52 protein-coding genes, 1 tRNA gene and 1 riboswitch (2 of these 54 cut by a window edge) are annotated in these 57,671 nt (G+C 43.4%); of the genes, 39 read left to right on the top strand and 14 right to left on the bottom strand.

Annotated features, from left to right (window positions below; translation table 11 throughout):
- The 4 genes from uxaC to IGK85_RS06615 all read right to left on the bottom strand — a co-directional run.
- On the bottom strand, positions 1-938 hold the 5' portion of the coding sequence (uxaC, locus tag IGK85_RS06600; RefSeq protein ID WP_008381536.1) for a glucuronate isomerase. Its footprint begins 487 nt before the window's first position; the window shows 938 of its 1,425 coding nt (coding positions 1-938); it begins with the start codon at positions 936-938; its stop codon lies off the left edge, out of view.
- Between the two features lie 20 nt (positions 939-958).
- Positions 959-2,470: a UxaA family hydrolase gene (locus tag IGK85_RS06605; protein ID WP_008381535.1), complete on the bottom strand. Its 1,512-nt coding sequence runs from the start codon at positions 2,468-2,470 to the stop codon at positions 959-961.
- 12 nt (positions 2,471-2,482) lie between these two features.
- Positions 2,483-3,886: a tagaturonate reductase gene (locus IGK85_RS06610; RefSeq protein ID WP_008381533.1), complete on the bottom strand. Its 1,404-nt coding sequence runs from the start codon at positions 3,884-3,886 to the stop codon at positions 2,483-2,485.
- A gap of 70 nt (positions 3,887-3,956) precedes the next feature.
- Entirely contained in the window at positions 3,957-4,937 is a 981-nt protein-coding gene (locus IGK85_RS06615) for a LacI family DNA-binding transcriptional regulator (RefSeq protein WP_008381531.1), read from the bottom strand.
- Positions 4,938-5,099: 162 nt separating this feature from the next.
- On the opposite strand from IGK85_RS06615, the gene IGK85_RS06620 reads away from it, so the two are divergent.
- The gene (locus IGK85_RS06620; protein WP_008381529.1) at positions 5,100-7,313 is read left to right on the top strand and encodes an AraC family transcriptional regulator; all 2,214 of its coding nucleotides are present in this window, start codon (positions 5,100-5,102) and stop codon (positions 7,311-7,313) included.
- 62 nt (positions 7,314-7,375) lie between these two features.
- On the opposite strand, the gene IGK85_RS06625 is transcribed toward IGK85_RS06620, so the two are convergent.
- The gene (locus IGK85_RS06625; protein ID WP_008381527.1) at positions 7,376-8,263 is read right to left on the bottom strand and encodes a carbohydrate ABC transporter permease; all 888 of its coding nucleotides are present in this window, start codon (positions 8,261-8,263) and stop codon (positions 7,376-7,378) included.
- Between the two features lie 259 nt (positions 8,264-8,522).
- On the opposite strand from IGK85_RS06625, the gene IGK85_RS06630 reads away from it, so the two are divergent.
- From IGK85_RS06630 to IGK85_RS06685, 12 genes are all read left to right on the top strand, one after another.
- Positions 8,523-9,491 (top strand): ABC transporter permease, encoded by a 969-nt coding sequence (locus tag IGK85_RS06630; RefSeq protein ID WP_008381525.1) that lies wholly within the window; start codon positions 8,523-8,525, stop codon positions 9,489-9,491.
- Positions 9,492-9,506: 15 nt separating this feature from the next.
- Complete coding sequence (locus IGK85_RS06635) at positions 9,507-10,184, top strand: YesL family protein (RefSeq protein WP_008381523.1); 678 nt, start codon at positions 9,507-9,509, stop codon at positions 10,182-10,184.
- A gap of 166 nt (positions 10,185-10,350) precedes the next feature.
- Positions 10,351-11,472: a glycoside hydrolase family 88/105 protein gene (locus IGK85_RS06640; RefSeq protein ID WP_008381520.1), complete on the top strand. Its 1,122-nt coding sequence runs from the start codon at positions 10,351-10,353 to the stop codon at positions 11,470-11,472.
- Positions 11,469-12,785 (top strand): glycoside hydrolase family 28 protein, encoded by a 1,317-nt coding sequence (locus IGK85_RS06645; protein WP_008381518.1) that lies wholly within the window; start codon positions 11,469-11,471, stop codon positions 12,783-12,785. Before IGK85_RS06640 ends, IGK85_RS06645 begins: the two co-directional genes overlap by 4 nt.
- Entirely contained in the window at positions 12,782-13,672 is an 891-nt protein-coding gene (locus tag IGK85_RS06650) for a dienelactone hydrolase family protein (protein WP_008381516.1), read from the top strand. The genes IGK85_RS06645 and IGK85_RS06650 overlap by 4 nt, the downstream gene beginning before the upstream one ends.
- A complete protein-coding gene (locus IGK85_RS06655; RefSeq protein ID WP_429972204.1) occupies positions 13,633-14,550 on the top strand; it encodes a pectinesterase family protein in 918 nt (305 codons plus the stop codon). Before IGK85_RS06650 ends, IGK85_RS06655 begins: the two co-directional genes overlap by 40 nt.
- Positions 14,547-14,993, top strand: a complete 447-nt coding sequence (locus IGK85_RS06660; RefSeq protein WP_008381512.1) for a DUF4064 domain-containing protein — start codon at positions 14,547-14,549, stop codon at positions 14,991-14,993. The genes IGK85_RS06655 and IGK85_RS06660 overlap by 4 nt, the downstream gene beginning before the upstream one ends.
- Positions 14,990-16,582: a glycoside hydrolase family 43 protein gene (locus tag IGK85_RS06665; protein WP_008381509.1), complete on the top strand. Its 1,593-nt coding sequence runs from the start codon at positions 14,990-14,992 to the stop codon at positions 16,580-16,582. The genes IGK85_RS06660 and IGK85_RS06665 overlap by 4 nt, the downstream gene beginning before the upstream one ends.
- Positions 16,583-16,585: 3 nt before the next feature.
- Entirely contained in the window at positions 16,586-18,079 is a 1,494-nt protein-coding gene (locus tag IGK85_RS06670; protein WP_008381507.1) for an extracellular solute-binding protein, read from the top strand.
- Positions 18,080-18,228: 149 nt separating this feature from the next.
- Positions 18,229-19,062, top strand: a complete 834-nt coding sequence (locus IGK85_RS06675) for a sugar phosphate isomerase/epimerase family protein (protein ID WP_008381505.1) — start codon at positions 18,229-18,231, stop codon at positions 19,060-19,062.
- 165 nt (positions 19,063-19,227) lie between these two features.
- Positions 19,228-20,100, top strand: a complete 873-nt coding sequence (locus IGK85_RS06680) for a VOC family protein (protein ID WP_008381503.1) — start codon at positions 19,228-19,230, stop codon at positions 20,098-20,100.
- Between the two features lie 64 nt (positions 20,101-20,164).
- Positions 20,165-20,392, top strand: a complete 228-nt coding sequence (locus IGK85_RS06685; protein ID WP_005229963.1) for a hypothetical protein — start codon at positions 20,165-20,167, stop codon at positions 20,390-20,392.
- Positions 20,393-20,484: 92 nt separating this feature from the next.
- On the opposite strand, the gene IGK85_RS06690 is transcribed toward IGK85_RS06685, so the two are convergent.
- The 3 genes from IGK85_RS06690 to IGK85_RS06700 all read right to left on the bottom strand — a co-directional run bounded on the left by IGK85_RS06690 (position 20,485) and on the right by IGK85_RS06700 (position 23,678).
- On the bottom strand, positions 20,485-21,756 hold the full coding sequence (locus IGK85_RS06690) for a hypothetical protein (RefSeq protein WP_008381501.1): 1,272 nt from the start codon (positions 21,754-21,756) through the stop codon (positions 20,485-20,487).
- A gap of 199 nt (positions 21,757-21,955) precedes the next feature.
- Entirely contained in the window at positions 21,956-23,191 is a 1,236-nt protein-coding gene (locus IGK85_RS06695) for an Ltp family lipoprotein (RefSeq protein WP_008381499.1), read from the bottom strand.
- Positions 23,192-23,595: 404 nt separating this feature from the next.
- Positions 23,596-23,678 (bottom strand) — tRNA-Leu (locus tag IGK85_RS06700).
- A gap of 196 nt (positions 23,679-23,874) precedes the next feature.
- Here IGK85_RS06700 and IGK85_RS06705 point away from each other — a divergent pair.
- The 4 genes from IGK85_RS06705 (at position 23,875) to IGK85_RS06720 (ending at position 28,470) form a co-directional block, all read left to right on the top strand.
- Complete coding sequence (locus tag IGK85_RS06705) at positions 23,875-24,987, top strand: hypothetical protein (protein ID WP_008381497.1); 1,113 nt, start codon at positions 23,875-23,877, stop codon at positions 24,985-24,987.
- Positions 24,984-26,198, top strand: coding sequence for an ABC transporter permease subunit (locus IGK85_RS06710; RefSeq protein WP_005236453.1), 1,215 nt, complete (start codon positions 24,984-24,986; stop codon positions 26,196-26,198). Before IGK85_RS06705 ends, IGK85_RS06710 begins: the two co-directional genes overlap by 4 nt.
- Positions 26,199-26,208: 10 nt before the next feature.
- The gene (locus tag IGK85_RS06715; protein WP_008381494.1) at positions 26,209-27,084 is read left to right on the top strand and encodes an ABC transporter ATP-binding protein; all 876 of its coding nucleotides are present in this window, start codon (positions 26,209-26,211) and stop codon (positions 27,082-27,084) included.
- A 168-nt stretch (positions 27,085-27,252) separates the two neighbouring features.
- Positions 27,253-28,470, top strand: coding sequence for a pyridoxal phosphate-dependent aminotransferase (locus IGK85_RS06720; RefSeq protein WP_005236450.1), 1,218 nt, complete (start codon positions 27,253-27,255; stop codon positions 28,468-28,470).
- A 55-nt stretch (positions 28,471-28,525) separates the two neighbouring features.
- On the opposite strand, the gene IGK85_RS06725 is transcribed toward IGK85_RS06720, so the two are convergent.
- Positions 28,526-28,705 (bottom strand): hypothetical protein, encoded by a 180-nt coding sequence (locus IGK85_RS06725; RefSeq protein ID WP_005236448.1) that lies wholly within the window; start codon positions 28,703-28,705, stop codon positions 28,526-28,528.
- Between the two features lie 160 nt (positions 28,706-28,865).
- On the opposite strand from IGK85_RS06725, the gene IGK85_RS06730 reads away from it, so the two are divergent.
- The 5 genes from IGK85_RS06730 to IGK85_RS06750 all read left to right on the top strand — a co-directional run bounded on the left by IGK85_RS06730 (position 28,866) and on the right by IGK85_RS06750 (position 36,172).
- The gene (locus tag IGK85_RS06730) at positions 28,866-29,711 is read left to right on the top strand and encodes a helix-turn-helix domain-containing protein (protein ID WP_008381491.1); all 846 of its coding nucleotides are present in this window, start codon (positions 28,866-28,868) and stop codon (positions 29,709-29,711) included.
- 68 nt (positions 29,712-29,779) lie between these two features.
- Complete coding sequence (gene nagA / locus IGK85_RS06735) at positions 29,780-30,925, top strand: N-acetylglucosamine-6-phosphate deacetylase (RefSeq protein WP_008381490.1); 1,146 nt, start codon at positions 29,780-29,782, stop codon at positions 30,923-30,925.
- Between the two features lie 122 nt (positions 30,926-31,047).
- Complete coding sequence (locus tag IGK85_RS06740; protein WP_008381487.1) at positions 31,048-31,887, top strand: SDR family oxidoreductase; 840 nt, start codon at positions 31,048-31,050, stop codon at positions 31,885-31,887.
- A gap of 160 nt (positions 31,888-32,047) precedes the next feature.
- Positions 32,048-32,749: an ABC transporter ATP-binding protein gene (locus tag IGK85_RS06745; RefSeq protein WP_008381485.1), complete on the top strand. Its 702-nt coding sequence runs from the start codon at positions 32,048-32,050 to the stop codon at positions 32,747-32,749.
- A complete protein-coding gene (locus IGK85_RS06750) occupies positions 32,750-36,172 on the top strand; it encodes an ABC transporter permease (protein ID WP_008381483.1) in 3,423 nt (1,140 codons plus the stop codon).
- Between the two features lie 44 nt (positions 36,173-36,216).
- On the opposite strand, the gene IGK85_RS06755 is transcribed toward IGK85_RS06750, so the two are convergent.
- Positions 36,217-36,816, bottom strand: coding sequence for an FUSC family protein (locus IGK85_RS06755; RefSeq protein WP_005231932.1), 600 nt, complete (start codon positions 36,814-36,816; stop codon positions 36,217-36,219).
- Between the two features lie 98 nt (positions 36,817-36,914).
- On the opposite strand from IGK85_RS06755, the gene IGK85_RS06760 reads away from it, so the two are divergent.
- On the top strand, positions 36,915-37,877 hold the full coding sequence (locus tag IGK85_RS06760; protein ID WP_008381481.1) for an aromatic acid exporter family protein: 963 nt from the start codon (positions 36,915-36,917) through the stop codon (positions 37,875-37,877).
- Between the two features lie 33 nt (positions 37,878-37,910).
- Here the strand turns inward: IGK85_RS06760 and IGK85_RS06765 are convergent, their stop codons facing one another.
- A complete protein-coding gene (locus IGK85_RS06765; RefSeq protein ID WP_081487944.1) occupies positions 37,911-38,867 on the bottom strand; it encodes a Gfo/Idh/MocA family protein in 957 nt (318 codons plus the stop codon).
- 123 nt (positions 38,868-38,990) lie between these two features.
- Between IGK85_RS06765 and IGK85_RS06770 the strand changes: the two genes are divergently transcribed.
- The 9 genes from IGK85_RS06770 to purB all read left to right on the top strand — a co-directional run bounded on the left by IGK85_RS06770 (position 38,991) and on the right by purB (position 47,222).
- Positions 38,991-39,494, top strand: coding sequence for a hypothetical protein (locus tag IGK85_RS06770; RefSeq protein WP_005236436.1), 504 nt, complete (start codon positions 38,991-38,993; stop codon positions 39,492-39,494).
- 32 nt (positions 39,495-39,526) lie between these two features.
- Entirely contained in the window at positions 39,527-40,537 is a 1,011-nt protein-coding gene (locus IGK85_RS06775; protein WP_035007164.1) for a M15 family metallopeptidase, read from the top strand.
- Positions 40,534-41,139 carry a glycoside hydrolase family 73 protein gene (locus tag IGK85_RS06780; protein ID WP_005236425.1) on the top strand — a complete coding sequence of 202 codons (606 nt, stop codon included), beginning with the start codon at positions 40,534-40,536 and terminating at the stop codon, positions 41,137-41,139. The genes IGK85_RS06775 and IGK85_RS06780 overlap by 4 nt, the downstream gene beginning before the upstream one ends.
- 20 nt (positions 41,140-41,159) lie before the next feature.
- Positions 41,160-41,837: a hydrolase gene (locus tag IGK85_RS06785; protein ID WP_008381475.1), complete on the top strand. Its 678-nt coding sequence runs from the start codon at positions 41,160-41,162 to the stop codon at positions 41,835-41,837.
- An 82-nt stretch (positions 41,838-41,919) separates the two neighbouring features.
- Positions 41,920-42,017, top strand: a riboswitch (purine riboswitch).
- 76 nt (positions 42,018-42,093) lie between these two features.
- Positions 42,094-42,675, top strand: a complete 582-nt coding sequence (locus tag IGK85_RS06790) for a xanthine phosphoribosyltransferase (protein ID WP_008381474.1) — start codon at positions 42,094-42,096, stop codon at positions 42,673-42,675.
- Entirely contained in the window at positions 42,675-43,979 is a 1,305-nt protein-coding gene (locus tag IGK85_RS06795) for a nucleobase:cation symporter-2 family protein (RefSeq protein WP_008381472.1), read from the top strand. The genes IGK85_RS06790 and IGK85_RS06795 overlap by 1 nt, the downstream gene beginning before the upstream one ends.
- Before the next feature lie 331 nt (positions 43,980-44,310).
- Positions 44,311-44,799, top strand: a complete 489-nt coding sequence (purE, locus tag IGK85_RS06800; protein ID WP_005236418.1) for a 5-(carboxyamino)imidazole ribonucleotide mutase — start codon at positions 44,311-44,313, stop codon at positions 44,797-44,799.
- On the top strand, positions 44,792-45,910 hold the full coding sequence (gene purK / locus IGK85_RS06805) for a 5-(carboxyamino)imidazole ribonucleotide synthase (RefSeq protein ID WP_172634721.1): 1,119 nt from the start codon (positions 44,792-44,794) through the stop codon (positions 45,908-45,910). Before purE ends, purK begins: the two co-directional genes overlap by 8 nt.
- 13 nt (positions 45,911-45,923) lie before the next feature.
- Positions 45,924-47,222 carry an adenylosuccinate lyase gene (gene purB / locus IGK85_RS06810; RefSeq protein ID WP_008381467.1) on the top strand — a complete coding sequence of 433 codons (1,299 nt, stop codon included), beginning with the start codon at positions 45,924-45,926 and terminating at the stop codon, positions 47,220-47,222.
- Between the two features lie 46 nt (positions 47,223-47,268).
- Here purB and IGK85_RS06815 read toward each other — a convergent pair whose 3' ends face one another.
- From IGK85_RS06815 to IGK85_RS06825, 3 genes are all read right to left on the bottom strand, one after another.
- Positions 47,269-49,317 carry a penicillin-binding transpeptidase domain-containing protein gene (locus tag IGK85_RS06815; RefSeq protein WP_008381466.1) on the bottom strand — a complete coding sequence of 683 codons (2,049 nt, stop codon included), beginning with the start codon at positions 49,315-49,317 and terminating at the stop codon, positions 47,269-47,271.
- A gap of 1 nt (position 49,318) precedes the next feature.
- Positions 49,319-49,924 (bottom strand): DUF1054 domain-containing protein, encoded by a 606-nt coding sequence (locus IGK85_RS06820; RefSeq protein WP_008381464.1) that lies wholly within the window; start codon positions 49,922-49,924, stop codon positions 49,319-49,321.
- Positions 49,925-50,025: 101 nt separating this feature from the next.
- Positions 50,026-50,460, bottom strand: a complete 435-nt coding sequence (locus IGK85_RS06825) for a hypothetical protein (RefSeq protein ID WP_005236409.1) — start codon at positions 50,458-50,460, stop codon at positions 50,026-50,028.
- Between the two features lie 214 nt (positions 50,461-50,674).
- Here IGK85_RS06825 and purC point away from each other — a divergent pair, with 214 nt between their 5' ends.
- The 7 genes from purC to purN form a co-directional block, all read left to right on the top strand.
- Positions 50,675-51,400, top strand: a complete 726-nt coding sequence (gene purC / locus IGK85_RS06830) for a phosphoribosylaminoimidazolesuccinocarboxamide synthase (RefSeq protein ID WP_005236408.1) — start codon at positions 50,675-50,677, stop codon at positions 51,398-51,400.
- Positions 51,391-51,663: a phosphoribosylformylglycinamidine synthase subunit PurS gene (gene purS / locus IGK85_RS06835; RefSeq protein WP_005230018.1), complete on the top strand. Its 273-nt coding sequence runs from the start codon at positions 51,391-51,393 to the stop codon at positions 51,661-51,663. The genes purC and purS overlap by 10 nt, the downstream gene beginning before the upstream one ends.
- A complete protein-coding gene (gene purQ, locus IGK85_RS06840; RefSeq protein ID WP_005236399.1) occupies positions 51,660-52,337 on the top strand; it encodes a phosphoribosylformylglycinamidine synthase subunit PurQ in 678 nt (225 codons plus the stop codon). The genes purS and purQ overlap by 4 nt, the downstream gene beginning before the upstream one ends.
- A complete protein-coding gene (gene purL / locus IGK85_RS06845; RefSeq protein WP_005236395.1) occupies positions 52,330-54,558 on the top strand; it encodes a phosphoribosylformylglycinamidine synthase subunit PurL in 2,229 nt (742 codons plus the stop codon). The genes purQ and purL overlap by 8 nt, the downstream gene beginning before the upstream one ends.
- Positions 54,543-55,967, top strand: a complete 1,425-nt coding sequence (gene purF, locus IGK85_RS06850; RefSeq protein WP_005236394.1) for an amidophosphoribosyltransferase — start codon at positions 54,543-54,545, stop codon at positions 55,965-55,967. The genes purL and purF overlap by 16 nt, the downstream gene beginning before the upstream one ends.
- A gap of 115 nt (positions 55,968-56,082) precedes the next feature.
- Positions 56,083-57,129 carry a phosphoribosylformylglycinamidine cyclo-ligase gene (gene purM, locus IGK85_RS06855; RefSeq protein WP_005236392.1) on the top strand — a complete coding sequence of 349 codons (1,047 nt, stop codon included), beginning with the start codon at positions 56,083-56,085 and terminating at the stop codon, positions 57,127-57,129.
- A protein-coding gene (gene purN / locus IGK85_RS06860; protein WP_008381461.1) for a phosphoribosylglycinamide formyltransferase crosses the window boundary here: on the top strand, positions 57,126-57,671 show its 5' portion. The gene runs 39 nt beyond the window's last position; only the first 546 of its 585 coding nucleotides appear in the window; it begins with the start codon at positions 57,126-57,128; its stop codon lies beyond the right edge, outside the window. Before purM ends, purN begins: the two co-directional genes overlap by 4 nt.

A 57,671-nucleotide genomic window follows, 5' to 3' on the forward strand; every position in this document is an offset into this window, starting at 1 on the left:
CCAGTATCTGGTCCCAAGCGCTCAAACATTCGTTGGTTGCAGTTACGGTACGCATGGACATGCAGTTGCATCGTCCAACCATGTTCGTGATACAGCTGCATCAGTTCAACTAGAACATTGGTTTTGAAGAACGAGACTTCTTTTTCCTCCAAAGATTCTCCAGCTAATGCTTTGGCAAAAATTGCTTCAAGGGATAACTGTTCGTCTGTAGCATACACTAAAGTATCCAGCGCATGGTCAGACAAGCGGCAGTGATGCTGGTGAAAATAGCTTACACGGTCCCGCAAGGCTGTCAAGAAAGCATCGTAGGTAGTGATCGCGTTTTCGACACTCTTTTCGAGTTTGGTAACATAGGTAAGAAAATTCGGATGGTCGATTTGTAACGCTTTGTCAGGTCGAAAGGTCGGCAAGACCCGAAAACGTTGCTCTGTTTGGCTTAATTGGTGATGATAGTGAAGATCATCGACTGGATCATCTGTGGTGCAAACGATCTCGACTTTACTGCGAGCAATCAAAGCTCTTCGGGTAAAGTCTTTTTGCTGCAATTTTTCGTTGCATAGCCTCCACAAAGTTTCGGCATTTTCTTCAGTAACGGGAAGATCGATCGCAAAAAATCGCTTTAACTCTAAATGGGTCCAACTGTAAAGGGGATTTCCCACCAATTTTGGCACTGTTTGACACCATGCCAAAAATTTTTCATAATCACTGGCATTGCCCGTAATCGCTTCTTCGGGTACGCCACAAGCGCGCATCAATCGCCACTTGTAATGATCGCCACTTAGCCATGCCTCGGTGATAGTTTTAAAGGGCCGATCCTCATAGATTTCTTTCGGGTCTAAGTGGCAGTGGTAATCAATGATCGGCAGATCTTTGGCATATTCATGGTAAAGGGTTTGAGCAATTTCATTTGGCAGTAAATAGTTTTCATTTAAAAACATGTCGAACCTCTTTTCTTTGGTTATAGTGTCACACCATTTTTAAAGATGGCGATCTCACGAACGTTGTTGGCTTCATTACGAGTCGGTTTTCCACTGGCAGTATCGATGATCGCTTGAATAAAGTCTTCCAGCACGACCTCCATCGGCTCTTCCAACAAGCGACCAGCGTTGAAATCCATCCAGTGGGGTTTCTTATGATAAATCTCTTGATTCGTGGCAACTTTCATGGTCGGCACATAGGCACCAAATGGCGTGCCCCGACCAGTGGTAAATAAGACGAGTTGGCAATCGGCAGAAGCCAGTGCAGAAGCGGCAACAAGGTCGTTTCCAGGACCTTCCAGCAGGCTCAAGCCTGGCTTTCGGAGTTTCTCCCCATATTTTAAGACATCGACCACAGCGGAAGTCCCAGATTTTTGGGTACAGCCTAATGACTTATCTTCTAGCGTAGTGATACCGCCTGCCTTATTGCCAGGAGAAGGATTTTCATAGACTGGTTCACCGTAAGCAAGAAAATAATCTTTAAAGTCGTTGATTAGATGGAGGATTTTTTCAAAGGTTGCTTCATCTTGTGCACGCGCCATCAAGACTTGTTCAGCGCCAAACATTTCGGGTACTTCCGTCAAGACCGTGCTGCCACCTTGAGAAACTAAAAAGTCAGAAAATGCCCCTAACAAAGGGTTGGCGGTGATCCCAGAAAACCCGTCAGAACCCCCACATTTTAACCCGATCTTTAGCTCACTCAAGGGAACGGCTTCTCGTTGATCCTCTTTTGCTGCTTCCAGTAATTCTTCTAATAAGCTTTCGCCGACCGCAATTTCATCGTCACTTTCCTGTGCCACCATAAATTTGACGCGCTTTGGATCGTAGTCACCCAGGTTTTTCTTAAACTCGGGAACGGTGTTGTTCTCACAACCTAAGCCAAAGACCAAGACGCCACCGGCATTTGGATGATGCACCGCATCAATTAAAATTTGACGGGTGTTTTGATGATCTTGGCCTAACTGGGAGCAGCCGTAGGGATGTTTAAGGATCGTAATATGATCAAAAGTGCCAAGATTTGGATGATTCTTCTTGAAGTTTTCAACAATGATCTCTGCGATGCCATTGATACAACCAACTGTTGGCACGATCAGTAAATCATTACGAATCCCAACTTTGCCATTTGCCCGTCGATACCCTTGGAACGTCGCAGCCCTTTTTGGATAACGGACGGGATGCAAATCGGGGGCATAGGTGTATGCTAAGGTACCAGAAAGGTTGGTTTTGACATTGTGGGTATGCAACCATTGGCCAGTTTTCACGTCAGTTAAGAGATGTCCAATGGGATAGCCATATTTGATCACGTCTTGTGATTGTGCTAGGTCTTTGAGGGCGATTTTGTGTCCTTGTGGAATATCCTCAAAAAGGGTGATCGTTTGACCTTCAAATGCAAGGGTCGTTTTAGCAGCTAGTGGTTTTAATGCGACTGCGACATTGTCTTTAGGGTGCAATTTCAATAGTTGTGCGGGTGTTTCTGTTAATGTGCTGGACATAAAGATTCTCCTTTATTTCAAATTTGGCTCAGGGGTGTCAATCGACGCAAGTAACTGGCGGGGTCCGTCTTGTTTTAGACATGCGCACATTTCATTGATTGTCTCTGTCATAAAGCTCAGGTCTGCATGCCAAAGTTGCTCATTTTTTAATAGAGCTGCGATCTGTTCTTCTGCTGGTAATTGTTTCACTTGCTGAAATATGGTTGTCACTAGCTCATCATCTTGAAAGGGTCGTGTGAGATAGAAAGTCAGCAACCCTGCCAGTGCGGCAGTGATTCGTTTTGGTACCTGCTGGTTTTGTTGGACATAACGAGTTAAGACTGGTTGAAGACGCGCACGGAATTTTGAGACGCTATTTAAAGCGATCGATTGTAGCTGATGCTTCACATAAGGATTTCTGAAGCGCTCTTTGATTTGGTCCGCATAAGCTGCAAGCTGCGCTTTAGGCAAATCAAGCATTGGAATCAACTCTTTCTGAAAAAGACCATCCAAAAAGGCTGCAAATTCACGCTCGTTCATTACTTCTTCAACGGTTTCTAAACCCGCTAAAAGACCGAGGGGAACCATCGCCGTATGAGGACCATTTAATAAATGTACTTTTTGTTCACGGTAAGGAGTCATATCTTCTGTCACGATCACATTCAACCCAGCTTCTTGCAAAGGGAGCTTTTCGGCTACGCCGTTTCCTTCGATCACCCATAGCATAAAGGGTTCCGCAGTGACCATTACGGCATCCTCATAGCCAAGAATCTCTTGGTATTGTGCCACTTTATCGCGAGGATATCCTGGAACGATCCGATCGACTAAGCTGCAGCAGAAGGTGTTTTCTTTTTCTAACCAGTTGACGAAGTCTGACTCCAAAGACCATAATGCGGCATATTGTAAGACGATCTCTTTTAGTTTTTCCCCATTCCGATCGATTAATTCACAAGGAATGATCAAAAATCCCGGTTTTTGTCGTTGAAAACGACGATACAAAAGAGCGGTCAGTTTTGCAGGGAAACTGTGGGGAGGGGTATCGTGTAAGGTATCCTCTGGGTGAAACGCAATACCTGCTTCCGTCGTATTAGAAACGATGATCTCGAGTTGCTCATCTTCGGCTAAAGCAAGATAGTCTTCCCATTGCTGATAAGGATTCAGCACTTGATCAATGGTGGAGACGACTTCAAATGTTTGAGATAAAGCGCCATCGACAAGTCCTTCTAAGATAACGGTGTAGAGATTTTCTTGTTGTGCCAACAGCTCTTTCAAGCCGTGATCAATCGGCTGTACCACAACGGCACTGCCATTAAAAAGCCCTTGTTTGTTCATTTGCTGCAGCTGCCAGTTAAAAAAGCCCCGCATAAAATTGCCTTCCCCGAATTGAATCACTCGGGCTGGATAGGTTTGATGGGGTTGTTCGGTAATTTTTTTCATAGAATCCTCCTTAAAAAATAGTTATGCACACGTTAACATTTTTGCGTAAGCGCTCTTGAAAACAAGAGGCTTACAGCGATTGACGAATGATTAACGAGGTATCAAAGAAATGTTGTTTCTCAACTACTTGATTGGCAAATGCTTGCAACAGCAGAGTTGCTGCCAATTGACTCATTTCATAGACTGGTTTGCGGATCGTTGTTAAAGGGGGATACGTATAGGGAGAAAAAGAACTATCATCAAAACCGATGATACCGATCTCCTCTGGGATCTTTCGTCCTGCTTGATGACAGGCATTGATCGCCCCGATCGCCATATCATCATTGGCGCAAAAAATCACTTCAGGTGGTTCAGGTAAAGCGAGTAGTTGCTGGGCACCCAGCTGACCACTTTCCAACGAGTAGTCGCCAGCTACGAAGTATTCTTTCGGGCAGACAAGCTGCTTCTCTTGAATCGCTTTCATAAATCCTTTGCGGCGCTCTCTAGCGGAGCCAAAGGAAGCGATCCCTTCGATCATGGCGATCTTTCGAAAGCCTTGTTCAAGCACATAGGCGATCATTTGATAGACCCCTTGGGCATCATTACTAGTGACATTCATCAAGGTTGCATCCTGCAATTGACGATTCAAAACGACGATGGGAATGTTTTTCTTTGAAAGAGCAGCGATAAAGCCGTCATCACGATCGCTTTGACTCATCACGATCGCTCCATCTAGGCGATTCGGCTCTTCATCAAATGTATCGGATTGCAATAATTCATGAACCGCCAAAGTATATTCGGATGGTAGGGTATCACTGATTCCTTTGATCACTTCGACTAAAAAGCTATCGGAAGTACCAATGGATAGATGAGAAAAATAAAGACCAATGATATAGGATTTTTGATTCACCAGACTTTTGGCATTGACATTGGGCACATAATGTAAAGATTCAGCGATGGCTGCGATCTTCTTTTTTGTTTCTGGCTTAATTAATGGGCTATCGTTTAGCGCACGAGAAACAGTTGTATGTGAAACACCAGCGACTTTGGCGATATCTTTGATCGTGACCATAGAAAACCTTCTTCCTTTTTGCTTGATTCAAGCATAGCTTGTTCCCACGAGAATGTCAATACACCAAGGATGCACACGTGAAACATTTTTCAAAATAACATAGGAACTTTTTCTGGGATGTGCTAGTATAAAAGAAGATAGTTAGGTAATGGGAGGGAGTCTATGAAATTCTTTTTAAGCTATCATCAAACATCCAACTTGTTTTATAAAATATTTATTTTGATTTTTCTAATTGGTAGCGCTTTAACCATTGGGTTTAGTGGGGTCATTTATCATCGAACGTATCAAAACATTCAAGAAACGTTTTTGCAAAGTCAACATAATTTGGTCAACCAAGTCAAAGAAAATCTGGATCAAAAAATTCAGATGGTGGAGTATGCCTTTTCTACATATAGCAGCACGCAAAGCTTTTCCGATACGATGGAACAGCCGTTTTCCGTGACGAATTATCGACAAGTGCGCGAGATCAATTCGCAACTGGCTTACATTGGTGTGATGGGAATCGAAAACGCCAGCTACCAATTGGTGAATTTGAATCAGCATTGGAAAATCGAAGAAGGCTCCTTAAAACAGATCGATGATACTGAATTCGCTGCTTTTCAAGCGTTGATCGACAACCAACGCTACTTGTATTGGTTGCCAGAAGATGGCTATTTAAAAATGGTGATGACGTTGCCTGTGTTTCGACAGGAAACCACTGCTTTGGGGATCGCTGAAATCCAAGACCATACCATTGCGCAGTTGGTGGCAGATCATGACGATTCCTTTTTGAATATTTTTCATGCGGACGGACAACTGCTTTTCGATAATGGTGAAGTGATCAATTCTGACTTACACGAAACAATGATCGCAGCTGCCCACGACGATGGTATCTTCACTGACAAAGAAAACAATAAGTATGTGGTCACACAATCGGATTACAATCAGTGGTATCATGTGATCCGTCTGGCACCTGCCAGTGTTTCGCAAGCAATCCGTGAATTAAGAAGCGGTTTGATCGTGATTGGCAGTCTTTTGATCATCCTCTTTTTATTAGTATCCTATCGCATTGCGATCGTGGCTACCTCACCCATCAATCGGATCGGTGAGCTTTTAAAGCCCAAAAAACAAGGTCAGAAATTAGAAGTCAATCAGTTGATTTCCGATATCGACCAGGTCTTACATCAAAACCACGATCTCGCCGTCAAAGTTGAACACCAAAAGCCCGAGTTAGAATCCTTGTTTTTATTAAACTTGTTTCGCGGCTGTATCTCAGAAGCAGATAGTCACTTAAAACTGTCACAATTTGGGTATGAAGTATCCGAAACGGAACACTATGCCGTATTACTGATTCAAATCGATGATTTGTGTGGACGAGAAACAGCGACTATTGATATATTCTTGCTTGCCATCGAGAATCTCGTTTCTGAAATCATTCCGGCGAATTTGCGTTTTCAGCCAATCATCTCCAGTCAAGAAACCCAAGGAACAATTTTAAAGCTTCCTGAATCAGTTGACCAAAAACAAGTATTGACCTATTGTCAAAAAATCCATCAAGCGGCAAAAGATTACTTGAAAATCAAAATAAGTTGTGGGGTCTCACAATCCTACGACCGCCTCGTAGAAACCAAATTAGCGGTTGATAACGCTAAAGAAGCCTTGCACTATCGAATGAATTTAGGGGAAGAAGTCATTATCTTTTTTGACGACATTGCGGCACAATTAGACAATAATGCGATCGTTCAGTACCCTAGAGAAGCAGAAAGCACCTTTTTGGATGCAATGCGTAGTGGGGATCTAACGACCATCAAAACGAGTTACACAGAAGTCGTACGGGAAATCATTCATGAAAACAAAAATCCGTTGACGATTGAAAGTGCCTTGTTTAAGTTGATCAACAGTATCGTTCAGTTAGGGCAACTCCTAGGAGCAGATCATACTAGCTTGCAGAATAGTCGTAAAGTCTATCAATCCGTGCTCAACCAAACCAGTTTGTTCAAAGTTGAGCAAATCATCTATCAAGAGTTAGTTTTACCTATCGTTGAAACGACACAAGCCAAAACAGATCGAGAAATTCGCTCCTTGTCTGAAAAGATGGTCTTGATCGTACACCAACAATACGACCAAGATCTCTCCTTAGATAGCATTGCTGAACAGTTGCATTATAATGCCAATTACTTAAGTAATGTGTTTAAAAAGGAATTATCCATCAATTTTGCCGATTACTTACAAAACTATCGATTGCAAGTCGCGAAAAAGTGGTTAAGAGAAACCGATTTGACCATCAAAGAAATCGCCGCCAACCTACAATATACCAACTCTCAAAACTTCATCCGCTTTTTCAAAAAGAAAGAACAGATGACACCCGGAGAGTATCGCAAACGATCCAAAGATTAAAAGAAAAAAAGCGTTTTTTGATCGTTGATCAAAAAACGCTTTTTTTCTTTGCTGCCTGTTGGTTACCCTTTGACGGAACCAACCATGGCACCTTTCACGAAATACTTCTGGACAAATGGATAGGCGATCAACATTGGCAAAGTCGCAACGACGATCACGGCCATTTTCACGGATTGTGCTGGGGGGACAACATCGACACTAGCGGCATCGGCGTTCATCCCGCTGGAGACAATCACGATTTGTCGAAGGAGCACTTGGATCGGCCATTTCGCTGAATCATTGATGTACAAAATCGCTGATTGATAAGTATTCCAATAACTAACAGCGTAGAACAAAGAGATCGTCGCAATCGATGGTAAGGAAAGAGGTAAGATGATACGGAAAAAGACGCCCCAATCAGAGCAACCATCCATTTTTGCTGATTCCTCTAAACTATCAGGAATCCCTTGGAAAAAGTTTCTCATAATGATCATATTATATGCACTGATGGCGCTCGGTAAGATCAGTGCCCAGAGAGAATCGATCAAGCCGAGGCTTTGTACCAAAATAAAACTTGGGATCATCCCTCCGCTAAACAACATCGTAAATACGACAATAAAATTGAAGATGCCACGTCCATGCAAATATTTTCTTGAAAGAGCATAGGCCATAAAAGAGGTCAAGATCATTGAAAGAACCGTTCCGACGATGGTCACAAAAAGGGAAACACCAATACTCGTAAAAATCGTGGGAGTCGAGAGAATATACCGGTAAGCATTTAAGCTAAATTCACGTGGGATAATGATAAATGTTCGTGTCGCAATCTCAGAAGAAGAAGCAAAGGAGCTTCCGAGAATGTTCAGAAAAGGCAAGAGACACATTAAGGTAAAGAGTAGTAGAAAACCGATAATAAATCCTTGAACAACCCGTTCACTCTTCGGGCGGTTCGTTTTTTTTAGGGTTTGTTGCATAGGAAAAACCTCCATCTTTTTTTACTTAAATAGGTATTTCCAACGTATCATGAGGCGGGGACAACGTATATAATCACTTTTACATGTTAAAAAAATCACAATCATGACAAACGTTGATAAATCAATGGTTTTCCAATTCGACCGAGAAATAATCCTAAAAAATGTATGCCTTTCCAATGCTGAGAAAATGATTATATACGTTATCTTTCTTACACGCTACCATGGGACTATCAAATCAAAAAAACTCGGAGGAACAAGTATGGAAACAAAAGTTGATAATTACTTCTCACCACTTACTGAAGAAGAACAGCGACTGCGGTTGAAAAAGAAAAAATGGGCGCAAATCAGAAAAAATCGTGCGCTCTATATTATGGTATTGCCAGGTATTTTATATTTTATTATCTTTCGTTACATTCCAATGGGCGGTTTAGTCATCGCTTTTCAAGACTACCAGCCATTCTTAGGGATCTTAGGCAGTCCCTTTGTTGGGTTTACTCATTTTATTCGGCTCTTTACTGAAGATACTTTTGTGATGTTGATGCGCAACACGCTGATCATGTTTTTCTTAAATATCACGATTTCCTTCCCTTTTCCTATTTTATTGGCGCTTATGTTAAATGAAGTAAATAACCGTCGCTTGAAAAAAAGTATCCAGACGATTATTTATTTGCCTCATTTTATGTCGTGGGTGATCGTAGTTTCAATCTTCTACGTCCTGTTGACGACTGAAGGCGGTGTGATCAATAACATGATCGAAAGTCTTGGTGGGGAACGTATCCCATTCTTAACTAGCCGTACTTGGCTACGTCCAATGTACATTTTCCAAGATCTTTGGAAAGGTGCCGGTTGGGGGACGATCGTCTATCTAGCCGCTATTACCAATGTTGATGAACAGCTTTATGAAGCTGCGGATATGGATGGGGCTGGCAAACTACGTAAAATGTGGCACATCACGTTGCCGTGTATTCGTCCGACGATTGTGACCTTAATGATTTTAAAAATCGGTTCGATCTTAGATATGGGCTTTGAGCATATGTTCCTATTAATGAACTCAATGAACCGTGAGGTTGCCCAAATCTTTGATACCTTTGTCTATACCGCCGGGATTCAAAATGGTCAATTGAGTTACTCGACAGCTGTTGGGCTGTTTAAAGGTCTTGTAGGTTTGATCCTCGTTGTCTTTGCGAATCGTTTGGCGAAAAAAATTGGGGAAGATGGTATCTATTAAGAAAGAGGGGATCATATGACGATTGAGAAAATCACGAAAATCAACGATGGGCTAACCGCGTTTTTGACCCTGATCGCCCTTCATTTTCTTTGGCTAAGTGTGACACTTCTGGGGGGAATCTTTTTGGGAATCGGACCAGCCTCGTATGCCATGATGAAATATTATGATCGCTGGCTTCGTCTTCACGAACGACCGCCTTTGATCAAAAGTTTTTTCTACTATAGTAAAGAACGGTTCCGACAATCGGTGCTGATCAGTTGGTTGTTTCTGATCATTGCAGCAATCGTGATCACCAATATATTTGCGCCATTTCCATGGTTTATCCAAGTAGCGAATGTCCTCTTTTTGATTGCGTTTCTCTTTCTATTCATGCACGTGTATACCGTCATGGCAGCCACTAACTTTGTGACCGTGTTTGAGATCCTGCGAGGGAGTGCGTTGTTAGGTTTAGGCTATCTGCATTATTCGATCATTAGTTGGTCGATTTTGATCGTTGGCTATTTAGTTATTGGCAGCTATTTCTTGATCGGACTCATTTTGATGGGGAGCAGCTTAGTTGGTGGTGTTTTTGCCCTTGCTGGTAAAAAAATTCTTCAAGATATCCACCCAATTGAAACAGATCAGGTGGTTTCAAAAACGGCATCGACTACGGAGCAAACCGTTGCCAGTAAAGGAGATGAGGTCATTATCTAAAGAAAACGGCTCAAAGACTTTTACTGGTCCGTGAACAAAACGGTCACTAGAAAACACCTGAAAAATAGCAAAACAAGTTGAACCCTCATGAAATACAGCCAGTAAAACGGATTCATTGAAACAGCTCTATGAATTGAGGAGACTACAATAAAAGGAAGTATCGTACATGAAGAACTATTCGGAAATTGCTTTGAACACATTATTTGAGCGCTATGACTACTTATGCAAAGAAAAAATTTATCACGGAAAATGGTCCTATGACATCGGGGTCGTTTTACAAGGCGTGAAAGAAGCCTATGAGCAAACTGGTGATAAACGCTATTTCGACTATATCCAAAACACGATGGATGTTTATATTGACGAAGACGGTTGTATCAAAAACTATCAGATGGATGCGATGAATATCGATTACATCAATAATGGCAAATGTTTATTCTTACTATACAAAGAAACAGGTGCTTCAAAATACAAGATCGCCTTGGACACGCTGTATCAACAATTACAGCAGATGCCAAGAACAAGCGAAGGCGGGTTCTGGCATAAAAAAATCTATCCATATCAAATGTGGTTAGATGGCTTATATATGGGGGCCCCATTTTTGACAGAATACGCACTGACATTTGAGAAAGAAGAAGCATTGGCAGATGTAATCAAGCAATTCACCTTATGCTTTACGCATAACCTAGATCCAAAAACGGGTCTTTTGTATCACGCGTGGGATGAACAAAAAGTCCAGCCGTGGGCAGATCCTGAGACCGGTTGTTCAAAAAATTTCTGGGGACGATCAATGGGATGGTTCATGATGGCTCTCACAGATACGATGGTGCTATTAGGGGAATCAGAGCTGAAGAATCCATTAGAAAACATGTTTGTCTCCTGTCTAGAAGCTCTTGCTAAAGTAAGAGATCCCCAGAAAAAAGTGTGGTATCAAGTCTTAGATAAAGGCAGGGAGCGTGGGAATTATTTAGAAGCATCCGCTTCTTCAATGATTTGTTACGCAACAGCGAAAGCGGTCAAAGCAGGGATCATCGATCAAAAATGGCAAGTGTTTGCCCAAGAGACCTATCAAGGATTGCTGGATGAGTTTGTCTTTTTAACAAAAGAAGGTTGGTTGAATCTGATCAGAAACTGTGAAGTTGCTGGTCTTGGTGGACCAGATAATCGGGATGGTACGTTTGTTTACTATATCAGTGAACCCGTTATCACGAATGATTTCAAAGGATACGGTGCCTTTTTACAAGCGAGTTTACTGCTGCAACCATTAACGGAGGAAGGAAGCAAGAAATGAATATCCAATTGACTACAGCTGATTTACAAGGAAAAGAAGGTCTGTTGACAGAAGCGATTCAAGAAAAAATTGATGAATTGCATCAACAAGGAGGAGGCAGAATCACTTTTTCAGCAGGACGCTATCCGACGGGTGCGCTCTTTTTAAAAAGTAACATTGAACTGCACCTACTATTGGGGGCGACCTTAGTATTTTCTGATGATCCCAAAGACTATCCCGTCGTCGTGTCTCGCTGGGAAGGGGTCAAACGGGAAGTTTATGCCTCTTGTTTATATGCCGAGAATGCGGAAAATATCGCTGTCACAGGACTAGGAATGCTTGATGGACAAGGGCAAAGATGGTGGAAGACCTTTCGGGAAAATCGTGAACAGCTTGCTTATCCACGACCAAAATTAATCAGTTTTGACTCTTGCCAGCAAATTACGTTGAAAGATATCCGTCTTGTCGATTCACCCAGTTGGACCGTCAATCCGATTCTTTGTCAAAATCTAACGATCGATAATCTTCGCATCAAAAATCCAGCGGATTCGCCAAATACAGATGGGATCGATCCTGAATCTTGTAAAAATGTCCGCATCAGTAACTGTCATATCGATGTTGGCGATGATTGTATCGCCATCAAATCAGGAACGGAGGACACTAAAGAACGGGTCGCTTGTGAGAATATCACGATCGTAAATTGCCATATGCTTCATGGGCATGGGGCCGTCGTTCTAGGGAGTGAGATGAGCGGCGATATTCGTAATGTCACTATTAGTAATTGTATTTTTCAAGATACCGATCGTGGGATTCGTTTGAAATCACGTCGTGGACGTGGCGGAACGATCGAAGATATTCGAGTGAATAACATTGTGATGGATAATGTCATCTGTCCATTCACTTTAAATCTTTACTATTTCTGTGGACCGAAAGGCAAAGAAAAGTATGTTTGGGATAAAAATCCGTACCCGATCACCGAGGAAACCCCTCATTTCCGGAGAATTCATTTTGCAAATATCTCGGCTCGGAATGTCCATGCGGCCGCTGGGTTTGTTTATGGCTTGGCTGAACAATTTATTTCAGATATCACTTTCCAAGATATTGCCGTCTCTATGGCTGAGCACCCAATTCCAGGAAAGCCTGCGATGATGACAGGTATCGAAGAGATGACAAAACAAGGTTTTTATATTGGCTGTGGACGGAATATTCAGTTTGATCGTATCAATTTGGAAGGTGTAACTGAAGCGTTCCATATCGAGAATAGCCGGGAAATCACCGTCACACAGTCATTTGAGAATCGTCAGCCTCTGGGATTTCAAGGAGATTTTTTGTGAGGGATCCTCAGTTACTTCAGCTGCTAGGTCCTGATATGAAAGTTGCACCACAAGTGGTTCAGCAAACAAAAGAGCAGGTGCAAAATTATACCTTGGAACATTTACTTCTACGATTAAATCAAGAAGAGGATGTCCCTGCATACTTTGCTTATCCTAGCTCTCAGCAACCGGTTCCACTCGTTTTGTTCAATCATTCTCATGGCGGCGACTTCACGATGGGGAAAGAAGAACTGCGACAAAGTCCGCCGTATATGCAAAAAGAAAGCCTATTCGCTGCATTTATGAAGCTGGGCGTCGCCGTTGGAGTGATCGACATGTGGGGTTTTGGCGAACGAAAAAACGGTGAGAATGATAGCTACAAGCGGTTTCTGTTGCAAGGCAAAACATTATGGGGACAACGAATCTATGACAATCAACAGTTTTTAACCTATCTTGCTTCCCGTAAAGAAGTGAAACATTCCGCTATCGCCACATTGGGACTTTCTATGGGGGGCTTGATGAGCTGGTGGTTGGCAGCGCTAGATGAACGGATATCAGTGGTGGTGGACATGGCAGCACAAGTGGACTATCAAGCATTGATCAAAGAGGACCGTCTAAGCAAACATGGGTTTTACTATTATGTTCCTAATGTGTTGAAAGACTTTACGACTGCGGCGATCCAAAAACAGATCGCACCACGCCCGCGTTTGAGTTTGGTTGGCAAAGAGGATCGTGGCTGCCCCTCAAGCGGCGTCGCTCGTTTGGATCAGCAGGTCGGGCAGCATTATGAAGCAATAGGCTACAAGGAGCATTGGCAGGCGTGTTGCTTGCCAGGTGGTCATGAAGAAACCAAGGAGATGAGAGCGCAGTGGATCGAATTTCTAAAACAACACCTCCTATCAAGCTAAAGGTTAGTAAAGAGCCGCAAAAGGGTGATTTTACGAGTATCCAAGCAGCCGTGTTGGCTGCTGAAGCCTTAAACGCACCTTGTGAGATCACGATCGCCTCTGGCGTGTATCAAGAACAGGTGAAAATCTATAAAAACCAGCTTACGTTGATCGCGGAACCCCACACGTTCTTATGCTACCACTTGGCTGCCGAGCAAACCGATGAAAATGGGCAAAAAAGAGGAACCTTTCAAACAGCGACGCTCTTTATCAATAGCCGAGAAGTCTTTGTAAAAAACCTGACCATCATCAATGACGCAGGGTATGGGCAAGCAGTCGGGCAAGCAGTTGCCGTCTATATCGAAGGGGATGACATTCGCTTCGAACGCTGTCATCTCGATGCTTTTCAAGATACCTTGTGTCTGGGTCCATTGCCAAAATATACCAAAGAAGGCGAACCAATGATCAGTCCTTGGCGAAAAACAATCTTTGACCAACAACAGAGTTTGTTTTTGCATTGCAGGATCAGTGGAACAGTCGATTTTATTTTTGGCGGTGGTTCCGTCACCTTTGAAGAGTGTCGCCTGCATTGTAAAAATACACCACAAACGAACTACGTTACTGCTGCCTCAACTAGCAAACAAGCAAGCGGGTTAACCTTCGATCGGTGTCGGGTGACAGGGGACAAAGCCTATTATCTAGGCCGCCCTTGGCGCAATGAAGCCAAAGTAACCTTTTTATCCTGCTGCTTTGATCAACAGCTCGCCCCTTGCGGATGGTCTGATTGGGGAAAAACAGCAAACCACCAAACGGTCGCGTTCACGGAGCGAATGTGTTGTTATCAATCAAGCCCCAAACGTCCTGAATGGGTGGCTATCGAAGGAGTGATAGAAAAATGAGCAAGGCAAAATGGTCTGGCTGGATCGGGATGGTTCTCGCTCTGGTGTTGATGGGCGGCTTTTCCTTGGCGATCAATCAAATGACTGTCCAGCAGTTCGAAGAGATCTTTCAACGTGCGTTTCCCACTGTACTGAATCAAATGACGGCAGAAGCAGCATTGGCGCAATTTCAAACACTCGGTGCTTGGTTTGGCTTCACGCTGTTGGCACTCCTGATATTGGTTTCAGTGGCGACGATGCTGGTTCGCTATCGTAATTATCGAAAGCAATCTTGTGCTATTTATTTTTTGACTGGTGTCGTGACATTGATTGGTAGTCAAATGATCGCTTTTCCGATTGCCTTTTGTTTCTTTTTAGCGGCGGGTTTTTGTTTTCTCCATCGCGATGATCGACACAACAAAAAAACAACGGACACAGTCAGCAAACAAGGAGGGGTTGCATGAAGTCAATGATCAATAATCCGATTTTAAGAGGGTTTCATCCTGATCCGAGTATTTTAAAAGTCGAGGATACTTATTATTTAGCGGTTTCTTCCTTTGAGTGGTTGCCAGGAATTCGGGTCTACTGTTCTCGAGATCTAGTCAATTGGTCCCATGAAACAGATATTCTGACCAATCAAGTGAATTTATTAGGCAACGCAGCAAATTGCAGCATTTGGGCACCGCAAATCAGTTACGCAAACGGACAATACTATTGTGTCTATACAAATGTTCGCAACACGACACGCCCCTTCAAAGACTGTCGAAACTATCTCATCACGGCTCCTACGATTCATGGGCCATGGAGTGAGCCTATTTACTTAAATGGTAGTGGCTTTGATCCGTCCTTGTTTCATGATCAAGAGGGGCGTATCTGGTTATTGAATGCGCTTTGGGATTATCGTAAGGATACACCAAATAAATCGGTGGGGATCGTGCTCCAAGAATACTCTGAAGTACAAGGCCGCTTGATCGGTGACAGAGTGCCAATTTTTTCTGGAACCCAGCTGGCGAAGACTGAAGCACCGCATCTTTATTACCACAATGAGTGTTATTACTTACTGACGGCAGAAGGAGGAACGGGTGCAGGTCATGCGGTAACGGTTTGTCGTAGTAAAACCATCACTGGGCCTTATGAAGTAGATCCGCATTTTCCCATGATGCGTGCCTATCAGCGCGAAGATTCCCCTTTTCAATGTACAGGTCATGGCAGTTTGACGATTGCACCATCAGGAGAATGGGTCATGAGCTATTTGATGACTCGGCCAGTAGAAGAGGCAGCGATCCTTGGACGAGAGACGGCACTCCAAACCGTCTATTGGGATCACGAAGGATGGCTGCGTCTTAGCAATGATGATACGATCCCAGATCAAACCATCAGACTCGCTAGCGACGCTCAGAAGCAAAGGGCATCACCTGCTGTTTTTATGGATGATTTTAAAGGATCATTGCAAAAAGCATGGAACGGTAGGCGATTGCTGCCCAATGAAGAGTGGTGCAATCTGAGTGAGCGACCAGGGTATTTGCGATTGATCGGCGGAGAATCGATGCAATCGAACTTTCATAAGCACTTATTGGCGATTCGTCAACAAGACGTTTGTTTTGAAGCTGAAACAGTGATGGAATACCACCCCCAATCGTTCAATCAGATGGCTGGATTGTCGCTTTTCTTAAATGAAGAAAACTATTTGTTTTTCTACGTAACCTATGATGAAAAAGAAGACAAGGTCCTTCGGTTGCTGCGGTGTTGTGAAGGAGAATTTCACTTGTTCCCAGATAAATTGCCCCTCGCTGCTGCAAGTGAGCCGATTGGATTGAAAGTAGTCGGTTCTTATCTAGAAGCCCAATGGTTCTATCGGCAATCACAAACGTGGCATCCCTTTAAAAAGCAAAACATCCAGTTCTTGTCTGGTGGTTTTACGGGGAATTTCATTGGAATCAGTGCCCATGATCTAGATCACTTTGCTGGAAGCTATGCCGATTTTACGTACTTTAAGTATCAAGGGAAAGATCCGCTCGATGATGATTCCCTAAAAATAGAGAAAGAAGGGTAACGAATGAAAAAGTTGAAAGTAGCAAGTTTATTATTATGTGCAGGACTGTTTTTAGCAGGCTGCGGCGATGGCGGAGGTTCATCTGATGGACCAGAAAGTGATGAAAAAACAAGTATTTCTTGGATGGCAATGCTGCATACCGCTTCACCTCCGTCTGGGGATGTAACACAAAAGTTAGAAGAATATACAGGGGTCGAGATCGACTTTACATGGGTGCCGGACGCATCAAAAACAGAACGCTTGAATGCAGCATTAGCGTCAAATTCTTTAGCAGATATCGTAAGTTTGACAGAAATCAATAACACAACCGTCCGTAGTTCGCTAGCATCTGGAATGTTCTGGGATGTGGAACCCTATTTAGAAGAGTTTCCGAATCTGGCAGAAATTTCTGAGGATCGCTTAGAATCTTCTCGTATCGATGGTCATATCTATGGTGTACCGTTTCTAAAACCGATCGCTCGTTATGGTGTCCTCGTAAGAAAAGATTGGTTAGACAATTTAGGGTTGGACGTGCCATCGACTTTAGAAGAATTATCAGCTGTGGCACAAGCCTTTACAGAAGGAGACCCAGATGGCAATGGGGTAGATGACACGGTCGGATTCGTTGAACGTGATGAGTCCTTTAATGTTGGGTTCCGTTCACTTTCAGGTTACTTTGGTGCAGACAATTGGTTTACGATCACGGATGATGATGAAGTGATGCCATCCTTTATGCAACCAGAATACAAAGAAGCAATGGAATGGTTCCGTAATATCTATGATAACGGCTGGATGAATTCTGATTTTGCGGTAATGGCGAAAAATGATCAGAAGAACTATATCGTTCAAGGTCGTGGTGGGATTGTATTGAGTGGTTTGCAAGAAGTACGTAACTACATTGATGATGCAGCTGATACTGATGAAGAGCATATGGAATGGGTCTTGATCAATGATATCGTCCATGAAAATGTGGAACGTCGTATCCTTTCTGATACCAATGGTGGAATGGGCGGTTGGTTAGCCATTCCGAAAAACAATGTTGAAACCGAAGAAGACTTACGTGTTGTTTTGAAATTTATCAACGATTTGATGGACGAAGAGCCGTTTACCTTGATGACGCAAGGGATCGAAGGGGTCCATTATGAAATTGATGATGAGGGTGTCTATGTCCGTTTAGATGATACGAAGTGGCAACAAGAAGTACAACCATTTTCTTCGTCTCGTCCATCAGAATTAGTAACAGTTTTCCCTTCAAGCAACCCATATGTCAACTTAGCCAATGAAAAGATTCGGGAAAATGAAGAGTTTGCGGTGATCAATCCTGCACAATCGCTGACCTCTGAAACCTATGATCGTTCATGGTCAAGCTTGATTGAAGGAATCTCAGACGCTTACTACCAATATATGACTGGGGAAATCGAGATCGATGGGTTTGATACAGCGATCGAAACCTTCTTAAGAAATGGTGGACAGCAAATCATTGATGAGTTCACGGAAGATTATCGTTCACAACAATAAAGGTCACAAAAGGTTCTGATCATCTGTTGAGAAGGAATGGATGAAGTGAGGAGCCGCTACTGCTGAATGATTGGAAGACCAAGACCAGTTGAAGTGATTCGCTGCTTGGTCTTCTTTTTGCTTCAAAAGCAGTGAAGAAAGGAGAAGCTATGTTTCAACTAACTGTTCGGGGGCATGATTTAAAGAATTATGGGTCCCCAGAAGAATTAGCGCAAAAAATTGCCGCCAAAAACATTCATAACATTCAATTTGCATTAAATAAATCCTTCCCGCAATGGGCAGAGCCAGAGCAATTAAGCCCTGGTTTAGGCCGCTTTTTCAAACGTGTTTTTGGTCAATCTTATGTTCAGGTCGCTTTATTGAGTTGTTATAGTAATCTGATCCATCCTGATCTGGAAAAACGGGAAGCGATTTTATCCAGATTCGAGACCTATCTCGCACATGCCAAATACTTTGATGCAGCTATGGTTGCAAGTGAAACTGGTTCGGTTTTGCCAAATATGGGGTATACCGAGGAAAATTTCAGTGACGTCGTTTTCGATGATTTGGTTCAGGTGATCAAGCGTTTGGTCCAAGTGGCTAAGAGACATCAAGTGATGCTAGGGATTGAAGCGGGCTTGAATCATCCACTATCATCGATCGATCGAATCGAAGAATTGCTGGAACGAGTACCGTCTGACTATTTAGGGATCATCTTTGATCCAACCAATCTGATTACGGCGAAGAACTATCAAGAGCAAGTCGCTTTGACAAGGGAAGCTTTTTCCCGCTTTGGTGATGCCATCGTTTGCTTGCACTTGAAGGACTATCAAGTAATCGATGGTAAAATCAAGGTAGTGCCATTGGGAGAAGGAAGGATTGATTATCAACAACTATTGGCCATCACCGCTGAATACAAGCCATTTTGTTATGTTGTGTTAGAAGGGACGACCGAAGAAGCGATGCAGCCGACCATTTCACTGATTGAAGCATTGCAAAAGTGAGCGAGCTGTCTTTGATTGTGACTGATGAGGAAAAGCTTTGTTACAAGGAGTCACGGGAGATCAAGGAATCCTTTCCTCAACAAGCAGATTTATTTACTTACTAAAAGTTAGTGTTATACTTAAAGGTACAAGTGAACTTAACTGTTTAGAAAAGAGGAAATAGCGATGACAATGATTCAATCAACCTATCAAATCGATGCAACAGCCGCAATTGGCAAAGTCGTTTTAAAAGTAGCGAATATGGAAAAAATGAGCCAGTTTTATTCGGACGTGATCGGCCTGACTTTATTGGAGCAAAGTGCCGATCACGCGCGATTAGGCGTGGGGACACAAGAGCTTTTAGTTCTAGAGAAGGTGAGTGATCCGTTGCCTTTGACACGGAAAACAGGCCTTTTCCATACGGCGTTTCTTTTGCCTAGCCGTAAAGACCTAGGAAATATGCTGATTCATTATTTGGAGGCCAAAGCCCCTCTGGATGGTGCTAGCGATCATGGGTATAGTGAAGCGTTATACCTGACCGATCCAGAAGGAAACGGGATCGAAGTGTATCGTGACAAACCGAAGAGTGACTGGGATATTCGAGCAGACGGTGAGATCGTGGGCGTTACTATCGAAATGGACGCGCAAGGCGTGCTGGGAGCCGCTGACCGATCACAAACGACTTTTCCAGTTGGCACCACGGTGGGGCATGTCCATTTGAAAGTGGCGGATCTGGCAAAAACAGAAGAATTCTACACCGAAGTTTTAGGCATGCGTTTGACTTCAGATTTTGGTAGCCAAGCAAAGTTTTTTGCTGCTGGTTCGTATCATCACCATATCGGATCGAATATTTGGATGGGAAGAAATGTTCCAGCTATGGAGGAAAAGGATCTAGGCTTAGCGTACTTTACGATCGTTTTGCCAGCTTTTGCTTTTTCTACGTTACGAAGTCATCTAAAGGCAAGTGGCGTTTCTTATGAGTTAGAAACAGACAGCCGCTTGCATTTGACTGATCCGAATGGGATCAATCTGATCATCGAAAGAAAGAATCAGCCTTAAGATGGAGGTTTTTTCATTCATGAAATGAGAGAATAACCTATAATCAAGTAAAAGGAGAGCAAGCATGAAAAAAAACGGGGCGGGACAATCACTATTTCTAGCATTATTGATCAGCATGGGCTTATTTTTCTTTGTCCAAGGGAAACAATTAATAGAAAGTGGGGCGTCTCCTGTGATTTTTATTGCTTTTTCGGCTTTTGCAGGAATTATCGGAGTTGGTGTCTATGGTCTTCAAGCAATAATGAAACAGCATCGGCGCAAAGCCATGGTACCAATCAAAACCAAAAAATAAAGAAACCGGCCAATCTTAAACAGGAAGATTGGTCGGTTTTTTGTTTACGCTAAGAAAAAATGGGGAATGGGATCTGTCTCGTCCACTACATACTAATTTTCCATGTTTTCAATCGCAAATTCGATCTCATCAGGTAAGAAGCCGTTCCCTTCAAGATGAGCGGCCATATTTCTTTGACGGATCCCTAACACCCGGCGGGATTGATTGGCGCGCCCTAAAGCATGGCGATACCAATCTACGTCAAGGGTCTCTAGTGCCCATTGTGTTTCCTCCGCAGTGAAACCTTCTGTTTCTAACAGTTCTGCCATCTCTTGTTTTGAATAAAAGCGACGATTTCCTTGCGCTCTAACGAGGAAAAAGGCTTCACGTTCTCGTTCTGTCGCATTGTTTTCGCGCTCATAGCGTGCTGCTACAGTCGGGGCGAAATGAAACCCTGCTAAAATCGTTTCCTCGGTCACTTCGTTATCAAACACGTAGGTTCTAAATTGAAAACGATTGTCGTTTTCCAGTTCAAGCCATAGTGATTCAACCAGAAATCGATAACCGACTGGAATCGTTTCATAAACTGCATCGGCAATTTCGTAAAAATAAGCGGAAACGGCTTCGTAAGGAGTCATTATCTCGGGAACGATTTCCGTCGTTTGCCCATTAAACAAAGTGATTGCGGCAGGGTATTTTTCGCCAGCATTCGTAAATGTGAGAATCTCCACTGGCTCATGTTTTGTTGAAAAGACATTCATGGTCACGCCGTTCGCCAAATCAATAGCACTCTGCCACTCGATTTCTTGGTCATCGCTTTGTTGGTGTAAGTGTTCAAGTGTATCAGGTGTCAAACCAAGCTTTTCTCGTGTATCTTCATTAATTCCTTCTTCATCGGCAAGAGGATTGTTTGCTCCAGCGGTCACTAGTGCTAAATCCTCTTCGTATTCGTTGAATAATTCTTGCAATTTTGCTCGTCTACTGACGATGATCGGGCTCTCTTCATGGATGGCAAGTAAGGCTTCGATACGGCCATTGCGAGCGGCAACCCAACTGGGCATATCCAGATAGCGAGCTTCGATCGCTTCTTGAGCGAGTGCGATCATTGTTTCCGTGTTTTCAATGAATGCCGCCTTGTGTTTTGAGTTGCTATTGACCTGGTCTAGAAAGGCCAATTCTGCTTCTTTGCCTCGAATCATCAGTTCGAGATTTTCAATACTTAAATCATAAGTAAGATTTTCTGCATGATAGGTATGTTCCCAACCAGCATCTAAAGCTGCACCGATGCGCTCAGAAAGTTCCTCAGGGCTTGCTAAATTTATCGTCCCACATCCTGAAATCAGGGATAGTATCAGTAATAATGGCAACAAAACTTGTTTTTTCATTTTTCTCCTCCTCGTGAGACTCTAGTAAACCTCGCCAATTTGTACGAATGAACGCATCAGTACGAGCACTTTCTTGGGTATAAACATAGTCACAGTATAAGGGACATCAACTGACCCCCAAAGTTAGACCAAAAAACCAAATTTTTTGGGGTCACTACAACAGCATATGGCATCGCGATGCCCTTTTCTTCGCTAGTTTTTAGTTACCCATGTTTGTCATCGCGTAGTCGATTTGTTCTTCTGAAAAGTCTTCGGAAGCCAATAACCGGCGAATGTTGTCTGGAGGAAGACTCATCAAGGAATGGTAACTATTTGCTTTCTTCAACGCCTGCTCGTTCCAATCAATCGTGAGCTGATCAACTGCCCATTGCGCATCATTATGGGTAAACCCTTCAAATTCTAATTGTTGGATCAATCGTGCACGTGAGAAAGCCATGAGGTTCGTATAGGATTCGGCACGTGCGATCGCTCGTCTTTGTTCTGAAGCTCCTTCATTCTCGGTCTGAGTTTGTTCGTCCTGGTTTTGCTGGCTTTGCTCTTGCTGCAAAGCCGTAGCTGCTTCTTGTTTTGCGTTTGCTTCTTGAAGCTGTTGATACACGGTAGTGACCATGTCTTGATCAATGTCATGATCAAAGCCATAGGTCATCACCGCCAGCTGATGTTCATCTGAAGATTGATCGAATCGATTCATAAACATTAACGATTCACGAGGAATATTTACGACCAGCCCTCGTAAAATCGTTTCATAGAATGCAGCTTTTTGCTCGTCGGCAGTTTCCCGATTAAGAACAGTAAATCCAGATGCGTACTCCTCTTCGGGCTTCGAAAAAACGAAGACGTCAACATTCGTTTCACTTGTGTGGTAAACAGTGGCGGTGAGTTCGTCGTCAAGTTTGATTCTGCGATGAAGAGTTAGCTCATCTTCGGTGAGCTGCTGAAGCTGCGCAATATCGTCTGCCAAAAGCCCCAGCTTTTGACGCGGGTCGGCTTCAGGAATCGTTTCGTTTGCTACCTCCAGCAGACGGTTGAGGTTGTCATGATTACTGAGAATGATAGGGCTCCGTTCATGAATCGCAGCCAGAGCCTGGCTATAACCAATGCGGGCAGCAAACCAAGCAGGGACATCGATCCGACGCTCCACTAACGCTCGTTCAGCGGTTGCAATCAAATCAATTGTGTGGCTGATTAACTGATAAAGATCTTCGTCGGAAGAATCAAGCTCTTCCAAAATAGCCAATTCGGCTTGACTGCCGGCAATCAACAACTCTAAGGTTGCTGGGTGATAATAGGCCCAGCCCGTTCCGGATTGGTTTGTATATTCCAGTCGTGCGTCGATGCCAAGTGCAACGGTCTCTGACAGTTCTTCATCTGCCTTTGCGCAACCGATAAGCAAAATAACGAATGACAATAGGGTGATCAGTACTCTTTTTTTCATTAGGCTCCTTCTTTCTATCGAAAGTAACTGAGAAAACGGTCGGAAGAGGTTTGTTTATCTGGGGGAAGGAGGAGAGAAGGTGAATGGGAAAAATGCTGAAAAGATTTTTCATCACCAGTAAATTCAGGCAACTGTTTCTGATCCGCCAATAAGAAAAAGCGGAGCATCGAACCAGCTTTTGAGAATAATCGTTATATTATTCATTTTATATGAAAAATAGTGTGAAATGCAATGATAAAAGAGTTTTTATCGATTTTTACATTTGGGAAAGGAAGCTTCGTATCAACTTTCTAGGAGTAGACGCTCAAGATCAAAGCGATCGAAAGAATTCATCGAAGGATCGCCATGGGGAATCTTTTGAGCAAACAAAAAAACAGCTTCCCATAATGGGGAAGCTGTAAGGATGCGGAAAATGGGATTTGAACCCACACGAGCGATTGCTCACAAGACCCTCAATCTTGCACGTCTGCCATTCCGTCATTTCCGCAAATACTATAGAAGGAAACGCAGGCTGAGGTAGTTCTGTCACGCCGCGTCTAGAAAATATCTTACCTGATTTTCAACAGGTTTGTCAATAACTTTTCCTAATGCTATTTGAAAGAATTTTCAGACTTTAGATTGCATTTTTTTCCATAAAAGGTATGCTAAAAGAATGAATAATTATTTTTTTGAGAGGAGAGCAAATGAACTACTTTAAAAACCAGTTAGCTAAATCTGTCAAACAGAAAACGTTCCTCTTCCTGCTCATTGGTGCCTTTAGTTTAGGTTGCTGTTTTTCCATTTATTTGAAGCTGATGGAACCCATCAACTTACCCGCCACGATCACTGCAGAAAAAGCGGAAGCCTCACGGCTTGTTGATCGCTACCAAGCCAATCAGTCGGGTTCACCTGCTGAACAAGAGGTGTATCAACTTTTGCTTGAAAACAATACACTGACTTCGCGACAGTTATCCAACTTGATTATGGAAGAATACGAACGATTTAATCAAACGAGTATTCAAATTGCAGAACTAAAAAAGCAGATTTGGGCGTCAGAAGTTGATGACAAAGGATTTTTGCCACCTTTATGGGCAATCGAACAAGATCAGAAGGTCTATCAAGCTTTAGTCGAGCAAGAAAAAGAGCCGGTCCTCACGGCTGCCAATGCCCAGACCGCTGTCGCTTTGGCAATAACCTTTTTGCTTAATTTTGGCTTCTTCTTTTGGGCTTTTTTTGCCAGTGACAATTTGATAGAAGAAAGAGAACACTTCTCTTTGATTCGCTCGTACCCGCAGATTTTTCCGATTCGGATGTTAAGTAAAATTGTGGTTAAAGGGATTACAAATTTAGGCGTTTTGATTGTGTTCTTCTTAGGCGTCTTTCTTTCAATGAGCCTTCTGGGGGAGTTCGGGGATTGGCAGTATCCAGTAGCCGTCTATCACAATGGGGATTGGGTAGCCTTACCTTTTTGGCAGAGCGTTTTATATAGCCTGGTTTCTTTTGGCTTGCTGATTGGTTTGATCGAATGCTTAGGTTTTGTCATGAACATGATCGCAGCCAATCGATACGTCTCTTTCTTTTTGCTGGTGCTTTTTTATGGGCTCGGCTTGATTCCGATGCTGCAAAAGATCCCACTGTTACCAGTTCATATAGCTGCTATGGATAAATTTTATTCGGGCGCCTTTGCATTGGGCTCTGGTACTTCTTGGGGAGTCTATGCTAGTTGGCTGCTGACGGTGGTGTGGATCTTCCTTTGTATAGCTTTGATGCTCGTTGCGGATAAACAGAATCGCTTGTTGAGAGGAGGCAAAGGATGAAAGACTATTTTTTATTTGAATTACGACAACTCTTAAAGAGCAAGAAAACTATTGGTCTTTTTTGCTTGCTTCTTATCTATAGCGGCGTTTACAGTTTTTGGCAAAAAGATTTTCGCCCGATTGAACGAGTAGATAAAACAGAAATGCAACAACGCTATACTGTGCGACAAGATTTTCTTGATCAACAAGCAGCCAATCCTTCTGACCATTGGTCGGCAAGCTTAGCAGTTGAAATGTTTACCCCATGGAACGAAGCGGAAAAACAACGATTAGATGCACTAGCTGATGAGAACTGGCAAGCTTATGCACGAGGAACAACTACGTGGTACCAGTTGGCGTTGCAGTTTACCGATGAACGAAATGTTTTTTATACACCGGATTATTATACGTTTCAAAATTACTACGCTGCCTATGACGGTCGCTTTGGTTATGCTTCAACCGCTAAGCTTATGGAAGCCTTCAGCCAGTTGCCGAATAAGAAACTCTCGCAAGCAGTCATGGAGCAAAAAACGGGGATACAGGCATTGCAGCGAAGTTTTACTGGATATTTACCGATTCTATTGCTTGCTGTTTCTTTATTTTTGGCGATCGATTGTTTGCCAAAAGAACGAAGACATAAATCCCTATTTCTTTCACTGCCATTATCGGCAGAAGAGATCCTTTGGAGCAAAACGGCAGTATTGATGGTCGGTTCTGCAATTGCAACGCTTGGGACCATGTTCTTTCTCTGGTTGGGTTCTGGCATTCAATTCGGCTTTGGTTCCCTGGAACTACCGGTCACGATTTTATCACCGACCTTTGATGCTCGCTACCCGATCACAGATTTCAACGCTTTTGAAACACAAGCCATCGGTCTTTTTATAGGCCAATGTTTTCTTGCGACGCTTTTTTTGCAGTTTATTTATTGTCGCGGCATCTTGTTGTTCAGTGCCCTGTTTCGCTCAGAACTGGTTAATTTGCTTTTGGCTGGTTTTTGCTTGCTTTCACCCTATATTTTCCAAAGACGTTGGTTCAGTGCTTACCTTGATAAAACGCTGTATGTCTATCTGTATCAAAATGTGGGACAAGTCCTTTCAGGCTGGACACGTTTTTATTTTGGTTCTGCAGGGTTTACGATGGAAAAAGGGTTGCTTTTATTAGGAGGCGTTTGGCTTCTGATCGAAATGTGTTTCTTCGTGACGATCCAACGCAAAAAATTTCATTTGGCATAGGAGGAACGATATGTTAGAACTGAAAAATGTGACGGTCACGTATACGAGAAAAGTATTGGATCAGCTTTCCATTGCCTTTTCTCCCGGGGAAATCGTCGGGTTAGTCGCCCCTAACGGCACCGGGAAATCCACGCTATTGAATGTGGCGATGAATTTCATCCAGCCGAATGAAGGCGCAGTATTTTTGAATGGCAGTCAAGTATATGTGACCAAAAAATCAGAAGTGGCAGCGCATCAACAAATTTCGTTTTTTCCTGACCAAAATGATTTGTACAATGATTTGAGTGGTTTCGAGCATCTCAAGCTGTATCAGCGAATGTGGCGTTCAGAGGAACACTTAGTGGAAGAAACGATTGATCGTTTGCGGATGAGTGACTATATCAAACGTCCTGTGGGTACCTATTCGCTGGGCATGCGGCAACGTCTTTGTTTTGCGATGCAGATCGTGACGGATACGCCTTATATGCTGATGGATGAAGTCATGAATGGCTTGGATCCGACCAATGTGGAATTGATCTCTAACGTATTAAAAGCCTTGCGAGCGCAAAAGAAAGCGATCGTGATTGCTTCGCATATTTTGACGAATTTGGATTCCTACGCGGATCGGGTCTTGTTTTTAAAAGACGGCAAGATCATTCGCGAATACTTTGGTCGCAAGTCGTTAGTCAATCAACCGTTGTACTTAAAAACGGACTCGGTAGATTTTTTGGTGGCTTTTCCAGAATTAACGACGGTGACCATCGATCTGCAAGGACGGATCTATCTGATAGAAATCAGCGATCCTCAGCTACCGCAACGGTTTATCGCTGCAGGGATCACTGATTTTTCTGTGGGGCACTTGGCACTAAATGAATTGTATTTGACGTATTTTCCTGAAAATTACTGACTGTCGCACTATTTACGAGATGAGAGCGGGACAAGCACAGATGAAGGAGAAGCAAAAAAATTTCGCCATAGGTAAAAGTTTTTTGCTATAATAGGTTCAATCTGAAAAGAGATCAACGACGAGAACCAATAACCTGACGTTGACCTATGGTTAAAGGAGAAATGGAATATGAAGAAATTTTCGAAGTCGTCAAAACTTGAAGGGGTCAGTTATGATGTGCGCGGCCCAGTTTTAGAAGAAGCCGATCGGATGCAAGAAGAAGGCATCAGTATCTTGAAATTAAATACGGGGAATCCCGCGCCTTTTGGGTTCGAAGCCCCAAATGAGATCGTTAGAGACCTGATTATGAACGTGCGAGAATCGGAAGGATATTCTGATTCGAAAGGGATTTTTTCTGCCCGTAAAGCGATCGAACAATATTATCAATTACAGAAATTTCCTGATGTGACCATCAATGATATTTACACAGGTAATGGTGTTTCCGAGCTGATCACGATGTGCATGCAAGGTTTGTGCAACAATGGGGACGAAGTGCTCGTGCCGATGCCTGACTATCCTTTGTGGACTGCTTCGATCTCATTAGCTGGCGGAAAGCCCGTCCATTATATTTGTGATGAACAAGCAGATTGGAATCCTGATATCGAGGACATCAAAGCCAAGGTCACCAGCAAAACCAAAGCGATCGTCATTATTAATCCGAACAATCCAACAGGAGCCGTTTATCCAAAAGAAATTTTGGAGCAAATCGTCGACGTTGCTCGTGAGCATGACTTGATCATTTTCTCTGATGAGATCTATGACCGATTAGTCATGGATGATTATGTCCATGTGCCGATTGCTACATTAGCGCCAGATCGATTCGTTGTGACGCTAGGTGGCTTGTCTAAGTCTCATCGAGTGGCAGGTTTCCGTGTGGGCTGGATGGTCCTCAGTGGCGACAAGTCCCATGTGAAAGACTATATCGAAGGCTTGAATATGCTATCTTCGATGCGACTGTGTTCGAATGTCTTATCGCAACAAATCGTTCAGACCGCATTAGGAGGCTATCAAAGTTCTGATGAGTTACTATTACCAGGTGGTCGTATTTATGAACAAAGAGCGTTTATCCACAAGGCAATCAATGACATTCCGGGATTGTCAGCGGTGAAACCGAAAGCCGCCTTTTATATTTTCCCTAAAATTGATATTCAACGCTTTAATATCACCAATGATGAACAATTTGTTTTAGACTTTTTACACGAGCACCACATCTTGCTGGTTCACGGCGGTGGGTTCAACTGGCAACAGCCAGATCATTTCCGAATCGTTTATCTTCCTAATATGGAAGACTTAAAAACGACTGCTGAAAAAATGACAGAATTTTTGGCGTCCTATCGTCAGAAATAAGAATATAAAAAAGCACCGCTCCTTCAACAACCGTGAGGGAGTGGTGCTTATGTTTTTATTCGGCAACTGGTTGACAAATTTTTTTGCTCACAATCATTCGATTGGTAAATTTATCCAGCATTTCAGCACTAGGATCGGTGACTTGAACCAGAACAGAGTTCTCATATTCTCGTTCGATGATCCCTTGATACTTCTTGCCATCCCATGTAAAAAAGATCGTACTGTCGATCGTCATCTTAACACCTCATTTGAAATTGTGGAAAAATAACAAGACATTCTTGAAATTGCTTTCCTTTTTGTCATTATGTGCTAAAATAAAGAAAATTAAAAATGCGAATTCGCATTTTTGACAAGAAACGTTCGGTTTTTATAAGAATTCCCCCTGGAGGACGATTATGAAGAAAAAAGAAGAATCTTTTGGTCAAAATATCCGTTCGATTCGGTTGAAACGAAAGATGACACAGAAGATGTTAGCGGAAGATATTTGTTCGCAAAGTGTTTTAAGCCGTATTGAAAACAACGAAGAGTTGCCGAATGTCTGGGTGATGTACCAAATCTGCCAACGCTTAGGAGTCACCTTAGATCAAGTAATGATGCTTCATTCGGAAGAGATCAACAAAACCAATCAAATCTTTGCCGAAATCGAATCACATTTTGTCCATAAGCAGTTTCAAGAAATGCGGGAAAAAATGGAAGATAAGGCGATCAAGGATTATTTGTATCTGGATTCAGATATGCAAATGTATTACTACTATCTAGGCAGCTGTGATTATTTCCTCGATCAAAACTATGATGCCGCCCTTGAGGCGCTGAAAAAAGGACTGGCCTACTCCTATCAACAGGATAAGACCAATGTTTCGGTGATGGAAATTCGTATCCTGAGCTGCATGGGCCGCGTCTATAGTGATTTGCTGCAACTGGGTGAGGCTCGTTTTTACTTAGAAAAAGCTTACGATGCCATGCACGCACTGCCGCCGGAACGTCTCTCCACATCATTGACCAAAATTTACTACAATTATGCGGTCTTTTTAAAGGAGCAACAAGAAGATTGCCTCGCGCTAAAGGTAACGAACGAAGGCATTTCCTTAGCCAGAGAAAAAAACAGTTTGTATTTTCTAGAAGAATTGTTTGAACTGAAGGGACACTTACTTTATAGACTGAAAGAAGAAAATGCAGCCGAAAAAAGTTTTCAGCTGTATCGTGCTGTCATGGATATTCGCCAATCTGACAAAGTGGTGTAGACCTTTCTTGACTTCTTCCCTAAATAAGAGTACTTTTAAGGAAGAAAAGAAATAGAGGAGCGATCAAGATGAATAAATATATTTACGCAGACAAATTCTTTCTAAAATCAGCGGTTCATGGCCCTGGTTACCTGGAGGTCAAAGAGGGGAAATTCGGAGCGATCGTCGATGAAGTCCCTTCTGGTGCAGACGTAGAAGATTATTCAGGCAAATGGGTAGCACCGGGTCTTGTGGATACTCATATCCACGGATTTATGAACCATGATGTGATGGACAACGATGCAGAAGGCATTAAAGCCATGTCGGAAGGCCTTTTATCATGTGGTGTGACTTCCTTCTTGCCAACAACCTTAACATCCAGCAAAGAACGGTTGCGGGATGTTGCTGAAACCGTTGGGAAAGTCAAAGACGAAGTTACAGGAGCAAAAATCCAAGGGATCTATTTTGAAGGCCCATTCTTTACTGAAGAACATAAAGGTGCACAAAATCCAATTTATTTTGGTGATCCTGATATCGATACCTTCCATGAATGGCAAGAAGCTTCTGGTGGAATTATCAAAAAAATCGCCTTGGCTCCTGAGCGAGAAGGTGTGAGTGAGTTTGTTTCGCAAGTGACGGAAGAAGGCGTAGTGGTTGCTCTAGGCCATAGTAACGGTACATTACAAGAAGCGCAAACAGCAGTTGAAGCTGGTGCTAGCGTTTTTGTTCATGCATTCAACGGTATGCGCGGATTAAACCATCGTGAGCCTGGAATGGTTGGTGCCCTACTTTCATTAAAAGAAGTTTTTTCAGAGTTGATTTGTGATGGCCACCATGTGCATCCTCAAGCAGCTGAGATTTTGATGGAAAAAGCTGGTCACGACCATGTTGCCTTGATCACTGACTGTATGATGGCTGGCGGCATGCCAGATGGTGATTATATTTTAGGTGAATTTCCAGTAGTGGTGAAAGACGGAACGGCTCGAATGGAAACTGGCAATCTTGCTGGTAGTATTTTGAAACTAAAAGAAGCTGTGAAAAATGTAGTAGACTGGGGAATCGCTACCCCTCAAGAAGCGGTCATGATGGCCAGCTTGATTCCAGCAATCAGCTGTAAAATTGACCATGCTTGCGGCATGGTCAAACAAGGTCGCCCAGCTGACTTTATTGTTTTGGATCAAGAAATGAATGTAACAGCCACCTATTTAGATGGCGTCTGCCGCTACCAGGCGTAAAATAAAACAATCTGCTTAAAGAAACAAGAAGAGAGCTTCTCTTGATCTGTTTTTTGAGCAGATTTTTTTGTTTTCAGTTATGATGAAAGAAAACGACATCCTATGAAGGAGATGATGGGGATTTGAAGACGATTTTAGTTACCGGCGCCAATGCCGGTATGGGCTTTGCAACAGCCAAACAATTGGCAGAATTGGGGATGCATGTGATTTTGTATTGCCGTTCTGCCGAACGAGGGCAGGCAGCACAGCAACGTTTGAAGGAAGAGACAGGCAATCCAAGCATCGATCTAGTGATCGGTGATTTGGGGTCGTTGGCTAGCGTACGCAAGTCAGCCGCTGAAATCAACGCCCGCTTTGAGAAATTGGATGTACTGATCAATAATGCGGGCATCGTCAATTTAAAAAAAGAGCGAACAGCCGATGGATTTGAACAAATGCTGGGCGTAAACTACGTGGGGCATTTTGAACTGACCCGTCAGTTATTGCCGCTAATAAAACGTGCCGATGCCGGCAGGATCGTCAATGTGTCATCCGGCGCCTACAAATTTGTAAAGAAAAAGGATCAGCGCTTTTTCGATGTACCGGATTTTTTCCCTTGGCGGGAATATGGCCGCTCAAAAAAAGCCCTGATTTTATTTACGGATGCGCTTGCGTTCCAGCTACGCAATACGACCGTTACTGCTAATTCCTTGCATCCGGGAGCTGTGGCGACCAGCTTAGGGGTCAGTCGACAAACAGGATTTGGTCAATCTATTTATAAAATGTTGACGCCTTTTTTTAAAACAGCCGAAGAAGGGGCAGATACAGCGATTTACTTAGCGCTAAGTCCAGACGTTGCGGGTATCAGTGGCCGCTACTTTGTTGATCGTCAAGCAGTCCTAACCGAGATCCCGAAGGAGCAGCAACAAGCACAGAAACTATGGCAAGAAACGCAACAAAGAATTGCGGACCACACAAAATGATTTGTTTTGCTTTTGCCAATCTGGATCACTTTGAATAAATGACTTGTTTTTTAGCAGCACGACCTTGTGCTGCTTTTTTGCGGTTTCTTTCAAGGGAAAAAGTGTGATACACTGTTAAGCGAGAAAGCGCATGCGGCGCTGGAATTCTTGGAGGAATAAAATGAGTTATATTGAAGTAGTGAAAGAAGTGAAGAAATACACAATGGGCGATACGGTGATTGCTGCCAATGATGGCGTCTCTTTTTCCGTAGAGAAAGGCGAGATCGCGCTGATCCTTGGTCCTAGTGGCGCCGGTAAGTCCACCGTTTTGAACATACTAGGCGGGATGGATCAATGTGACAGCGGCCAAGTGATTGTCGATGGAACGGATATTGCTGGTTTTGATGCTAAACAACTAACGACCTATCGTCGCAAAGACGTCGGATTTGTCTTTCAATTTTACAATTTGGTGCCGAACTTGACGGCTAGAGAAAATGTGGAACTGTCGGCACAAATCGTACCCGAAGCACTTGATGCAGCTGAGATTTTGACCCAAGTTGGATTAGGTGATCGCTTGGATCACTTTCCTGCACAATTGTCTGGCGGTGAACAGCAAAGGGTCACGATTGCTCGTGCCATAGCCAAGAAGCCCAAACTGCTGCTTTGTGATGAACCAACTGGGGCACTTGACTATGAAACGGGAAAACAGATTTTGGCTATTTTAGAAAAAACAGCTCGCGAGACTGGGACGACCGTTTTGATCATTACACACAACAGTGCCTTGGCTCCCATGGCGGATCGCGTGATCCATATCAATGACGCAAAGGTTCGCAAGATGGAAAAAAATACTCATCCGATTCCAATTGCCTCTATTTCTTGGTAAATGCCTATGAAAAAAACATTATTACGTTCCAGTTTACGTGAAATTAGGCAAGCACCCGGGCGGTTTTTGTCCATTTTAGGCATTATCTTTTTAGGAGTCGCTTTTTTTGTCGGGATCAGCGCCACCGGCCCTAATATGAAACAAGCTGCTGAAGATTACTTTTCTCGCCAACAATTAGCCGACCTTACAATTGCTTCAACTTTGGGGTTGTCGGATACCGATCGGCAAATCATTGAGGAAATGCCTGGTGTCACAGCGGTTGAGACGGAGCAGATCGCTGATATCAATGCCGAAAATCATCGTGCTGTGATTCGTGTCTTCTCTCTTTCAACTGATCGATCTGTCAATCAATATGAGGTGACTTCTGGTCGATTGCCGCAAAAATCAGGGGAAATCGCCTTAGATCAAGCGGCACAAAATAGTGGTGGTTTCGAATTAGATGAATCCTTTGAGTTGCCAGAAAGTGGCGAAAATCAATTAAAAACCCATACCTTCACGATCGTGGGCTTTGTCAATAGTCCTGAATATATTGAGAACTTTCATCGGGGGAACAGTACCGTTGGTAATGGGACAGTGGATTACTTTGCGGTGATTCCTGAGGAGGATTTTAAAGAAAGTGCATATGCCCGATTTTTAGTTCGCTTTGATGACTTATCTCAAATGGAAAGCTATTCAGTGGCGTATCAGACGAAAAGAGATCAAATAAGTGCTGAAGTTGAGAAAAAGTTGGCTCCTCGGGCGCAAGGACGCAGACAAGAGCTGATCGATGAAGCACAACCAGCCATTGACGAAGCCAAAGAACAGATCCGCAACGGAGAAACGGCTCTGCAAGAAGCACAAAGGGAACTCGACGACGCACAAGAAAAATTAGCGCAGGCGCACCGGGAACTGACGGAACAAGAAGCAGCATTCCAAACAGAAATTCAAGCTGCCAAAGAGCAGTTGAATAGTGAAGCACAAAAAATAGCTGAGGGTAAGCAATCGTTGGCGGAAAACCAACGACTGCTGGATCAAAGCGAACAAGCGTTGCTTCAGCAAGAAGCCCAAGTAAAATCAGCCCAAGCCCAGTTAGCGCCCATTTCGGCACAAAAGTCAGAACTACAAAGTGGCATCCAACAAGTGGAGGAGCAACTTGCGCTGGCATACCAAGGCATGGATCAAATCAGAAGTGTGGGTCAACTTTCTGCAGAGGAGCAAATGGCCCAGCTGCCTACCGTCTATGCACAAGTAACAGCCGCTCTGGCACAGTTGAACCTACCGACAGATGTCCTTGGTCCGATTCCTGATCTGGAGGAAATCGATGAAACGATGATTGCTACTATGCTGACGGCAGCTGAAGATACATTGAATCCACTCATTGCTGAAGGTGAGCAACAACGTGCCCAATTAAGCGGACAACTGGCTGCAATCAATGAACAAGAAGTGCAACTTCAACGGGCGCAACAGCAAGTCAACGCTGGCTGGAGCCAGGTCAGTGCCGGACGCCAAGAATTGGCACAGGCTCAGACCCAGATCACTCAAGGAGAATCGCAGCTGAGTGTTGCTCGTGAGACTTTAGCTTCTGAGCAAGCTAATGGTCAGTCTTTGCTAGACAAGGGCTGGCTGGAATACCGAGAAAACGAAGCAACCCTTCAAGAAAAGCTTGCCGAGTTTAAAGAAAGAGCACCAAAAGAACGCGAAAAGCTTGAAGATGTCAAAAAAGAAGTAGCGGAAAAAGAGCAGGAATTGTTGGAGCTAAAACCGGCAGTTTATCGTGTCGCGAACCGCGATGCGAATCCTGGTTATTCAGAATACCAAGACAATGCGGAACGCGTTTCTTCGTTAGCGACGATTTTTCCAGTCATTTTCTTTTTGATCGCAGCCTTAGTGAGTCTAACCACTATGACGCGGATGATTGATGAAAAACGCAGTGAGATCGGAACGTTGAAAGCACTAGGCTATCGCAACTGGGAGATTGGACAGAAATTTTTGCTTTATTCCTCTGCAGCAGGCATCACAGGTGCTGTATTGGGCCTAGCAGTAGGCTTTTCCTTTTTTCCAGCAATCATCATTCAAGCTTATGGACCGCTTTACAATCTCACGGAGTATGACACCCCATGGTATTTGCGGCTTTCATTGATTGCTGTGGGTGTTAGCTTGCTTTGCACCATCGGAATTGCGCTGCTGGTTTTACGATTTGATTTAAGACAGTCATCGGCTTCCTTGTTGAGACCAAAGGCCCCAAAAACAGGGAAACGAATTCTCTTAGAAAGAATCACTTTTTTATGGCGGCACTTAAGTTTTATTCAAAAAGTTACAATGCGAAACCTGTTTCGCTACAAGTCAAGAATGCTCATGACCATCTTAGGAATCGCTGGCTGCACGTCGATGATTTTAACTGGGTTTGGCCTGAGAGATTCCATCAGCAATATCATTCCTTTGCAGTTTGAGAAAATCTGGCAATATCAGGCGGTGATTACCTTTGATGACGAGGCTTCCAAAGCAATGAGTGAAACAAAAGCTGCTGCAGAAAAAATCGATGGCCTTGAAGAGGGGTTGTTTTTGCATACCGAAAGTCTGACGTTGGCTCAACCGGGGGTCACGCAGCAAGAAGTAACCGTAACCGTGCCAGAAGAGCCGGCACGTTTGTCGAAATTTGTCCATTTAAATGATCGGGTTTCAGGAGAAGCTTACGTGCTAGAAGAAGAGGGCGCCATCATCAATGAAAAGCTTGCTAAGTTGTTTGGAGTATCGGTGGGTGATACGATAACGTTGACGAATGAAAGCGGCGAGGAATTTCAACTGAAGGTAGCTGCCATCGCAGAAAACTACACGGGCCATTTTGCTTATTTGACACCTGAAACGTACGAAAAGATCTTTCAGGAAACGCCTGCTTACAATAGTGAGTTATTGAAATTCAGTCAGCGTTTGACAAAATCGGAGGAAGAAGCGATCGCGGCTGATTTGATGGCACAAGACAATGTCATCAATGTTTCCTTCCTCTCAGCTTCAGCGGATGCCTTAGATGACACGACAGCAACCTTGAACATCGTCATCTGGATCTTGATCTCGTCTGCGGGGGCATTAGCCTTTATCGTGTTGTACAACTTGAACAACATCAATATAGCGGAACGCATTCGCGAGTTGTCGACCATCAAAGTATTGGGCTTTTATGATCGAGAAGTGACCATGTACGTCTTTCGTGAAAATATCTTTCTGACGATCTTCGGCATTGCATTTGGTTTATTATTAGGGGTGCTTCAGCATCAATTTGTCTTACAGACCATCGAAGTCGATATCGCCATGTTTTCACCGACAGTCGAACCAATGAGCTATGTGTATGCAGCGGGATTGACCTGCTTGTTTTCAGGCGTGGTAGGGATCGCGATGTATTTCAAGTTGAAACATGTCAATATGATCGATGCCTTGAAAGCCAATGAGTAACAAAAACAGCCTTTTTTCAGAAGCATTCTGGAAAAAGGCTGTTTTTATTTTTCTTGTTTTTCTTGCTCAGAGATTTCCCCTTGGACTTCTTCTAGCATGGCTTTTAGTTCAAGCTCTTTTTGCCTTAGCACGACCAAATCTTCTTGAATCTCATCCTTTTTCTCTTCCTCAGGTGGTCGAATAACAAAATTGATTGACAGGGCAACTAAGGTACCGATAAAGGTATCAAGCACACGGTCCAATGCAAAGATGATCGATTCCCCTTGTGGAACACTGGAAGTGATCAACAGCATCGTCGCAATGGCAGAGATGATGCCAGAATTGTTATTGATGCCATCTGAAAAAACGATGACAAAGATGACCAGTGCGGGCAGGACAAACAATTCGATCAGAAAATCATTTTGAAAATATTGCTTCGTCAAAAAATAAAAAATGGCTGTACCGCCGCCGATCGTATTTCCTAATACCCGTGATTTCCCAAAAGAGATTGTTGTTGTCAGGTCTTGTCGCAATGAAAAGACAGCAGACAAGGCAGCAATCAAAGGCTGGCCGCGATCAAGGAAATGAAAGAGCAGAATACAAAGCATGACAGCGATGGCTGTTTTTATCGTTCGCATACCTAAGCGAAAACGCCCCAGTTTCATGGTAGAATGCCCCCTTTACTTAATCATACCCAATGCTGTTGAGAAATTCTAGTCTTATTCCTCACAATTTAGTATACTTTTCAAAGGAGGTGACAAAAATGAAAATTGGATTGAGAACAGTGAAGACAGCAGTTGCTGCCGGTTTGTCCATGTTTCTTGCTCAGCAGATCGGTCTATTGTATGCGCCAGCCGCAGGGATCATCGCAATTTTGAGTGTAGGGAATACAAAGAAAACCTCGCTCTTTACAGGAATCGGTCGTTTGGTCTCCTTGGCGATCGCGACGCTCTTAGCTTTTGTCAGCTTTTATCTTTTAGGCTTTGGTCCGCTGGGCTTTGTTCTTTTTCTCTTCCTATTTATTCCGACGGCAGTCTATTTCAAATTAACTGATGGGATCGTGGTCAATTCGGTCTTGGTGACCCATTACATGATGGAACGTTCTTTTGCTTGGCCATTGATTGGAAATGCTTTTTTGTTGATGAGTATTGGCATCGGCTTTGCACTTTTATTTAACTTGTATATGCCAGACGGCGAACGGGCATTGAAAGAAAAACAGCAGTTGGTAGAAGAAACGTTTAAAAGTCTTTTAAAAGACATGTCGATCGCGTTAACAGAAAAAGAAAAGGCGACGCTCCCTCATGTTTGCCAAGCATTGTTAGGAGAAATCAAGCAAGGCAAACAGCAAGCGATGGTTCATAGTGAAAACCAGTGGCGAGGAGAAGCCTCTTATTATGAAGAGTATTTCACCATGCGGCAAAGTCAAGCGCGCTTACTCTTGGAAATGGTTGATCTATTACAATTGTTTTGGGTAGAAGAAGCCTATACAAATGCGTTCCAAGAGCTGCTATCCTTTACCGCCAAGTCCTTTCATGAAAATAACGATGGAAAAGAGATCTTGGCAAAAATTGCAGCTTTATACGAAGATTATCGACAAAAACCATTGCCGCAAACAAGAGCAGAATTTGAAAATCGGGCCCAGCTGTTTCAGTTTCTGCAAACCTTTAAAAGTTTTATTGAAATCAAAGCCGACTTTTCTGAACAGATTCAGACGATGGAGCGCTAAAAAAAAGACTCCTGCAAAGGAGTCTTTTCACTTTTACTGTTGTTCCCAAAAAGCTTGCATTTGATCAAGAACGTCAATGACATCGGCGGTCAAGTGGATTGATCCTTCGATATCGCCATTGATGGCTTTGATCATATTGGCAATTTCATAATTAAGGGCTTGATTACTGTCACCAGCTTCGATGACCTCATTTGACCCATCGCGGAAATGAATCATGGCTTTGTCCGCACGAGGATACTCATCCACCGTAATGTACCCTTCTTCAAAAGCAACGATACCTGTTTTAGGCATTTTCGCTTGGAAAGTCAGCGTGACACTAGCCATTTCATCGGCTGGATTTTGGAGGATCGTGACTGATTGTTCATCCACACCTGTAGAGAAGGGCTTCATGCTGCTAAACGCCACTTCTGGCGTATCCGACATGAAAAAGCGAGCAAATGAAACGGCATACGTGCCAATATCCAGTAACGCACCGCCACCTAAATCTGGGTTAAAGAAACGATTGGTGGGATCAGGATCTTTATAGCTGCCAAATGGTGCTTGGATCATTTTTAATTTTCCTAAGCGCCCAGCATCGATCTCTTCTTTCAACCGAGCATAAACCGGCATATTGAAAATCGTCATTGCTTCTTCTAAGATTAGGTTTTTTTCTTTGGCTAAGGCTAGTTCTTCCGCTAGCTCATCGGCACTGGTGGTGAGGGCTTTTTCGCAGAGGACATGTTTTCCTGCCATCAGAGCTTTCATAATAAATTCGTGATGAAGATCATTAGGTACTGCAATGTACACAATATCAATTTGCGGATCTTCCAGCATAGCATCTGTGCTTTCATAAGCATGGGGGATAGCGTATTTTTCGGCAAAGGCCTGGACTTTTGGCAAACTGCGGGCGCTGACTCCATACAGTTCACTTGCTTCATTGGAAAAACCAGCGGCAAATTGCGTCGCGATGTCTCCAAGTCCAATCATTCCCCAACGGTATTTTTTCATCATTGATCATCTCCTTCATATTTAGTATAACAAAAGAAATGAATTCTTTAAAATAATCAAAAACAATCGTAAAAAGTTTCCATTACGGCTGACTTTCAGTAAAATATAGAAGAGGAGGGATAACATATGCATAATGTATCAATAGCCATTATTTTAAATACGATTATCGAGCAATACACATCAGAAAAACAGTTTTATGAGACACATTTAGGAATCACTGAGGAGCGATGGGAAGCTTGGAAAAACGGCACAATGAGTTTATCGCCTGCTGAAAATCAGAAAGTGAAACTGCTGTTTTCGGATTATGAATGGATGCTGATCCAAAAAATCATTCGCCAGACCGTCATTTATCCAGAAAAACGCAATCAAGCGGTCGTCGAGTTCAAAAAAATGAAAACCCAAATCGCCAGAACGTGGCTAGCTAGCGATTTAGCAAAAGTCGAATTGTTAACAGAATCTGAAGAAACAGCCCAATACCTTGATTTGAGAGTCAGTATTACGTATGATGAGTGGGGTTATGATGATATATTAAACTTCCGATTGCCCGCTGTTGTTCAGCAGCAGATCCGCAATGAAAAAATCGAGTTGTTAGAGTGGGTTAAAGAAAATCTGGAAGAAACTTATAATTAAAGGTAGGGTATTTTTTGAAAAAGTATTATGGAATGGCTGCGGCAGCAGGATTCTTGTTTTTGGTTCTCCTAACCATACAAGTGAATCGAGTGACCGCAGTCACCCCAATAAAGAATCTAAGTATCGCTCGTTCTACTACTCAAACAGTGACGAGCACAACAACTGAATCCAGCAGTCAAACTTCGACGGAATACTCAGAGGATGCGCAAGAACAAGCAGCTGTTAGTGATGAAGTGAACGAAGATGATTTCCCAACTGTCTCATTGAATGATTGGTCGTTGGCTCTGGTAGGACCAAAAAATAAAATCGTCAGCGAAATCGCGCAAGAAGATTTGGGGAAATTATCAAATGGCTACCTTGTGGACAAGCGAATCGTTTCGGCATACGAAGAACTAGCTGAGGCAGCAAAGGTGGCTGGACATCCTTTAGTCATGGTCTCTGCTTACCGTTCGGTAGAGTATCAACAGGAAATATTCGATGCCAATGTCAATAGCTTGATCCGCCAAGGGAATACAAAAGAAGAAGCAATTCGTATCACGAAACTGACCTTTACTGAACCGGGATATAGTGAGCACCATACCGGTCTTGCGATTGACGTAATCGATGAAGACTGGTATCAAAATCATACAGGCGAACTTCTCAATGAGGGGTTCGGCGTTACAGACGGTGGAAAATGGCTACAAGCCCATGCGAGAGAGTATGGGTTCATCATCCGTTATCCGAAAGGGAAACATGACATTACCCAAATCGATTATGAACCATGGCATTTACGCTATGTAGGCGTCGAAGTGGCGACATATATTGAAGAACATGAGGTAACATTCGAAGAGTTTCTTGATGAGGCAAGAGAACACATCACTCGTAAAGAAGCAGAACTGTCGTATCACGAATTGGCAGATCCTTTGCAGGAGGACTGGATCTTTACTAATTCTCTTACTAGAAATCAAGAAAATAGTCAACGAGCACAAGAAGAGTTGTTGATGAGTGGAGGCGATTTGTTCGCTAAGAACGTGTTTAGTCAGACAAAGGAAGTGAAAAAATGAGCGCAAGACGAAAAAAACAGAAGACTCGTTTCCCATTAGTCTTTCTAGGGTTATTCTTAATTGGGATTGCTTTTATTTTTTCCTTAAATAGTTTGGCGGATCCTCTTCCGAAAGAGGAAGAAACAAATACTGAAGCGATCTCTCATGAAGAATTTATCGATCGCATTGCTCCTTACGCGCAAGAACTGCAAAAAGGCTATGGGATTTTACCAAGTATCATTATAGGTCAGGCGATTCTTGAATCAGATTGGGGCCAGAGTTCTCTAGCCAGCAAATACAATAATTTATTTGGCATCAAGTCATTTGGTCATTCAAAAAAGGTGACATTAGATACCCAAGAGTTTTATAATGGAGAATGGGTCACGATTCAAGGAGATTTTCGTGTCTATGATACTTGGGAAGAATCAATGGATGATCATACGATGTTGTTTGTAAATGGTGTTGATTGGAATCCTGCGCTTTATGTAGATGTCTTGACAGCAAACGACTACCGCAGTGCCGCACAAGCCTTACAAGATGCAGGGTATGCAACGGATCCAGATTATGCCAGCAAAATCATTCAAGTCATTGAAACCTACCAATTGAATCGATTTGATCAATAAGAAAAGAGAGTTGGCTGCTTATGGAAGAAAAATATATGCCAAAAATCACCACTGATTTACGCAAAGATATCGTCAAAGTGCCTAAAGTTATTCGAGAGGCTAGCGGCATTCAAATTTTTGGGAAACAAATCCGCTCCATTATTTTTACTACGGATATTGCGATCATCCGTAATACAAATGCGGACGCTGTGATAGCGGTCTATCCTTTTACACCGCACCCAGCAATTACGAAAGCAATTATCGAAGCAGCAGATATTCCAGTGTTTTCTGGTGTCGGCGGCGGCTTGACCCAAGGATTCCGCTCTTCTTATATGAGCATGTTTGCTGAAGCTCAGGGATCGATCGGGGTCGTCTTAAACGGACCCACGCCATTGAAAACTGTGGAGCAAGTCTGTAAAGTCGTGGATATTCCCGTTATCAGTACCGTAACGAGTAAGTATACTGAAATTGATGCCAAACTTGAAGCTGGTGTGAAGGTCATCAATATCAGTGCCGGCAAGGACACAGCGGATACCGTGGCTTTCTTCCGTAAAAAATATCCGAAGCTGCCGATCATTGCAACGGGTGGTCCAACTGAGGAGAGCATCTTAGAAACGATTGAAGCAGGTGCGAATGCGATCACTTACACGCCGCCTTCCAACGGGGAGCTTTTCAGTAAAAAGATGGAGCACTATCGTGATATGGAGAAACCAGAGTAGCAAATGATCCACAAATGAGAATATTTTTATTTATAAAGGGCATTCCATGCTTGTGTTTTTAATCAAAGACAGGCATAATCGAATCTATCATTTAAAAATTACTTGTATATCGTCGAAATATGGTCGACAGTCTCTACCCGATACCGTAAATATCGGACTATAAGTAAAAATCGTGCCTGTTAGACACTTTTTTTGCTTTGGCAAAAAGAGTGTCTTTTTTTTCAGGATGGAATAGAAAGGAACGAGGAGAGCTAGGATGGATAAATTAGTTGAGCGTATCAAAACACACGGGAACGTCTTGGGTGAAGGGGTTCTCAAAGTGGACCAGTTTTTGACCCACCAAGTGGATTATGAGTTGATGAGAGAAATCGGTACAGTTTTTGCAGAACGATTTCAAGAAAGTGGGATCACCAAAGTAGTGACCATCGAAGCTTCAGGGATCGCACCAGCACTTTATACTGCAGAAAAGTTGCAGGTACCAATGATCTTTGCTCGAAAAGCAAAGAGTCTGACGATGGATGAAGAGTTGTTGACCGCATCGGTCTATTCCTTTACTAAGCAAGTGACCAGCCAAGTATCGATTTCTAAGAAATTCTTATCTTCAGATGATACGGTATTAATAATTGATGATTTCTTAGCAAACGGACAAGCTGCAAAAGGATTGATCGAATTGTGTCAGCAAGCAGGCGCAAAAGTCGTTGGCATTGGGATCGTCATTGAAAAATCATTCCAAACTGGTCGACAATTGCTTGAAGAAATGGGAATCCCCGTTGTTTCCTTAGCACGAATCGCCTCATTGTCGGAAGGCCAAGTTAACTTTTTAGAAGGAGATGCCTAATGAAAGAGACGAATAGCCGTTCAGCAGTTTTGGGCTTGCAGCATTTGCTAGCGATGTATGCAGGAGCTGTTGCCGTCCCTTTGTTGATTGGAACAGGCCTCGGCTTTAATGAAGCGCAGATGACGTATTTGATCTCGATCGATATTTTCATGTGCGGAATCGCTACGCTTTTGCAATTAGTCGTCACCCGCTTTTTTGGGATCGGCCTACCAGTCGTTTTAGGTTGTGCCATCCAAGCTGTCTCCCCATTGATTTTGATTGGCACCAAATCAGGAATCAGTGCGATTTACGGAGCGATCATTGCTGCTGGGATTTTCATTGTCTTGATCGCCGGCATTTTTTCGAAAATCAAAGTTTTGTTCCCTCCATTGGTGACAGGAACGGTGATTACCGTCATCGGCTTGACCTTGATTCCAGTCGCCATCACCAAAATCGGTGGAGGGGATGCCGCAGCTGCTAACTTTGGTGATCCAACGAATTTATTGTTAGGCTTTGTGACGATTGCGCTGATCATTGGCGTGCAAGTGTTTGGCAAAGGCTTTATTCGCTCGATTGCCGTACTGATCGGTTTGATCGGTGGGACTATTTTAGCAGCATTATTAGGCTTGGTTGATCTTTCTGCCATCACTCATGCACCTGTGTTTCATTTGCCTCAGCCTTTTTATTTCGGTTTACCAACCTTTGATCTGTGGTCGATCGTCTTGATGATCATTATTTCCATCGTTAGTTTGGTAGAATCCACAGGCGTTTATTTTGCACTGGGAGACATTACTGAAAAACCGATTACAGGCAATGACTTAAAGCGCGGCTATCGTGCGGAGGGCTTGGCGGTGATCCTTGGTGGGATCTTCAATACGTTTCCTTATACTGGATTTTCACAAAACGTAGGTTTGGTTCAACTTTCAGGCATTAAGACTCGCCGTCCGATTTTCTTTTCAGCAATCTTTTTGATCGTATTAGGGTTGTTTCCAAAAGTCGGTGCCATCGCACAGATCATTCCAGAGGCAGTGCTTGGCGGCGGCATGTTAGTGATGTTTGGCATGGTGGCTGTTCAAGGGATGAGAATGCTGAGCAAAGTTGATTTTATGAATGACAAGAACTTGTTAGTGATTGCAGTATCAATCGGTTTTGGTTTAGGGTTCAATATGATGCCCACTTTATTCAGTCAAATGCCTGAAACCGTTCAAATGTTTACAGGCAATGGGATCGTCATGAGTAGTTTGACTGCCATTGTTTTGAATCTGTTCTTTAATGGACTGCCGAAAGAAACAGACGAAGTGACGGAATTGAGCTTGCAACAGTAAGTTTATTTGATCCAGACGAGGATTCGTCTGGATTTTTTGTATTGTTCCTTTATTTGTCTTATTATCGGATATCTGACGTGTTGAATACATATCTTTGAGATAAAAGCGAACAATGAAAAGTAAAATTTGTTAATAGTTCGAAAATATTTTGACATTGCTCGGGCAACTCGTTACTATTTAGAGGTGAAAGTGAATGTTAGCAGAGCCATGTGACTTTGGGATATCTCAGACGTAGCTTCAAAAGGTTGCTAACAAAATGATTTTCGTAAGAAAAATACTTCTGAGGTTCATTCAGAAGAAAATCGTAAAAAATCAGTGGAGGGAAAATTGAATGAAACCAGCAGTTGCAGTGATTATGGGAAGTCAATCAGATTGGGAAACAATGAAGGAGTGCTGCTTGATTTTAGATGAGTTAGCGATACCTTATCAGAAAAAAGTCGTTTCGGCACATCGTACACCAGATTTGATGTTCGAATTTGCAGAAACAGCCCGAGAAAAAGGGATTAAAGTCATTGTTGCAGGAGCGGGTGGCGCTGCCCATTTGCCGGGAATGGTGGCAGCTAAAACAACATTGCCGGTCATTGGTGTTCCCGTCCAATCACGCGCATTAAACGGTTTGGATTCCCTTTTATCGATCGTGCAAATGCCGGGTGGTGTACCAGTAGCAACAACGGCGATCGGAAAAGCTGGCGCAACTAACGCAGGACTACTTGCAGCCCAGATGCTTTCCATGTATGATTTAGAGATAGCGGAGAAATTAGACGCACGAAGAAATACATTAAAAGAAATCGTATTGGAAAGTAGTGATCAACTTGATTAAACCTTTAATGCCCAACGCAACGATCGGAATCGTTGGCGGAGGACAGCTAGGTCGTATGATGGCAATGAGTGCCAAAGAAATGGGCTTTCGGGTTGGCGTTTTAGACCCTACTGCCAATTGTCCAACAGCCCAAGTCGCTGATTGGCATATTGTTGCTGCCTATGATGATGTGTTTGCTTTAGAAGAAATGGCTCGACGTGCCGATGTAATCACCTATGAATTTGAAAATGTCAGTGTTGAAGCATTGAACTCTATTTTGCCTTACTCACATATCCCTCAAGGCACCGATCTGTTAGCAATCACTCAAGATCGTTTGTTAGAGAAGTCATTTTTAGAGGCAAACAATATCGTGATTGCACCTTATGCCACGATCATCAGCCCGACAGACATCCAAGATGCCATCGATAGCATTGGTTACCCTTGTGTATTAAAAACCACCAGAGGCGGCTATGACGGAAAAGGACAGCACGTGCTTTACAGTACGGCTGATTTGGCGCCTTCCATGAATTTACTTCGCGAAGGAACTTGCGAATTAGAAGCATGGATTCCTTTTGAAAAAGAATTATCGATTTTAGTTGCCGGTAATGGAGAAACCTTTACCACTTTCCCAGTGGTAGAAAATATCCACCGTAACAATATTTTGCATCAAACGATCGCTCCTGCGCACATTGATCCAGAAGTTGCCGAAGAAGCCAAACGGATCGCTCACATTATTGCAAAAGCTTTGGATCTGCAAGGCGTTTTAGCCATCGAAATGTTCCTGACCAAAAGCGGCGGCTTGTATGTCAATGAATTGGCGCCACGTCCGCATAATTCGGGTCACTATTCGATCGAAGCTTGCTCCATGAGTCAGTTTGACGCTCATATCCGCGGCATCTGTGGCTGGCCGTTGCCGGAAGTTTCTTTGCTTTCACCAGCAGTCATGGTCAATGTCTTAGGAGATGAATTGACAGAAACCTATGATCTGATTGCCACAAAACCTGCTTGGCAATTTCATTACTATGGCAAAGAAGAAGCAAAAACCGGTCGCAAAATGGGACATATCACTATTTTGACGGAAGACATTGCAGAAACCACTGAAGAAATCTATCAAACCAATATTTGGGATTAAAGGAGATAAAAACATGTTAGAGCGTTATACAAGACCAGAAATGGGTGCTATTTGGACCGATCAAAATCGCTACCAAGCGTGGCTAGAAGTCGAGATTTTAGCTGACGAAGCTTGGGCGGAATTAGGAGAGATACCGAAAGAGGATGTTGCATTGATTCGTGAAAAAGCATCCTTTGATATCGACCGTATCTTAGAGATCGAAGCGCAAACGCGACATGATGTGGTTGCTTTTACCCGAGCAGTCTCTGAATCTTTGGGTGATGAAAGTAAATGGGTCCACTACGGCTTGACGTCAACGGATGTTGTTGATACGGCGTATGGCTACTTGATGAAACAAGCCAACGATTTGATTCGTGAAGATTTGAACCGTTTCGTGACGATCATTGGCGAAAAAGCCAAAGAATACAAGCATACCGTGATGATGGGACGTACCCATGGTGTTCATGCGGAACCAACGACCTTTGGCTTGAAATTAGCCTTGTGGTATTCAGAAATGAAACGCAATGTTGAACGTTTTGAGCGGGCAGCAAAAGGGGTCGAAGCTGGAAAGATCAGTGGTGCTGTTGGAACCTTTGCAAATATCCCTCCATTTGTCGAAGAGTATGTCTGTGAAAAACTAGGGATTCGTGCGCAAGATATTTCCACGCAAGTATTGCCTCGTGACCTACATGCTGAATATTTCTCAGCAATGGCGTTGATCGCAACGAGCATTGAGAAATTTGCCACTGAGATCCGTGGACTACAAAAATCAGAAACGCGGGAAGTTGAAGAATTCTTCGCCAAAGGACAAAAAGGTTCTTCTGCCATGCCCCATAAGCGTAACCCAATCGGTTCTGAAAATATGGCCGGACTTGCAAGAGTCGTTCGCGGTCATATGGTGACGGCTTATGAAAATGTCTCCCTTTGGCATGAACGGGATATCTCACATTCATCGGCAGAACGGATCATTATTCCGGATACGACGATTTTGATCGATTACATGCTGAATCGCTTTGGCAATATCGTCAAAAATCTGACCGTTTTCCCAGAGAATATGAAGCGCAATATGAATGCGACCTTTGGATTGATCTACAGCCAACGGGTGATGTTGAAATTGATCGATCACGGAATGACCAGAGAGCAAGCCTATGACTTGGTTCAGCCGAAAACAGCGCAAGCTTGGGATGAACAAACGGATTTCCGCCCATTGTTAGAAGCTGATCCAGCAATCACGGATGTTTTGACCAAAGCTGATTTGGACGATGCCTTTGATTACAACCATCATTTAAAACAAGTTGACACGATCTTTGAACGTGTCGGTTTAGCCGAATAAAAAAAGCTGCAACCTTGAGACCTCCGTCTTAAGGTTGCAGCTTTTTTTAATAATGTTCAGCTAAGTAGGTCAATAGATCAGGTGCTAAACCAGTTGCTGATTGGTTTTCCTGGCGATCTTCTAACATGGAAATCATCAGAAATCCTTGATCTTGCGAATCGAAGGCGAATAAGAAGCTGTTTTCTTGGCCTTTTTCATCTTGCTTTTCTTTGATTTCAGCAGTTCCTGTTTTGGCAGCTAGCGGAATGTTCAGCGCTGCCAAAGAGTGTGCCGTTCCGTTGGCATCTGAGACAACAGCTGTCAAATCTTGATTGATTTGCTCAATCGTCTCTGGTTTAAAGACTTCTTTGTCTTTTTGCTCTGCCTCTTTCACTAAACGGGGATAGACCAGCTTCCCTTGATTGGCAAAGACCGAGTAAGCAGCAGCTTGTTGAATGGGATTCAGTAACAGTTCTCCTTGCCCATAGCCGGTATCTGCCAGTAAAATCTCTGAGTTGAAGGACTCTTCATTGGAAATTTGAGCAGGATTCATCGCAATCGGTAAATCAAACGTTTCGCCAAAAATCAATTTCGACAAGCCATTACGAAAAGCATCTTCACCCATAGCTAAGGTTTGTTGTGCCATATAGATGTTATCAGAGTAAACCAGTGCATCTTTTAGATTGACAGAAGCTACATCGCTGACTCTGGTGACAAAGTAGTCTCCCCACGAGCTGTCTTTTTGCCACTTCAATCCATCGATCGCAATACTTTGGGTAGGGTCGATCGTACCGTTTTCTAAGCCAATCGCTGCCGTGATGGTCTTAAAGGTCGAACCTGGCGCATAGGCCGTAGCAAAGCGGCTGATGAAAGGCAAGGCTTCATTTTGTTCATACGCATCATAGTCTTCTTGTGAGATTCCTTGGGTCATTTTATTGGGATCATAACTTGGTGAGCTGGCTAATACTAGCAGATCACCGGTTTTTGGTTCTGTGACGACCGTGGAGCCCGCCTGATTTTGTAAGGCGTCAAAAGCTGTCTTTTGGGCTTGTGCGTCAATGGTCAGTTGGATATCTTTACCATCTGCCCGTTCTTTTTCTAAAAGAACCGATTTTTCAGCACCGTCTTCATCAGTGATGGCGATTTTTCCGCCATTTTCGCCCCGCAACTCTTTGTCAAAGGCAGCTTCCAGACCACTACGACCAATTTGTCCGTTACTTGCTAGCGTTTCATCCTTTTCGATATCTTCTGCAGTCACGTTCCCTAGATAACCAATCAACTGGGCAGCGGCTTCTCCAAGAGGATAAGTCCGTCCCGTCGTTTCTTTTAAACTTGTTCCAGTTGGCATTTCATCGGTTGGTTCGATAATCTTTAAGGGAACGAACAACTCATCTTGGACCCACGATTGAGCCAATGCTTGATCGATCGCATCTTCTGTTAGGTCAAAACGCTCCGCGATTGCTTTGATATTGGCGGTTTTTTCGTCTCCCGTACCCAGCTGCCCAGGAATGACGCCTAGTTGATAGAGCGTGCCATTTTCTGCTAGCGGTTCATTATTTCGGTCGAGGATTTCTCCACGTGTGGCATTATCTACAGAGATACTGATTTTGTCTTGTCCTTCCATTCCCGGAAAAATCAATTGAGGCGACCAATCGATCTTGGCTTGGTCATCAGTCAGAGTAATCGTGCCACTATAAGACAGCTCTGTTAATTCACCTAACGAGGTGGTTAAGGAACCGTTGTATTGGAAATTGAATTGATCGGAATCCTTATCATCGGGCGTTACCTCAATTCCTGAAGCTTTAAATGATTCGGCACCGATACCAGTGAAAATCGCTTCGTATTTTGCTGAGACTTCGTCTGCGGTAAAGCCGTTTGATTCCAAACTTTCTTCGGTCAGTAAAGCAGATAGATCGCTGTACTTCTGATCAGATATAGCATCGATAAAGGAATTGAGGACTTTTTTTGCTGCTGCTTCTTCTTGTCGATTTTGATAGACTGTATAGCCATAATAACCGCCACCAAGTACTAATAAGGCGGCAGGGAGTGCCAGCCAGACGAAACGCTTAGGTTTTTTCGCTGGTTTTTCTTTGCGAGAGCGCCGGTTTTCTGACATATTATTGTTCCTCCTTTAGTGCCGACAAACGGGCGTGATAAAGCGGCAACAGCGTTTGATAAACTGCTAAAATATCCGCCATTTCAACGTCTTCGATCATTTCTTTTGGAAAGATCTTGCCAATTTGAAGTTCACTTTTTTTGACTTTCTGTAATCGTTCTAAGTAGGTTGGCCATTTAGCGATTGGAGAGTGGTCATACTTGGTATGATCAGGAGATAGCGTAAAGTCTGCTGGCAATTGATCAAATAATTCTTTTTGAGCCAGCCAAGATTCCGCGATCGTTGCTTGATTTTTCGGTTGATCGATCACACTGAGCCAAACAAAGACATACTCTTGATTGATCCCAATTTGAAAGTGGGCATCCATTTTATAACCACGCTTGTTAGGGCCGATCCCCGCCCACGTTTCGGCAGGAGGGTAGACGGTTCTACGCCGATGCTGTGCGATATGCAAATAAAAAGGGTCTTGACAGCTTTCTTCAAATAATGGGATCGCTGCCTCGCCGATGGTTTGGAAAACCGGCTGGATCTCTGAACGGATTTTTTCCATTCTTTCTTCTAATGTTTCTAAAGCAAAAGCATCAAATGACTGTTTTGTAAATAGCATAATCGTGTCCTTTCTTTTGTCTGAAAACAGTATAACAAAAAAAGCCCGTAAAATTTCGGGCTTTTGTTTTTTTTATCTTATTTTTATTTAGTGATCACCCGTCAGTGCGTAGCGTGACTTAAGTTAAAGGTAGGGGCTTGACTTTGTTCCTTCAAAAGATGCAAAAGATCGTCTAAAAAAGAAAAGTCCATTTCTTCTAAATTAAAATAAATACGGAAAGAATACGTATGTTTAAATAAGCTTTGACGATGTATCTGGTGAATGATCAATTCGTCATTGCGGCCATTTTGAAATTGTAGAACTCTTTTTTGTTCTTCTGCATAGTGAGGACGTGCCCCTTTTTTGAAGGGACTGAATACATAGAAACTCGTTTGTTGGTTAATGGAAAGGATTTGCTGCACGGCCAATAATTCGTTATGGAGCTGTTGTTTTTCTTTGTCTGTTAGATGAGCTAAAAAAAGTTCAGCACGATTCTTTAGCGACCACATATAGTACTCCTCCTTGAATGTAGCTACAATACGACCTAAATATAGCATGAAAATAGAATGTTGTAAACGCTTTATAAAACCCTTCGCCAGTCAAACGGGAGAGGTAAACTTGCTTGATGGGATAAAAGGCGAACATTCGTGTTTATTAATGTGTAAATGTACAGATAATCGTTGACCCGCTTTTTCAGCGTTGTTAGAATAATAAACAAATAAAGATGTGTGTCATCGCTATGTGAAAAATAATACTTAACTGAGGTGGAATATGGAATCAGAAGTGCTTCTTTATGAAGGAAAAGCCAAGAAATTGTTTAAAACCAACGAAGAAGATGTGTTGAGAGTCCTTTATCTGGACCAAGCAACTGCGCTGAACGGTTTAAAGAAAGATGCAGTCGCAGGGAAGGGTGCCCTAAACAATCAGATCACTGCGCATCTTTTTCAGCGTTTAGCTGATAAAAATGTCCCAAGTCACTTTCTTCAATTAGTGTCTAAACACGAACAATTAATTCGAGCTGTCACCATGATTCCTTTAGAAGTCGTTGTTCGCAATACGGCTGCTGGTAGTTTTTCAAAGCGCTTGGGCATCGAAGAAGGAACCAAACTGCCAAAGCCGATCGTGGAGTTTTACTACAAAGAGGATCGCTTAGATGATCCGTTTATCAATGACGATCATGTGTTCTATTTGGGTCTTGCCACAAAAGAGGAACTGGACCTGATCAAAAAACTGGCACTACAAGTCAACGCTGCGTTACTGGAAATCTTTGCAAGTATCCAGATTCAACTGATCGATTTTAAAATCGAGATCGGCAAAACCAAGAAGGGCGAGTTGCTCCTGGCTGATGAGATCTCACCAGATACTTGCCGCTTATGGGATATGGGTACAAATGAACATCTTGATAAAGATGTCTATCGTCGTGATTTAGGGGACATCGTTCCTGTTTATGAAGAAGTTTTAAATCGTTTAGAAAAGGAGAATTCAACATGTATTTAGTCAAAGTTTACGTCACTTATAAGGAATCTGTTTTGGACCCTCAAGGAGAAGCCGTCAAAGGAGCTGTTCATCGCTTAGGATATCAAGATGTCAGTGATATTCGCATCGGGAAATACTTTGAAATCAAAGTGACACCTTCCAACAATCAAACACAAGCAGCAGTAGCAGAGGAGATTGAAGCGATCTGTGACAAACTTTTAGCAAACGTCAATATGGAAACCTACCGTTATGAAATAGTTCAAATGGAGGAAGCAGCCCTATGAAATTTGCAGTGATCGTCTTTCCTGGATCAAATTGTGATGTTGATTTGATGTGGGCAATCAAAGATATCATGGGGGCAGAAGCAGAATATGTGCGCCATGATGCAGAAAGCTTAGCCGGTTTTGACGGTGTTTTGCTTCCAGGAGGATTTTCTTATGGTGATTACTTAAGATGCGGAGCGATTGCCCGTTTTTCTACGATCATGTCAGAGGTCATTCGTTTGGCAAATGAAGGCAAACCTGTCTTTGGTACCTGCAATGGGTTTCAAATTTTAACGGAAGCGGGCTTGTTACCAGGGGTTTTACAAAGAAATGAATCATTGCATTTTATTTGCAAGCCGGTCCGTCTGCAAGTGAATAATCAAACAGCTTTTACTTCTGAATATGAAACGGATCAAGTCATTACGCTTCCTGTCGCTCATGGTGAGGGCAATTATTATTGTGATGAAACGACTTATCAGGAATTGGTTGCCAACAATCAAATCGTTTTCCGTTATGAAGATAACGTCAACGGCAGTCTACACAATATCGCTGGTATCTGCAACAAAGCAGGCAATGTCCTAGGCATGATGCCCCATCCAGAACGAGCGATGGAAAGTTTATTAGGCTCAGAAGATGGCAAGAAGTTTTTTGCTTCATTATTGAAAAATTTTGGGAAGGTGCCGGTAAATGGATAAAATGATCGTAAAAGAACCTACACCACAAGAAATCAAAGACACGAAATTATACGAGCAATGGGGATTGACCCAAGAAGAATATCGGATGATCTCAGAAGATATTTTGGGACGTTTACCAAACTATACCGAAACTGGACTCTTTTCAGTGATGTGGAGTGAACATTGTTCTTACAAAAATTCCAAACCTGTTTTGCGGAAATTCCCGACAGATGGGCCGCAAGTACTGCAAGGTCCGGGAGAAGGTGCGGGTATCGTGGATATCGGCGATGATCTAGCCGTCGTTTTCAAAGCGGAAAGCCATAATCATCCTTCTGCGGTGGAACCTTATGAAGGAGCAGCAACTGGTGTTGGTGGAATCATCCGCGACATCTTTAGTATGGGAGCAAGACCGATTGCTGTTTTAGACTCCTTACGATTTGGTGAGTTAGATAATCCAAGAACGAAATATCTTTTGGAAGAAGTCGTTGCTGGGATCAGTGGCTATGGCAACTGTATCGGGATTCCGACCGTTGGTGGTGAAGTGGCATTTGATCCTTGTTATGAAGGCAATCCGTTAGTCAATGCGATGTGTGTAGGGATCATTGCCCACAAGGATATTCAAAAAGGGCAGGCCAAAGGTGTTGGGAACACCATCATGTATGTCGGCGCAAAAACAGGACGCGACGGGATACATGGGGCGACTTTTGCATCGGAAGAATTTGTCGAAGGAGAAGAACAACAACGTTCCGCCGTACAAGTCGGTGATCCTTTTATGGAAAAACTTTTGTTGGAAGCTTGTTTGGAATTGATCGTGGATCATTCGGACATTTTAGTCGGAATTCAAGATATGGGTGCTGCTGGATTGGTTTCTTCTAGTGCCGAGATGGCATCAAAAGCCGGATCAGGTTTGCGCTTAACATTAGATGATGTTCCACAACGAGAAACCAATATGACGCCTTATGAAATGATGTTGTCAGAATCCCAAGAGCGGATGCTGATCTGTGTTAAAAAAGGGCATGAAGCTGAAGTGGAAGCCCTCTTTAAGAAATACGATCTAGAAGCAGTCGTGATCGGTGAAGTGACGGATGATGGCAACTATCGTTTGTTCCATCATGGACAGGAAGTCGCTAATTTACCAGTGGATGCTTTAGCTGAAGATGCACCGACTTACTACAAAGAGATGGCAGAACCAGCACGGATCAAAGTGTTTAAGGAAACACCGGACTTTGTTCCAGTGATTCATTCAGCAACGTCTGTATTTGCGGACCTGCTGCAGCAGCCGACGATCGCTTCGAAACGCTCGATTTTTGAAACCTACGATTCGCAAGTTCGTACCAATACCGTGGTAGGACCCGGCAGTGATGCGGCCGTTTTACGAATCAAGGGAACCAATAAAGCCTTGGCGATGACGACTGACTGTAATGCTCGTTACCTTTACTTAGATCCTGAAGTCGGCGGACAGATCGCAGTTGCAGAAGCTGCTCGAAATATCGTCGCTTCCGGTGGGCGTCCATTGGCGATCACTGACTGCCTTAACTTCGGCTCGCCAGATAAACCAGAAGGATTCTGGGAGTTATCTACGGCTGCTGACGGGATCTCAGAAGCTTGTCGTGTACTAGAGACACCAGTAATCTCTGGGAACGTCTCCTTATACAACGAAACGGACGGACAATCGGTCTATCCAACGCCTGTAATTGGGATGGTCGGATTGATCGAAGAGCTGGCGCATATCACGACGCAGCATTTCCAAGCAGCAGGGGATGTGATCTATGTCCTAGGGGAAACCCATGCTGATTTCAATGGGTCTGAATTGCAAAAACTGCAGACAGGAAAGATCGCTGGGCGTTTAATGTCCTTTGATCTTGAAACAGAAAAAACGAACCAACATTTGGTTACCGCAGCGATCCAAGCAGGTCTTGTTCAAAGTGCCCACGACTGTGCCGAAGGTGGTTTAGCGATCGCTTTAGCCGAATCCGCTTTTGACAAGGGCTTTGGTCTAAATGTGACCGTGTCATTGCCAGCAGCACAATTGTTTTCAGAAACCCAATCCCGTTTTGTGCTTTCAGTCGCACCTGATAAGCAAACAGCTTTTGAAGCACTGGTAGGTGCTGCTGCAATAGCGATCGGGGAAGTGACTGCTGATGGCCAGATTCGCATGCAAGCACAAGATGATACGATCGAGATGCCCCTTACTGAGGCGAAATTGAAATGGGAGGAAACCATTCCATGTTTAATGAAGTAAAGAGCCTCAACGAGGAATGTGGGGTTTTTGGTGTTTGGGGTCATCCAGATGCCGCTCGTGTCACCTACTTCGGACTACACAGTTTGCAACATCGCGGCCAAGAAGGTGCTGGGATCGTCACGAATGATGCGGGAAAACTCAATGGTCACCGTGATTTAGGGTTGCTAGCGGAAGTGTTTTCGGATGAACGTGTCCTCCAGCGTCTGACAGGAGATGCTGCCATTGGTCACGTTCGTTACGCAACTGCTGGTAATGGTAGCGTTGATAATATTCAACCATTTTTATTCAAATTTTTTGATCAGCAGATTGGCTTAGCACATAACGGCAACTTGACGAATGCGAAAAGTCTACGGAAATCATTAGAAGAGGCTGGTGCGATTTTCCACTCGAATTCCGATACAGAGATTCTCATGCACTTGATCCGTCGCAGCGAAGAACCGCTTTTTATGGATCGGGTCAAGGAGGCATTAAATCAAGTTAAAGGTGGATTTGCGTACCTTTTACTGACGGAAAATGCCATGATCGCAGCACTAGACCCCAATGGCTTTCGGCCATTGTCAATCGGGAAAATGGTCAATGGTGCTTATGTGGTGGCTTCAGAAACCTGTGCGTTGGAAGTCATCGGTGCGGAATTTATTCGTGATGTCCGACCGGGCGAAGTCGTGATCATTGATGATGCAGGCATTCAAATCGAGCAGTATACCCAAGAAGTACAACCGGCGATTTGTTCGATGGAGTTTATTTATTTTGCCCGTCCTGATTCCAACATCGCTGGCGTCAATGTTCATCGTGCCCGTAAAAATATGGGCCGTCGCTTGGCACAAGAGGCGCCGATCGAAGCGGATATGGTCATTGGTGTACCGAATTCATCCTTATCTGCTGCCAGCGGGTACGCAGAAGCTTCAGGTATTCCTTATGAATTGGGCTTAGTAAAAAATCAATACATTGCACGAACGTTTATTCAACCGACGCAGGAGTTAAGGGAACAAGGCGTGCGAATGAAGCTCTCAGCTGTTCGTGGCGTAGTCGAAGGCAAACGAGTGATTCTAGTCGACGATTCGATCGTCCGAGGAACCACCAGCCGCCGTATCGTGCAACTGCTAAAAGAGGCAGGTGCGAAAGAAGTTCATGTGCGTATCGGTTCGCCGCCTTTGCGCTATCCATGTTTTTACGGGATCGACATTCAAACGAGAAAAGAATTGATCGCAGCCAAATATACGGAAGCTGAGATTTGTGAAAAAATCGAAGCAGATTCTTTGGCCTTTTTAAGTGAAGACGGGTTGATCGAAGCGATCGGTTTAGATTTTGACGCACCTTACTCAGGCTTGTGTATGGCCTATTTCAATGGCGATTATCCAACCCCTTTGTATGATTATGAAGAAAACTATCTCGCGTCTTTAGCTGAATAAATAGTAGGCAAAAATGGTTTTTCAAACGAAGCAGTGAAGAACCGCTGGTTTACTTGCGTTAACGACGAATGAGCTGAATGAAGAAAAGCGGATGAATGATTGAGGAGGAACGAACGTGGCAAATGCATATGCAAAAGCCGGTGTCGATGTCGAAGCCGGTTATGAAGTAGTCGAACGGATCAAAAAGCATGTGAAACGAACAGAACGGCTAGGCGTGATGGGGGCAATCGGGGGCTTTGGTGGCTGTTTTGACTTATCATCGTACCAATTGAAAGAACCGGTACTCGTTTCTGGGACGGATGGTGTAGGAACCAAGCTTTTGTTGGCGATCCAACAAGAACAGCACACAACGATCGGCATTGATTGCGTCGCGATGTGCGTGAATGATATCGTCGCTCAAGGGGCAGAACCTATCTACTTCCTTGACTATGTTGCAGTTGGTAAAAACGATCCGGCAAAGATCGAACAAATCATTGCTGGTGTCGCAGAGGGCTGTGTGCAAGCGGGGGCTGCCCTGATTGGTGGAGAAACCGCTGAAATGCCGGGGATGTATCAGCCGGAAGAATATGATCTTGCTGGTTTCGCCGTAGGGATCGTCGAAAAAAGTCGGTTGATCACTGGAGAAACCATTAAAGAGGGCGATGAGCTGATTGGTTTGCCTTCTTCAGGCATTCACTCTAATGGGTACTCTTTAGTCAGAAAAATCTTTTTTGAACAGCATGGCTATACAGGAGCAGAAACGTTTGCGGAACTTGGCAACCAAACGCTTGCAGAAAGTTTATTGACGCCAACGAGAATTTACGTTGATGCACTGAAACCTTTATTGACAGAAGGATTGTTAGCTGGAATTTCTCATATCACAGGTGGCGGCTTTGTTGAAAATATTCCACGGATGCTGCCTGAAGGACTTGCGGCAGAAATCGCCTTAGACACTTGGCCGCAGTTGCCAATATTTGATATGATCGCTACTCATGGCGCGATTCCTCATCAAGAAATGTTCGAGATTTTCAATATGGGTATCGGTATGGTCTTAGCCGTTGCGCCAGAAAATGTTGCGGCTGTGATGGCACTTCTATCCGCCAATGAAGAACAAGCATACCGGATCGGTAAAGTGACCAAACGTAACAACGAAGCCGTTTGCTTCAAAGAGGCAGTCCGATGAGGATCGCCGTCTTTGCTTCTGGAACGGGCAGCAATTTTACAGCAATCGCCGATGCGATCCAAGCAAATAAAATCAAAGGAGCGCAGATCGGGTTGGTCTTTTCCGATAAACCTACAGCGCCAGTAATAGAAAAAGCCCGCGCGAGAGACTATGAAACGCTTGTCATAGAGCCAGCGGCATTTGCATCAAAAGCAGCCTTTGAAAATAAATTGATCGAAGAATTGCAGGATCATGCCATCGATTTTATTGTTTTAGCAGGGTACATGCGAATCATCGGCAACACTCTATTATCCGCTTATGAAGGCAGAGTCATCAATATCCATCCCTCCTTGTTGCCGAGTTTCCCAGGTAAATCTGGGATCGCCGATGCCTTCGCTTACGGCGTGAAAGTGACGGGAGTGACGGTTCATTATGTCGATGCCGGCATTGACTCAGGGCCAATCATTGCCCAAGAAATCGTTCGGATCGACACCGACGATACATTAGCAAATGTGACAGAAAAAATTCATCAAGTAGAACATCAAATCTATCCAGCTGTTTTA

The organism is Enterococcus sp. AZ015, from assembly GCF_050499225.1.
In the GTDB taxonomy this organism is placed as follows: Bacteria; Bacillota; Bacilli; order Lactobacillales; family Enterococcaceae; genus Enterococcus_D; species Enterococcus_D entomosocium.

Excerpts from the sequence above, each read along its gene's own strand:
- IGK85_RS06645 (WP_008381518.1), top strand. The coding sequence starts at position 11,469 with ATGAATATCCAATTGACTACAGCTGATTTACAAGGAAAAGAAGGTCTG.
- IGK85_RS06610 (WP_008381533.1), bottom strand. The coding sequence starts at position 3,886 with ATGAAAAAAATTACCGAACAACCCCATCAAACCTATCCAGCCCGAGTG.
- IGK85_RS06690 (WP_008381501.1), bottom strand. The coding sequence starts at position 21,756 with ATGAAAAAACAAGTTTTGTTGCCATTATTACTGATACTATCCCTGATT.
- IGK85_RS06665 (WP_008381509.1), top strand. The coding sequence starts at position 14,990 with ATGAAGTCAATGATCAATAATCCGATTTTAAGAGGGTTTCATCCTGAT.
- IGK85_RS06785 (WP_008381475.1), top strand. The coding sequence starts at position 41,160 with ATGGAAGAAAAATATATGCCAAAAATCACCACTGATTTACGCAAAGAT.
- IGK85_RS06630 (WP_008381525.1), top strand. The coding sequence starts at position 8,523 with ATGGAAACAAAAGTTGATAATTACTTCTCACCACTTACTGAAGAAGAA.
- IGK85_RS06755 (WP_005231932.1), bottom strand. The coding sequence starts at position 36,816 with ATGAAACTGGGGCGTTTTCGCTTAGGTATGCGAACGATAAAAACAGCC.
- purE (WP_005236418.1), top strand. The coding sequence starts at position 44,311 with ATGAAACCAGCAGTTGCAGTGATTATGGGAAGTCAATCAGATTGGGAA.
- IGK85_RS06825 (WP_005236409.1), bottom strand. The coding sequence starts at position 50,460 with ATGCTATATTTAGGTCGTATTGTAGCTACATTCAAGGAGGAGTACTAT.
- nagA (WP_008381490.1), top strand. The coding sequence starts at position 29,780 with ATGAATAAATATATTTACGCAGACAAATTCTTTCTAAAATCAGCGGTT.
- IGK85_RS06775 (WP_035007164.1), top strand. The coding sequence starts at position 39,527 with ATGGCTGCGGCAGCAGGATTCTTGTTTTTGGTTCTCCTAACCATACAA.
- IGK85_RS06795 (WP_008381472.1), top strand. The coding sequence starts at position 42,675 with ATGAAAGAGACGAATAGCCGTTCAGCAGTTTTGGGCTTGCAGCATTTG.
- IGK85_RS06710 (WP_005236453.1), top strand. The coding sequence starts at position 24,984 with ATGAAAGACTATTTTTTATTTGAATTACGACAACTCTTAAAGAGCAAG.
- IGK85_RS06695 (WP_008381499.1), bottom strand. The coding sequence starts at position 23,191 with ATGAAAAAAAGAGTACTGATCACCCTATTGTCATTCGTTATTTTGCTT.
- IGK85_RS06760 (WP_008381481.1), top strand. The coding sequence starts at position 36,915 with ATGAAAATTGGATTGAGAACAGTGAAGACAGCAGTTGCTGCCGGTTTG.
- IGK85_RS06745 (WP_008381485.1), top strand. The coding sequence starts at position 32,048 with ATGAGTTATATTGAAGTAGTGAAAGAAGTGAAGAAATACACAATGGGC.
- purS (WP_005230018.1), top strand. The coding sequence starts at position 51,391 with ATGTATTTAGTCAAAGTTTACGTCACTTATAAGGAATCTGTTTTGGAC.
- IGK85_RS06720 (WP_005236450.1), top strand. The coding sequence starts at position 27,253 with ATGAAGAAATTTTCGAAGTCGTCAAAACTTGAAGGGGTCAGTTATGAT.
- IGK85_RS06670 (WP_008381507.1), top strand. The coding sequence starts at position 16,586 with ATGAAAAAGTTGAAAGTAGCAAGTTTATTATTATGTGCAGGACTGTTT.
- IGK85_RS06790 (WP_008381474.1), top strand. The coding sequence starts at position 42,094 with ATGGATAAATTAGTTGAGCGTATCAAAACACACGGGAACGTCTTGGGT.
- IGK85_RS06660 (WP_008381512.1), top strand. The coding sequence starts at position 14,547 with ATGAGCAAGGCAAAATGGTCTGGCTGGATCGGGATGGTTCTCGCTCTG.
- IGK85_RS06620 (WP_008381529.1), top strand. The coding sequence starts at position 5,100 with ATGAAATTCTTTTTAAGCTATCATCAAACATCCAACTTGTTTTATAAA.
- IGK85_RS06685 (WP_005229963.1), top strand. The coding sequence starts at position 20,165 with ATGAAAAAAAACGGGGCGGGACAATCACTATTTCTAGCATTATTGATC.
- IGK85_RS06725 (WP_005236448.1), bottom strand. The coding sequence starts at position 28,705 with ATGACGATCGACAGTACGATCTTTTTTACATGGGATGGCAAGAAGTAT.
- IGK85_RS06815 (WP_008381466.1), bottom strand. The coding sequence starts at position 49,317 with ATGTCAGAAAACCGGCGCTCTCGCAAAGAAAAACCAGCGAAAAAACCT.
- IGK85_RS06625 (WP_008381527.1), bottom strand. The coding sequence starts at position 8,263 with ATGCAACAAACCCTAAAAAAAACGAACCGCCCGAAGAGTGAACGGGTT.
- IGK85_RS06820 (WP_008381464.1), bottom strand. The coding sequence starts at position 49,924 with ATGCTATTTACAAAACAGTCATTTGATGCTTTTGCTTTAGAAACATTA.
- purB (WP_008381467.1), top strand. The coding sequence starts at position 45,924 with ATGTTAGAGCGTTATACAAGACCAGAAATGGGTGCTATTTGGACCGAT.
- IGK85_RS06770 (WP_005236436.1), top strand. The coding sequence starts at position 38,991 with ATGCATAATGTATCAATAGCCATTATTTTAAATACGATTATCGAGCAA.
- IGK85_RS06640 (WP_008381520.1), top strand. The coding sequence starts at position 10,351 with ATGAAGAACTATTCGGAAATTGCTTTGAACACATTATTTGAGCGCTAT.
- IGK85_RS06675 (WP_008381505.1), top strand. The coding sequence starts at position 18,229 with ATGTTTCAACTAACTGTTCGGGGGCATGATTTAAAGAATTATGGGTCC.
- IGK85_RS06635 (WP_008381523.1), top strand. The coding sequence starts at position 9,507 with ATGACGATTGAGAAAATCACGAAAATCAACGATGGGCTAACCGCGTTT.
- IGK85_RS06680 (WP_008381503.1), top strand. The coding sequence starts at position 19,228 with ATGACAATGATTCAATCAACCTATCAAATCGATGCAACAGCCGCAATT.
- IGK85_RS06605 (WP_008381535.1), bottom strand. The coding sequence starts at position 2,470 with ATGTCCAGCACATTAACAGAAACACCCGCACAACTATTGAAATTGCAC.
- IGK85_RS06705 (WP_008381497.1), top strand. The coding sequence starts at position 23,875 with ATGAACTACTTTAAAAACCAGTTAGCTAAATCTGTCAAACAGAAAACG.
- purL (WP_005236395.1), top strand. The coding sequence starts at position 52,330 with ATGGATAAAATGATCGTAAAAGAACCTACACCACAAGAAATCAAAGAC.
- IGK85_RS06615 (WP_008381531.1), bottom strand. The coding sequence starts at position 4,937 with ATGGTCACGATCAAAGATATCGCCAAAGTCGCTGGTGTTTCACATACA.
- IGK85_RS06780 (WP_005236425.1), top strand. The coding sequence starts at position 40,534 with ATGAGCGCAAGACGAAAAAAACAGAAGACTCGTTTCCCATTAGTCTTT.
- IGK85_RS06765 (WP_081487944.1), bottom strand. The coding sequence starts at position 38,867 with ATGATGAAAAAATACCGTTGGGGAATGATTGGACTTGGAGACATCGCG.
- IGK85_RS06750 (WP_008381483.1), top strand. The coding sequence starts at position 32,750 with ATGCCTATGAAAAAAACATTATTACGTTCCAGTTTACGTGAAATTAGG.
- purQ (WP_005236399.1), top strand. The coding sequence starts at position 51,660 with ATGAAATTTGCAGTGATCGTCTTTCCTGGATCAAATTGTGATGTTGAT.
- purC (WP_005236408.1), top strand. The coding sequence starts at position 50,675 with ATGGAATCAGAAGTGCTTCTTTATGAAGGAAAAGCCAAGAAATTGTTT.
- IGK85_RS06715 (WP_008381494.1), top strand. The coding sequence starts at position 26,209 with ATGTTAGAACTGAAAAATGTGACGGTCACGTATACGAGAAAAGTATTG.
- purF (WP_005236394.1), top strand. The coding sequence starts at position 54,543 with ATGTTTAATGAAGTAAAGAGCCTCAACGAGGAATGTGGGGTTTTTGGT.
- IGK85_RS06730 (WP_008381491.1), top strand. The coding sequence starts at position 28,866 with ATGAAGAAAAAAGAAGAATCTTTTGGTCAAAATATCCGTTCGATTCGG.